The 57,160-nt window shown below is 58.0% G+C and carries 58 protein-coding genes (1 of these 58 running past the window's edge); 40 read left to right on the top strand and 18 right to left on the bottom strand.

The window, feature by feature from the left end; all coding sequences use genetic code 11:
• Window positions 1-18 carry the beginning of a sensor domain-containing diguanylate cyclase gene (locus tag RMR21_RS04835; protein ID WP_498669575.1) on the bottom strand. 1,005 nt of this gene lie to the left of the window's left edge, so the window shows 18 of its 1,023 coding nt (coding positions 1-18); it begins with the start codon at window positions 16-18; its stop codon lies off the left edge, out of view.
• Window positions 19-638: 620 nt separating this feature from the next.
• Here RMR21_RS04835 and RMR21_RS04830 point away from each other — a divergent pair.
• Window positions 639-3,074, top strand: a complete 2,436-nt coding sequence (locus tag RMR21_RS04830; protein WP_498669574.1) for a glucose/quinate/shikimate family membrane-bound PQQ-dependent dehydrogenase — start codon at window positions 639-641, stop codon at window positions 3,072-3,074.
• Between the two features lie 95 nt (window positions 3,075-3,169).
• Here the strand turns inward: RMR21_RS04830 and RMR21_RS04825 are convergent, their stop codons facing one another.
• Entirely contained in the window at window positions 3,170-3,619 is a 450-nt protein-coding gene (locus tag RMR21_RS04825; protein WP_498669573.1) for a DNA polymerase III subunit chi, read from the bottom strand.
• Window positions 3,620-3,651: 32 nt separating this feature from the next.
• Window positions 3,652-5,142, bottom strand: coding sequence for a leucyl aminopeptidase (locus tag RMR21_RS04820; RefSeq protein WP_498670074.1), 1,491 nt, complete (start codon window positions 5,140-5,142; stop codon window positions 3,652-3,654).
• Window positions 5,143-5,417: 275 nt separating this feature from the next.
• On the opposite strand from RMR21_RS04820, the gene lptF reads away from it, so the two are divergent.
• The 6 genes from lptF to rsmA all read left to right on the top strand — a co-directional run bounded on the left by lptF (window position 5,418) and on the right by rsmA (window position 13,158).
• Window positions 5,418-6,587 carry an LPS export ABC transporter permease LptF gene (gene lptF / locus RMR21_RS04815; protein ID WP_498669572.1) on the top strand — a complete coding sequence of 390 codons (1,170 nt, stop codon included), beginning with the start codon at window positions 5,418-5,420 and terminating at the stop codon, window positions 6,585-6,587.
• Window positions 6,584-7,672: an LPS export ABC transporter permease LptG gene (lptG, locus tag RMR21_RS04810; RefSeq protein ID WP_498669571.1), complete on the top strand. Its 1,089-nt coding sequence runs from the start codon at window positions 6,584-6,586 to the stop codon at window positions 7,670-7,672. Before lptF ends, lptG begins: the two co-directional genes overlap by 4 nt.
• Window positions 7,672-10,038 carry an LPS-assembly protein LptD gene (locus tag RMR21_RS04805; protein ID WP_498669570.1) on the top strand — a complete coding sequence of 789 codons (2,367 nt, stop codon included), beginning with the start codon at window positions 7,672-7,674 and terminating at the stop codon, window positions 10,036-10,038. The genes lptG and RMR21_RS04805 overlap by 1 nt, the downstream gene beginning before the upstream one ends.
• Before the next feature lie 297 nt (window positions 10,039-10,335).
• A complete protein-coding gene (locus RMR21_RS04800; protein ID WP_498669569.1) occupies window positions 10,336-11,280 on the top strand; it encodes a SurA N-terminal domain-containing protein in 945 nt (314 codons plus the stop codon).
• A gap of 16 nt (window positions 11,281-11,296) precedes the next feature.
• Window positions 11,297-12,316 carry a 4-hydroxythreonine-4-phosphate dehydrogenase PdxA gene (pdxA, locus tag RMR21_RS04795; RefSeq protein ID WP_498669568.1) on the top strand — a complete coding sequence of 340 codons (1,020 nt, stop codon included), beginning with the start codon at window positions 11,297-11,299 and terminating at the stop codon, window positions 12,314-12,316.
• A complete protein-coding gene (gene rsmA, locus RMR21_RS04790) occupies window positions 12,316-13,158 on the top strand; it encodes a 16S rRNA (adenine(1518)-N(6)/adenine(1519)-N(6))-dimethyltransferase RsmA (protein WP_498669567.1) in 843 nt (280 codons plus the stop codon). The genes pdxA and rsmA overlap by 1 nt, the downstream gene beginning before the upstream one ends.
• A 64-nt stretch (window positions 13,159-13,222) precedes the next feature.
• Here rsmA and gmk read toward each other — a convergent pair whose 3' ends face one another.
• From gmk to fabD, 7 genes are all read right to left on the bottom strand, one after another.
• Window positions 13,223-13,894 (bottom strand): guanylate kinase, encoded by a 672-nt coding sequence (gene gmk / locus RMR21_RS04785; RefSeq protein ID WP_174152592.1) that lies wholly within the window; start codon window positions 13,892-13,894, stop codon window positions 13,223-13,225.
• A 5-nt stretch (window positions 13,895-13,899) separates the two neighbouring features.
• Entirely contained in the window at window positions 13,900-14,784 is an 885-nt protein-coding gene (locus RMR21_RS04780; RefSeq protein ID WP_498669565.1) for a YicC/YloC family endoribonuclease, read from the bottom strand.
• Window positions 14,785-14,841: 57 nt separating this feature from the next.
• A complete protein-coding gene (mltG, locus tag RMR21_RS04775; protein WP_498669563.1) occupies window positions 14,842-16,062 on the bottom strand; it encodes an endolytic transglycosylase MltG in 1,221 nt (406 codons plus the stop codon).
• Window positions 16,063-16,311: 249 nt separating this feature from the next.
• Complete coding sequence (gene fabF / locus RMR21_RS04770; RefSeq protein ID WP_498669562.1) at window positions 16,312-17,580, bottom strand: beta-ketoacyl-ACP synthase II; 1,269 nt, start codon at window positions 17,578-17,580, stop codon at window positions 16,312-16,314.
• 243 nt (window positions 17,581-17,823) lie between these two features.
• Window positions 17,824-18,060 (bottom strand): acyl carrier protein, encoded by a 237-nt coding sequence (locus RMR21_RS04765; RefSeq protein WP_027507378.1) that lies wholly within the window; start codon window positions 18,058-18,060, stop codon window positions 17,824-17,826.
• A gap of 285 nt (window positions 18,061-18,345) precedes the next feature.
• Window positions 18,346-19,083: a 3-oxoacyl-[acyl-carrier-protein] reductase gene (gene fabG / locus RMR21_RS04760; RefSeq protein ID WP_498669561.1), complete on the bottom strand. Its 738-nt coding sequence runs from the start codon at window positions 19,081-19,083 to the stop codon at window positions 18,346-18,348.
• 30 nt (window positions 19,084-19,113) lie between these two features.
• Window positions 19,114-20,058: an ACP S-malonyltransferase gene (gene fabD, locus RMR21_RS04755; protein ID WP_498669560.1), complete on the bottom strand. Its 945-nt coding sequence runs from the start codon at window positions 20,056-20,058 to the stop codon at window positions 19,114-19,116.
• A 224-nt stretch (window positions 20,059-20,282) separates the two neighbouring features.
• Between fabD and RMR21_RS04750 the strand changes: the two genes are divergently transcribed.
• From RMR21_RS04750 to rplI, 5 genes are all read left to right on the top strand, one after another.
• Window positions 20,283-21,326, top strand: coding sequence for an aldo/keto reductase (locus tag RMR21_RS04750; protein ID WP_498669559.1), 1,044 nt, complete (start codon window positions 20,283-20,285; stop codon window positions 21,324-21,326).
• 285 nt (window positions 21,327-21,611) lie between these two features.
• Window positions 21,612-22,082, top strand: a complete 471-nt coding sequence (gene rpsF, locus RMR21_RS04745) for a 30S ribosomal protein S6 (RefSeq protein ID WP_042618599.1) — start codon at window positions 21,612-21,614, stop codon at window positions 22,080-22,082.
• A 12-nt stretch (window positions 22,083-22,094) separates the two neighbouring features.
• Entirely contained in the window at window positions 22,095-22,343 is a 249-nt protein-coding gene (gene rpsR, locus RMR21_RS04740) for a 30S ribosomal protein S18 (RefSeq protein ID WP_045231829.1), read from the top strand.
• Window positions 22,344-22,500: 157 nt separating this feature from the next.
• Entirely contained in the window at window positions 22,501-23,475 is a 975-nt protein-coding gene (locus RMR21_RS04735; protein WP_498669558.1) for a DUF2232 domain-containing protein, read from the top strand.
• A 14-nt stretch (window positions 23,476-23,489) separates the two neighbouring features.
• The gene (rplI, locus tag RMR21_RS04730; RefSeq protein ID WP_174152581.1) at window positions 23,490-24,068 is read left to right on the top strand and encodes a 50S ribosomal protein L9; all 579 of its coding nucleotides are present in this window, start codon (window positions 23,490-23,492) and stop codon (window positions 24,066-24,068) included.
• 749 nt (window positions 24,069-24,817) lie between these two features.
• Here rplI and RMR21_RS04725 read toward each other — a convergent pair.
• From RMR21_RS04725 to RMR21_RS04715, 3 genes are read right to left on the bottom strand one after another with little or no spacing between them, the layout of a single operon-like run.
• On the bottom strand, window positions 24,818-25,885 hold the full coding sequence (locus tag RMR21_RS04725; RefSeq protein WP_498669557.1) for an HlyD family secretion protein: 1,068 nt from the start codon (window positions 25,883-25,885) through the stop codon (window positions 24,818-24,820).
• 17 nt (window positions 25,886-25,902) lie between these two features.
• A complete protein-coding gene (locus RMR21_RS04720) occupies window positions 25,903-27,558 on the bottom strand; it encodes an MFS transporter (RefSeq protein WP_498670073.1) in 1,656 nt (551 codons plus the stop codon).
• 17 nt (window positions 27,559-27,575) lie between these two features.
• Window positions 27,576-28,031: a MarR family winged helix-turn-helix transcriptional regulator gene (locus tag RMR21_RS04715; protein ID WP_498670072.1), complete on the bottom strand. Its 456-nt coding sequence runs from the start codon at window positions 28,029-28,031 to the stop codon at window positions 27,576-27,578.
• Window positions 28,032-28,358: 327 nt separating this feature from the next.
• On the opposite strand from RMR21_RS04715, the gene RMR21_RS04710 reads away from it, so the two are divergent.
• The 15 genes from RMR21_RS04710 (at window position 28,359) to rarD (ending at window position 42,082) form a co-directional block, all read left to right on the top strand.
• On the top strand, window positions 28,359-29,855 hold the full coding sequence (locus RMR21_RS04710) for a replicative DNA helicase (RefSeq protein WP_183897491.1): 1,497 nt from the start codon (window positions 28,359-28,361) through the stop codon (window positions 29,853-29,855).
• A 196-nt stretch (window positions 29,856-30,051) separates the two neighbouring features.
• Window positions 30,052-31,227: an alanine racemase gene (gene alr / locus RMR21_RS04705; protein ID WP_498669556.1), complete on the top strand. Its 1,176-nt coding sequence runs from the start codon at window positions 30,052-30,054 to the stop codon at window positions 31,225-31,227.
• Window positions 31,228-31,301: 74 nt separating this feature from the next.
• Window positions 31,302-31,556, top strand: coding sequence for a type II toxin-antitoxin system ParD family antitoxin (locus tag RMR21_RS04700; protein ID WP_498669555.1), 255 nt, complete (start codon window positions 31,302-31,304; stop codon window positions 31,554-31,556).
• A complete protein-coding gene (locus RMR21_RS04695; protein ID WP_498669554.1) occupies window positions 31,553-31,867 on the top strand; it encodes a type II toxin-antitoxin system RelE/ParE family toxin in 315 nt (104 codons plus the stop codon). Before RMR21_RS04700 ends, RMR21_RS04695 begins: the two co-directional genes overlap by 4 nt.
• Before the next feature lie 5 nt (window positions 31,868-31,872).
• Window positions 31,873-33,273: a DNA repair protein RadA gene (gene radA / locus RMR21_RS04690; RefSeq protein ID WP_498669553.1), complete on the top strand. Its 1,401-nt coding sequence runs from the start codon at window positions 31,873-31,875 to the stop codon at window positions 33,271-33,273.
• A gap of 96 nt (window positions 33,274-33,369) precedes the next feature.
• The gene (locus tag RMR21_RS04685; RefSeq protein ID WP_174152573.1) at window positions 33,370-33,957 is read left to right on the top strand and encodes a CvpA family protein; all 588 of its coding nucleotides are present in this window, start codon (window positions 33,370-33,372) and stop codon (window positions 33,955-33,957) included.
• Window positions 33,958-34,096: 139 nt separating this feature from the next.
• Complete coding sequence (purF, locus tag RMR21_RS04680; protein WP_498669552.1) at window positions 34,097-35,590, top strand: amidophosphoribosyltransferase; 1,494 nt, start codon at window positions 34,097-34,099, stop codon at window positions 35,588-35,590.
• A gap of 71 nt (window positions 35,591-35,661) precedes the next feature.
• On the top strand, window positions 35,662-36,402 hold the full coding sequence (locus RMR21_RS04675) for an SDR family NAD(P)-dependent oxidoreductase (protein WP_498669551.1): 741 nt from the start codon (window positions 35,662-35,664) through the stop codon (window positions 36,400-36,402).
• 192 nt (window positions 36,403-36,594) lie between these two features.
• Complete coding sequence (gene cysS, locus RMR21_RS04670) at window positions 36,595-37,980, top strand: cysteine--tRNA ligase (protein ID WP_498669550.1); 1,386 nt, start codon at window positions 36,595-36,597, stop codon at window positions 37,978-37,980.
• A 277-nt stretch (window positions 37,981-38,257) separates the two neighbouring features.
• Window positions 38,258-38,626: an endonuclease domain-containing protein gene (locus RMR21_RS04665; RefSeq protein WP_498669549.1), complete on the top strand. Its 369-nt coding sequence runs from the start codon at window positions 38,258-38,260 to the stop codon at window positions 38,624-38,626.
• Window positions 38,623-39,105: a GFA family protein gene (locus tag RMR21_RS04660; protein WP_498669548.1), complete on the top strand. Its 483-nt coding sequence runs from the start codon at window positions 38,623-38,625 to the stop codon at window positions 39,103-39,105. The genes RMR21_RS04665 and RMR21_RS04660 overlap by 4 nt, the downstream gene beginning before the upstream one ends.
• Entirely contained in the window at window positions 39,102-39,566 is a 465-nt protein-coding gene (locus RMR21_RS04655) for a GFA family protein (protein WP_498669547.1), read from the top strand. The genes RMR21_RS04660 and RMR21_RS04655 overlap by 4 nt, the downstream gene beginning before the upstream one ends.
• The gene (locus RMR21_RS04650; RefSeq protein ID WP_498669546.1) at window positions 39,563-40,039 is read left to right on the top strand and encodes a GFA family protein; all 477 of its coding nucleotides are present in this window, start codon (window positions 39,563-39,565) and stop codon (window positions 40,037-40,039) included. Before RMR21_RS04655 ends, RMR21_RS04650 begins: the two co-directional genes overlap by 4 nt.
• A gap of 50 nt (window positions 40,040-40,089) precedes the next feature.
• The gene (gene pip / locus RMR21_RS04645; protein ID WP_498670071.1) at window positions 40,090-40,992 is read left to right on the top strand and encodes a prolyl aminopeptidase; all 903 of its coding nucleotides are present in this window, start codon (window positions 40,090-40,092) and stop codon (window positions 40,990-40,992) included.
• Window positions 40,993-41,161: 169 nt separating this feature from the next.
• Complete coding sequence (gene rarD / locus RMR21_RS04640) at window positions 41,162-42,082, top strand: EamA family transporter RarD (RefSeq protein ID WP_498669545.1); 921 nt, start codon at window positions 41,162-41,164, stop codon at window positions 42,080-42,082.
• A 26-nt stretch (window positions 42,083-42,108) separates the two neighbouring features.
• Here rarD and RMR21_RS04635 read toward each other — a convergent pair whose 3' ends face one another.
• Complete coding sequence (locus RMR21_RS04635) at window positions 42,109-42,729, bottom strand: LOG family protein (RefSeq protein ID WP_498669544.1); 621 nt, start codon at window positions 42,727-42,729, stop codon at window positions 42,109-42,111.
• 153 nt (window positions 42,730-42,882) lie between these two features.
• On the opposite strand from RMR21_RS04635, the gene RMR21_RS04630 reads away from it, so the two are divergent.
• The 5 genes from RMR21_RS04630 (at window position 42,883) to RMR21_RS04610 (ending at window position 49,121) form a co-directional block, all read left to right on the top strand.
• Entirely contained in the window at window positions 42,883-44,982 is a 2,100-nt protein-coding gene (locus RMR21_RS04630; protein ID WP_498669543.1) for a LysM peptidoglycan-binding domain-containing protein, read from the top strand.
• A gap of 117 nt (window positions 44,983-45,099) precedes the next feature.
• Entirely contained in the window at window positions 45,100-46,986 is a 1,887-nt protein-coding gene (locus tag RMR21_RS04625; RefSeq protein ID WP_498669542.1) for an ABCB family ABC transporter ATP-binding protein/permease, read from the top strand.
• A gap of 254 nt (window positions 46,987-47,240) precedes the next feature.
• A complete protein-coding gene (locus RMR21_RS04620) occupies window positions 47,241-47,939 on the top strand; it encodes a phosphatidylserine decarboxylase (protein WP_498669541.1) in 699 nt (232 codons plus the stop codon).
• A 20-nt stretch (window positions 47,940-47,959) separates the two neighbouring features.
• A complete protein-coding gene (pssA, locus tag RMR21_RS04615; protein WP_498669540.1) occupies window positions 47,960-48,805 on the top strand; it encodes a CDP-diacylglycerol--serine O-phosphatidyltransferase in 846 nt (281 codons plus the stop codon).
• Window positions 48,806-48,986: 181 nt separating this feature from the next.
• A complete protein-coding gene (locus tag RMR21_RS04610; RefSeq protein WP_498669539.1) occupies window positions 48,987-49,121 on the top strand; it encodes a hypothetical protein in 135 nt (44 codons plus the stop codon).
• Window positions 49,122-49,198: 77 nt separating this feature from the next.
• Here RMR21_RS04610 and RMR21_RS04605 read toward each other — a convergent pair whose 3' ends face one another.
• Window positions 49,199-49,960, bottom strand: coding sequence for an SOS response-associated peptidase (locus tag RMR21_RS04605; RefSeq protein WP_498669537.1), 762 nt, complete (start codon window positions 49,958-49,960; stop codon window positions 49,199-49,201).
• 3 nt (window positions 49,961-49,963) lie between these two features.
• On the bottom strand, window positions 49,964-50,287 hold the full coding sequence (locus RMR21_RS04600) for a YnfA family protein (protein WP_498669536.1): 324 nt from the start codon (window positions 50,285-50,287) through the stop codon (window positions 49,964-49,966).
• Window positions 50,288-50,512: 225 nt separating this feature from the next.
• Here RMR21_RS04600 and RMR21_RS04595 point away from each other — a divergent pair, with 225 nt between their 5' ends.
• The 8 genes from RMR21_RS04595 to RMR21_RS04560 all read left to right on the top strand — a co-directional run bounded on the left by RMR21_RS04595 (window position 50,513) and on the right by RMR21_RS04560 (window position 55,502).
• Window positions 50,513-50,932 carry an NUDIX hydrolase gene (locus tag RMR21_RS04595; RefSeq protein ID WP_498669535.1) on the top strand — a complete coding sequence of 140 codons (420 nt, stop codon included), beginning with the start codon at window positions 50,513-50,515 and terminating at the stop codon, window positions 50,930-50,932.
• Between the two features lie 62 nt (window positions 50,933-50,994).
• Window positions 50,995-51,417, top strand: a complete 423-nt coding sequence (locus RMR21_RS04590; RefSeq protein ID WP_498669534.1) for a TIGR02301 family protein — start codon at window positions 50,995-50,997, stop codon at window positions 51,415-51,417.
• Window positions 51,418-51,521: 104 nt separating this feature from the next.
• The gene (locus tag RMR21_RS04585; protein WP_111841631.1) at window positions 51,522-51,779 is read left to right on the top strand and encodes a hypothetical protein; all 258 of its coding nucleotides are present in this window, start codon (window positions 51,522-51,524) and stop codon (window positions 51,777-51,779) included.
• A 14-nt stretch (window positions 51,780-51,793) separates the two neighbouring features.
• Entirely contained in the window at window positions 51,794-52,546 is a 753-nt protein-coding gene (locus tag RMR21_RS04580) for a hypothetical protein (protein WP_498669533.1), read from the top strand.
• A gap of 71 nt (window positions 52,547-52,617) precedes the next feature.
• Window positions 52,618-53,466: a CAF17-like 4Fe-4S cluster assembly/insertion protein YgfZ gene (gene ygfZ / locus RMR21_RS04575; RefSeq protein ID WP_498669532.1), complete on the top strand. Its 849-nt coding sequence runs from the start codon at window positions 52,618-52,620 to the stop codon at window positions 53,464-53,466.
• Window positions 53,467-53,468: 2 nt separating this feature from the next.
• Window positions 53,469-54,080 carry a hydrolase gene (locus RMR21_RS04570; protein ID WP_498669531.1) on the top strand — a complete coding sequence of 204 codons (612 nt, stop codon included), beginning with the start codon at window positions 53,469-53,471 and terminating at the stop codon, window positions 54,078-54,080.
• Window positions 54,077-54,595: a tyrosine phosphatase family protein gene (locus tag RMR21_RS04565; protein ID WP_498669530.1), complete on the top strand. Its 519-nt coding sequence runs from the start codon at window positions 54,077-54,079 to the stop codon at window positions 54,593-54,595. Before RMR21_RS04570 ends, RMR21_RS04565 begins: the two co-directional genes overlap by 4 nt.
• Window positions 54,596-54,677: 82 nt before the next feature.
• Entirely contained in the window at window positions 54,678-55,502 is an 825-nt protein-coding gene (locus tag RMR21_RS04560; protein WP_498669529.1) for a mechanosensitive ion channel family protein, read from the top strand.
• A 48-nt stretch (window positions 55,503-55,550) separates the two neighbouring features.
• Here RMR21_RS04560 and RMR21_RS04555 read toward each other — a convergent pair whose 3' ends face one another.
• Entirely contained in the window at window positions 55,551-56,369 is an 819-nt protein-coding gene (locus RMR21_RS04555) for an ABC transporter permease (protein ID WP_498669528.1), read from the bottom strand.
• The gene (locus RMR21_RS04550; protein WP_498669527.1) at window positions 56,366-57,154 is read right to left on the bottom strand and encodes an ABC transporter ATP-binding protein; all 789 of its coding nucleotides are present in this window, start codon (window positions 57,152-57,154) and stop codon (window positions 56,366-56,368) included. Before RMR21_RS04550 ends, RMR21_RS04555 begins: the two co-directional genes overlap by 4 nt.
• Window positions 57,155-57,160: the final 6 nt, after the last annotated feature.

The raw sequence follows: 57,160 nt of genomic DNA, 5'->3' as shown, positions 1-57,160 counted from the left end.
CGGTACGGATTGACCCATGTCGATCTCCTCATTTCTTTTGCAATGCACCGCAAACCCATTGCTGCATATAGCATTTTTATTAGCGCAACACATTAGAACGTCATTGCATAAAAGCCGGTATCGCTGCCGATCCAATTTTGCGTCGCGCCATCCCTTTCAAACTCGCTTGAATTTGCAGCTTGTAGACCGGTTTTTCCCTCCAGCCGTCACTCACTTTGATGCCCAACTTCAAAAAAAAGTGAACTGAAATAAAGTCATCCATAAGAATCGATAGCGCCGACCTTTTCACACTGGAGTTGGTATTTTCCAGCTTGTTAACATCAGCAACGCGGCGTATTCACGCACTGGTTGGCGCAAAGCCAAACACACCCGTACCAATCCGTTGGAGGAGTGGGGTTGCGAGGGAAACTCGGATCTTGATGGGATGTCGCTGTCTGAACGCCATGAATGATCGGTCTGGCCTGGTGATACGTCCAATGCGGAGAGCACTCATGGAGCGTGTATTTTTCAGCATCACACCGCAGTCCTTTGCGAGCTCAAGACGCCGTGTCACCTGTCAGCACGGAGCCTCTTCTGCTCGCCATGAGCCTGAGGTCGTTTCGTCTGACTGCCAAATTTAAAACAGTCAGGAACTCTTGATGGTTGATCAACCCAAACCCCTATCCGCTCTTTCAAAAATCTGGCTCGCATTTCTGGGCCTCGTTCTCGTCGCTGCGGGTCTCTTCTTCACTTATTTCGGCGGCAAGCTCGCCATGGAAGGCGGCAGCCTTTACTTCATCATCTCCGGCATCGCCCTTGTTCTCGGCGGCCTGCTCATTGCCCTGCGCAAACCGTTGGGCGCCACGCTGTTCGGCCTCGTCTTCATCGGCACGATTGCCTGGTCTCTTTGGGAAGTCGGCGTTGACTACTGGCCGCTGATCTCCCGCCTTCTGGCGTTGACGGTTGGCGCAACCGTCGTTGCCCTTTCTGTTCCGCTGCTGCGCCGCGCAGCCGGAAAAACACCTGCCTATGCCGGTTCGTTCATTCTGGCGATTCTTCTTGGCACCGTATCCGCTGCGGGCATGGCCGGCATGTTCGTGCCGCATCCAACCGTTGTTGCCAGCGGCGAGGCCCCGGCCCTGACGCCTGTTTCGGCTGAAACCGAACAGAAGAACTGGGAACATTACGGCAATACCGCAGGCGGCAGCCGCTTCGTCGCGCTCGATCAGATCAATCGCGACACCGTCAAGAATCTCGATGTAGCCTGGACCTATCACACCGGCGATACACCCATCAGCCCCAATGGCGGCGGTGCCGAAGACCAGCAGACACCGTTGCAGGTGGGCGACCGCGTGTTTCTGTGCACGCCGCACAACAACGTGATTGCGCTGGATGCCGATACCGGCAAGGAAATCTGGAAAAACGAGATCAACGCCAAGTCATCCGTTTGGATGCGTTGCCGTGGCCTTGCCTATTTCGATGCCACGCGCCCGGTCGAACAGCCCAATCTGCCCGGTTCCACGCCGGTCACGGCAGCAACCGTGGCTGAAGGAGCGCTGTGCCAACGCCGCATTTTGATGAACACAATCACGGCGGAACTGATCGCTCTTGATGCCGACACGGGCGCATTCTGCCCTGACTTCGGCACCGATGGCCGTGTCAACCTCAAGGACGGTCTCGGCAACGCGCCAGACCCGAGCTATGTTCTGACATCGGCTCCGACACTGGCTGGCACAACCGTCGTGATCGGCGGACGGATCGCCGACAATGTGCAGGTGGATATGCCGGGCGGCGTCATGCGCGGCTTCGACGTCATCACCGGCCAGTTGCGCTGGGCTTTCGATCCGGGCAATCCCGACATCACTCTGATGCCGCCTCCCGGCCAGACCTATACACGCTCGACACCCAATGTCTGGGCGTCGATGTCCTATGACGCAGCATCCAACACAGTGTTCATGCCGGTCGGCAGCCCCTCGGTCGACCTTTACGGGGCAACCCGGACAGAACTCGACCACAAATATGGCGCCTCCATGCTGGCACTCGATGCCACCACGGGCCGTGAAAAATGGGTCTACCAGACGGTTCACAACGACCTCTGGGACTTCGACGTCCCGATGCAGCCAAGCTTCATCGACTTCCCCAAGGCAGATGGCTCGACGGTTCCGGCGCTGGTATTCGGCACCAAGGCTGGCCAGCTTTACGTGCTTGATCGCGCAACCGGCAAGCCTTTGACGGAAGTGAAGGACGTTCCCGTCAAGCCCGGCAACATCGCCAACGAAAAATACGCTCCGACACAGCCGCTTTCGGTCGGCATGCCACAGATCGGTGCGCAGACCCTGACCGAAAGCGACATGTGGGGCGCAACACCGTTCGACCAGCTTCTGTGCCGCGTTGCCTTCAAGGGCATGCGTTATGACGGTGTCTACACCGTTCCCGGCACCGATCTGGTGCTCAACTTCCCAGGGTCTCTCGGCGGCATGAACTGGGGCGGCATTTCCATCGACCCCAACACCGACACGATCTTCGTCAACGACATGCGCCTGGGCCTGTGGATCCAGATGCAGGAAGCGGCGCCCACGACGGCTGTCAACAGCGGTTCGGAAGCCACCAACACGGTCATGGGTCTGGTGCCGATGAAGGGCACGCCCTACGCGGTCAACAAGAACCGTTTTCTCTCGGCACTCGGCATTCCCTGCCAGAAGCCTCCGTTCGGCACGTTGACCGCCATCAACATGAAGACGCAGAAGATCAACTGGCAGGTTCCTGTCGGTACGGTGCAAGACACCGGTCCGCTCGGCATCAAGATGGGTCTCCCCATCCCCGTGGGCATGCCGACACTGGGCGGCACCATGACCACGCAGGGCGGTCTCGTCTTCATCGCCGGCACACAGGATTATTACCTGCGCGCTTTCAGCACGGCGACCGGCGAGGAAGTCTGGAAAGCCCGCCTGCCCGTCGGTAGCCAGGGCGGCCCGATGAGCTACAAGTCGCCGAAAACCGGTAAGCAATATGTGGTGATTTCCGCAGGTGGTGCCCGGCAATCTCCGGATCGTGGCGATTATGTTATCGCCTATGCTTTGCCTGGGCAGAAGTGAGGCCACGCAATACCTGAAAATTGAAATGGCCGGGGATGACCCGGCCATTTTTTATGATCTGTAAGTGCAAGACCGCCTGCGCAAAACTCTGGACCTCAAGCCTTTTTCTGCCAGCGTCCTTCCGGCGATTGCTGCCAATAGGTCAGCGTATGCCCCTCGCCTTTCATCTTTTTCCACTGGGCGCGCGCGCCATCCAGTTGCGCGGCGTCATAACCGTCGAACATGAAGACGACCCGCTCATAGTTGTCGATCGGGGGAGGCTCCGCACCGTCTATGATGAAGCGGACGTTGGCGGCGTTGCGATTTTCACCAGACGCGGTCAGCAGAACGGGCTGTTCAGCGGCTGTTTCGGAGAGATCGCTGCCATGCGGCATGAAGCTGTCGTCGCGAAATGTCCACAGATGCACATCGAGCGAATCGCGACGCTCATCGGTCGCAGTCTGGACCGCGACTTTCCAGCCGCGCTCCAGTGACTTCTCAAGAAGCGGTGGCAAAGCGTCTTCCAGCTTCGATTCGGTCAGATGGTAAAACAGGATCTCCGTCATCGACGTGCCGGTCGCGTTTTGTCCGCCAATGATCAATCCTCGTAATGGGCGCGAACGAGTTCGTTCAGCAGGCGCACGCCATAACCAGAGCCCCAGGACTGGTTGATCTCGTTGAGCGGTGAGCCCATGGCGGTTCCGGCGATGTCCAGATGCGCCCAAGGCGTATCGCCCACGAAGCGTTTGAGGAACTGTGCGGCGGTGACGGAACCAGCAAGCCGACCGGAGCTATTCTTCATATCGGCGAACTTGGAATCGATGATCTTGTCGTATTCCTTGCCGAGCGGCATGCGCCACAGCTTTTCCTGCGTCGTGTCGCCCGCGCGCGCCAGGCGTTCAGCCAGTTCGTCATCGTTGCAGAAAAGTCCTGCCTGAAGATTGCCCAATGCGACGGTAATCGCGCCCGTCAGCGTAGCCAGATTGATCATGAACTTCGGTTTGAAGCGATCATTGGTATACCAGAGCGCGTCAGCCAGCACGAGGCGGCCTTCGGCGTCGGTGTTGATGATTTCGATCGTCTGGCCGGACATGGAGGTGACGATATCGCCCGGGCGCTGGGCGTTGCCATCCGGCATGTTTTCCACAAGACCGATAACGCCGATGACATTCGCCTTGGCCTTGCGCGCGGCCAGCGTGTGCATGAGGCCGGTTACGGCTGCTGCACCTCCCATGTCACCCTTCATGTCTTCCATGCCTGCACCGGGCTTCAGCGAAATGCCACCCGTGTCGAAAACCACGCCTTTGCCGACAAAGGCAATCGGCTCATCTTTCTTGGAGCCGCCCTTCCACTGCATGATGGCGAGACGTGGCGGGCGGACGGACCCTTGGGCCACGCCCAGCAGCGCGCCCATGCCCAGCTTCTTCATTTCCTTTTCACCAAGGATTTCAACCTCGACGCCGAGTTTCTTCAACTCCTCCGCCTTTTCGGCAAATTCCACGGGGCCGAGAACGTTTGGCGGCAGGTTGACGAGATCACGCGCCAGAATGACGCCTTGCGCTTCAGCTTCGGCTGTTTCAAAAGCTTTTTTTGCTTCTGCATGCACGGCCGTCACGATGGTGACATCGACACTTTTCGGCGTCTTGTCATCGTCAGACTTCTTTTTCGTCTTGTAAGTATCGAAGCTATAGGCGCGCAGCAGAAGGCCCAGCGCGAAATCGGCGGCCGCCTTGCCATCGACTTCGATGCCCAGCGCGTCCAGATAGATGACGACCTTTTCGGCCTTCTTGAACTGGGCAGCAGCGGTTCCACCGGCGCGCAGCCAGTCATGCGCCGTCAGCTTGGCAGGCTTGCCGAGACCGATGACGATGATTCTGTCGGCTTCGGATCCCTGCGGCGCCAGCAGGTCCAGAACGCTCATCGCCTTGGCGGTGAAACCGGAAACTTTAGCGGCTTTCACAAGGATACCGGCGGGATCGACCTGCGCCTGGCCAGCGGGCGCATTTTCGCCCGATACCTGCAGCAGAACAGCGCTGGCATTTTCAAGGGAAGCGGAATTGGCAAAGGATATATCGAATTTGGCGGACATGTTCTCGCTCATCACTGTATTTCAGGAAACGCCGGATCATGGCCTTTTACGGCTTCAGCGCAACCCTGCAATCGGCTTGTGTGGTGTCAATTTTGTGAATCACTCATGGAAGGACAGCAAAAATCGCCATTAACAAAAAGACACAGGCCGCAGAAAAATTATCGCACAAGACAGATTTGTGTGCGGTGCGGAGTCGCCATCCGCGATTGTTACAGCTAGATAAGAGCAGTTCCCGCGGGGGGAACATGCATTGCGATTACGGCATCAGGGACTGAATGACGCTTCTTGAACGATACATATTGCGACGCACGACGCAGATGTTTCTGGTCGCGCTATTGCCCGTTCTGGCGATTATCTGGACGATTCAGGTTCTTCAGCGAATCAATCTCGTCACGGATACCGGCCAGTCCATGGGCTCTTTCGTTACGTTGGCGACGATGCTGTTGCCGACGCTTATTCCCGTCGTCCTGCCTTTCGCGCTGGTCATCGCCATCACGCAGACGCTGACGGCAATGAATACCGACTCGGAACTGGCCATTATCGATGCATCGGGCGCGTCACGCTGGATCATTTGCAAGCCCATACTGATTCTCGGCACGGTGCTGAGCCTCGTCTCGTTCGGAATCACGAATTTTGCCGAGCCTCCCGCTCGGACCGCGGCACGACAGATGGTTGCCGCTGCCTACGCAGACCTCTTGTCCTCGGTTATCGAAGAAAAGACATTCCGTACGATTCAGGACGGCCTCTACGTGCAAATCGGTGAACGTCAGGGTCGTATTCTGCGCGGCCTGTTCGTGGCCGACCGTCGCGATCCCAATTACGACCTCATCTATTATGCCAAGGAAGGCATGATCGATGAGGGCGGCACGTCTCTGACCATGCGTGATGGCGAGGTGCAGCAAAAGACGCCGGATGGAAAAGTCTCCGTCGTCAAGTTCCTGTCCTATGCCTTCGACCTGTCAACGATGTCTGAAAAAGACAACAACGAGCCCTCGATCTCTTCGAGCGATGCGAGCCTGGCTTTCTTGCTCTCGCCAGATGAGACTGTGGAAAGCTACAGGAAAGCGCCGGGCGGGTTCCAGTCGGAACTGCATAGACGTCTTGTGGACTGGATGTTCCCGTTCGTCTTCGCGCTGATTTCACTCGTGGTTGCCGCCGATGCACGCTCTCACCGGGAAGCGCGCCTGCACCCGATGGTCGCGGCTCTCCTCACTGCATTCATGCTCAGATGGCTTGGCTTCTACTTCACCAATCAGGTCAAGCAGAGCGCTGCTTTCATTCCGCTGGTCTATGCTGTGCCGGTGGTCAGCGGCGGCATAGCGACCTTCCTTTTGATGACCGGTCAAAAACTGCGCATGCCGCGCGCCTTCAGCAATGCCGTTCATAACCTGCAGAAGCGTTCGTTGCCATCCAAGGCTTCTGGTTCGGGAGGTCAAGGCGCATGATGTTTGGCACGCTCTCCCGTTATTTCCTGCGACGTTACGCGATGACGACCTTCTGGTTCCTGCTGGGCGTCTCGGCTATTATCTTTCTCGCCGACTTCAGCGAGACGGCGCGACGCATGTCCGGGCTGCCGGGATATTCCGTTCCCGCGGCTCTGGGCCTGACGGCTCTGCGCCTCCCACTCATTCTTCAACAGACGGTTCCCTTCATCGCACTTTTCGTGGGCATGACGACACTGATCTCGCTCAATCGTCGCTACGAGTTGGTGGTCACGCGGGCCGCCGGCATTTCGGCCTGGCAGTTCATTTTGCCGTTCGTGGGCGGTGCCATTCTTCTTGGCGTCCTGTCCATCCTGGTCCTCAACCCCATTGCTGCCTGGGGTGAAAGCAAGTCGCTTTCCGTCGAGGCGGGATGGCGCAATGAGGGTGGTCCTTCTCGCCAGCAGCAGGTTCTGCCATGGCTGCGCCAGAGCAGCGGCGGACAAGATACGATCATCGGTGCCAAGAGCTTTGAAGAAAACGGAACTCTTCTCAAGGATGTGGTGCTGGTGCACCTCGACAAGGATGGCAATATCCTTCTGCGGCAGGACGCACAGTCGGCTAAGTTGGAAGATGGTTACTGGCTTCTTAACGACGTCGCAGAGATCAGACCGGGCCATGTTCCAACCCGGGAATCGTCCACGCGGATCAGTACCAATCTGAGACAGGAATTCGTTCAGGAACGCCTGACACAGCCCGAAACCGTTGCTTTCTTTGATCTTTCTCACAAGATAGACGTCGCTCAATCCTTCGGTATCTCTTCGAAAGCGCTGGAGACACAGTACCACTTCCTGCTGTCCATGCCTTTCCTTCTCGTGGCGATGACCTTGATCGCCGCGACTGTTTCATTAAAGTTCAGCCGGTTCGCACAATCCCGCTCAGTGATTCTGGGTGGAATCGTTTCCGGCTTCGTGCTTTATGTAGTAACCGTGCTCGTAAGGGCATTCGGGAGTAGCGGTGTTGTTCCTCCCTTCGTTGCGGTCTGGGTTCCAGTCGTCGTAGCGTTGGCATTGGGGGCGACTATTCTGCTTCATCAGGAGGACGGCTAGTGGCGGTATTTGACCGCGGGAATATCAGAAGGCTTTCGACGGCCCTTCTGACTGGTGCTGCTGTGTGCGCATATGTTGCAACCGCTTCGAGCGTTTTTGCTCAAGACGGTGTCATCGTTGGCGACCCTCAGGACCAATCAAAACTCCTGCTTACAGCGAACGAACTGACGTATAATAAAGATTCAGAACGCGTGATTGCGACCGGTGGTGTGCGCCTGAATTATACCGGCTACCGAATGGTGGCCCAGCGTGTCGAATATAATCAATCGACTGGCCGGGTGCTTGCACGCGGCAATATTGAGCTGATCGAACCGAACGGTAGCCGCATCTATGCGGACGAGCTTGATGTCACCGACGACTTCGGCCAAGGTTTCGTCAACGCGCTGCGCGTGGAGACGCCTGACAACACACGTATTGCCGGCGAAAGCGCCGAACGCCTTTCACAGGACGTCATGGTTCTGAACAACGGCGTCTACACGGCTTGTCTTCCCTGCGCGGAGCGTCCGGAAAAGCCGCCATTCTGGCAGGTGAAGGCGCAACGCGTCATTCAGGATGGTAAAAAGCAGACGATACGTCTGGAGAAGGCTCGTTTCGAACTTTTCGGCAAACCCATTGCCTATCTTCCTTTCATCACTGTTCCCGACAATACGGTAAAGCGTAAGTCCGGGTTTTTGTTCCCTCGCATGAGCGTTACCGACAATCTCGGTTTCGGTGTCAGCGTCCCCTATTTCCAGGTCCTGTCCGATACGGCCGACGCGACCATCACGCCAACCTACTACACCTCACAGGGTTTGCTGCTGGAAGGCGAGATACGTCAGAAGTTCGAGCGTGGATCGCACGAAGTCCGTATGGCTGGCATCAACCAGAGCAACCCTGAGGACTTCGATCTCAATACAACCGACTCGGAAAACGATACGCGCGCGATGATCGCCTCGAAGGGCGACTTCACCATCAATCCGCGCTGGACGTTTGGCTGGGATGCGATGGTCCAGACCGACAACAACTTTTCGCGCACTTACGGGCTGAAAGGTTACAACGGCGGCGTTCAGACCAATCAAATATACCTGAACGGTGTCGGGGATCGGAACCGTTTCGAAGCGAAGGCCTATTACTTCAACGTTCAGGACAACGACCTTTCGGAATCTGAAGAGCGTAAGCAGGCCATCGTTCATCCTGCGGTAGACTACCGGTATTTTCTGCCGGATCCGGTGTATGGCGGAGAGCTCTCGTTGACGACGAACTTCACGAGCCTGACGCGAGAAAAACAGGACGCCTACAATCTCGGCGATTCCATCCGCTATAACGGCCTTGAGGGTAGTTACACCCGCCTGTCCACAGAAGCGGAATGGAAGCGGACCTTCACCTTCGACAGCGGATTGCTCCTGACACCCCTCCTGGCCGCGCGCGGAGACGCGTTGTGGACCGATATGTCTGCAAACAGCTTCGGCACTTCTTTGAACTATGATGGTACCATCAATGATGATGCCAGCATGCGGGGTATGGCAACGCTTGGCCTTGAAGCCCGTTATCCCATTCTGTTTAGCGCGCTTCACAGCAACCACGTCCTCGAGCCAATCGCGCAAATCTTTGTTCGGCCGAATGAAGGCTATGCCGGAGAACTTCCAAACGAAGATTCCCAGGCCTTTGTCTTCGACGCGACAAACCTTTTCGAGCGCGACAAATTCTCGGGCTTCGACCGCATCGAAGGCGGAACGCGCGCCAATATCGGCCTTCGCTACACCGGTACCTTCGACAATGGTTACGGCATTCGCGCGATCGCCGGTCAGTCTTTCCATCTGGCAGGTCAAAACTCGTTTGCCCAAAACGACCTGGTGAATGTCGGTGCCGACTCCGGTCTGGAAACGGACCGTTCCGACTATGTGGCGATGGCCGCGATCGACGCTCCTATTGGCCTTTCGCTCTCGTCCAGCTTGCGCTTCGACAAGGACAATCTGGAAGTCAATCGGTCTGAAACGGGTGTGAGTTATACAAACAGCCGCGTTTCCGGCACTGTAAGCTATACACAGGTCGAAGCGCAGCCTGACTACGGCTACGACAGAAAGCGCGACATTGTTCAGGCTTCCGGCAAACTGCGCATGAACGACAACTGGTCGCTGTTCGGTGCCATCAATTACGATCTGAACAACAAGTTCACCAGCGAGCGTCGGATTGGTATTCAATATCAGGACGAGTGCACCATCTTTGCGGTTAGTTTCGCGGACAAAGGAAATCTCCAGACGGTTCGCGAGGATGCCAACGACTGGTCCGTCAATGCCCGACTGGCATTCAGAACGCTCGGCGATATCGCTGTCGGCACAGCCGATACAAGCTGGGGTGAAGCTGACCTGGGTTGGAAACCGAATTAGCGAATTAAACGGCGGCGAGGTGCGACCTTCGCCGCTTTCGTTTTTTACGCATGTGTAAATGCGTGTTTCCCCAACACGCCACCGTTTTGCCGCAACATATCGTCAATGTCTAAGTTATGTGATGATTGCCGTTCCAATCATATCAATGATATAAACGTCTGCACTCACGGCAAAACTGCAAGAAAATTCAGTTTTTCGGTTGACGAGCGGTGCTATCCGCTTCATCCGATAATCGAGATGTTCAGAAAAACACAGTCGTGGCATTGCTCACCGACAGGTCGACAGGGAGAGAACAGGATGAAACTCGGAAAGACGGCATTGCGCAGCGTAGCATTCGCCTTTGCGATTTTCGCAGTTCCCATGGTTATCGTACTACCGACGCAGCCGGCGTTTGCCGAAACCGCTGTGAAGGTCGTCGTCAACAAGACGCCGATCACCAGTGATGATATCGCACGCCGGACCGCCTTCCTCAAATTGCAGCGTCAATCCGGTAACCTTCCGCAGAAAGCGCGTGAGCAGCTGATCGACGAAGCGCTGAAGCGTGAAGAGATCGCGCGCGTCAAGATGTCTGTCAGCACGTCGGATGTCGATGCGTCTTTCGCTCGGTTTGCGGCGACGAACAAGATGACGACGGATCAGTTGACCAAGGTGCTGGCGCAGGCAGGTGTTGGCGCCGAACACTTCAAGTCCTACATCGCCATTCAGATGAGCTGGCCACGCCTCGTCAATGCGCGCTATGGCGGTCGTAACAAGATGTCGACCCAGGACTTTGTCACGCGTCTGAAAGAACAGGGGCAAAAGCCCGTAACGACAGAATATTTCTTGCAGCAGGTCATTTTCGTCATTCCCGAATCAAAGCGGAATTCCATTACGGGCAAGCGCAAGTCTGAGGCAGAAGCGTCTCGCAAGCGTTATCCTGGCTGCGAGCAGGCCAAGACCTTCGCGGCGACCATGCTCGACGTATCGATCAAGGACCTCGGCCGCATGCTTGAGCCAGAGTTGCCGGCCGAGTGGAAAGATCTTGTTGTGAAAACATCCGAGGGTGGAACCACAGGGACGCGCGTGACCGAAAAAGGCGTGGAGTATCTGGCCATCTGCAAGAAGCAGCAGGTATCGGATGACTATGCCGCAGAAGTCGTTTTCCGTGCTGAGGACCTGGCGAAAGCCGACAAGGGTGAAAACCCCAACGAGAAGAAGTATCTGGAAGATCTGCGTAAGAAAGCCCAGATCACCAGCACCTGATGTGAAAGCAGACTTTGTGACCCTGTCTAACCTGCCTATCGCGCTGACTCAGGGCGACCCCGCCGGAATTGGTCCCGACATCACTGTCGGTTCCTGGGTGAAGCGTCACGAGCTTGGATTGCCGCCCTTTATCCTCGTCGGCGATCCCGACGTGATTGCAGCGCGCGCGCATCTGCTCGGCCATGATATACAAGTTCGGACCTGCGAGCCTGAGCAGGCGTCATCGGTGTTTTCAACAGCGCTTCCGGTGCTTCCCATCCCTGTCGGTTTCGACGTGCAGATCGGGCAGCCGCATGTCGGCACCGCGCTCGCCACCATCAAATCCATCGAAACAGCTGTTGCCCTTACCGTTGAAAAGCGCACGTCAGCCGTTGTCACCAACCCGATTGCGAAGTCGGTGTTGTACGAAGCTGGCTTCGGTTTTCCTGGACATACGGAGTTTCTGGCAGAACTGGCACTCAAGCTGATGGGTCAGGTCGTAAAGCCTGTCATGATGATCGCGGGTCCAAAGCTTCGCGTCGTGCCGGTAACGATCCATATTCCCTTGAGCGACGTGGCCGGCGCGTTGAGTGAAGCGTTGATCATCGATACATGCCATATCGTGGCTGCCGATCTCAAAGATAAATTCGGTATCGAGGCCCCTCGCCTTGCGGTGGCGGGACTGAATCCACATGCAGGCGAAGACGGCACCATCGGTCTTGAAGATCGCGCCATCATTCACCCTGCGACCGCTCAGCTTCGAAAAGACGGTATCGACGCCTTTGGCCCTCTGCCCGCCGATACGATGTTCCACACTGCGGCCCGCGAGCGCTACGACGTGGCGATCTGCATGTATCACGATCAGGCCTTGATCCCTGCTAAAGCGCTTGGCTTTGACGATTCGGTCAATGTCACGCTGGGCCTCCCCTTCATCCGGACCTCGCCCGATCACGGCACTGCCTTCGGGATCGCCGGACAGGGCATCGCCAACGAATCAAGCCTTGTGGCAGCTTTGAAGATGGCAGCCAGCATCGCGGCGCGTCAGGCCAGCACATAATGGCAGCCATTGATGGGCTACCGCCTCTGCGCGACGTCATCCAGCGCCACGGCCTCGATGCGAAAAAGTCACTGGGACAGAACTTCCTGCTCGATCTCAATCTGACCCAGAAGATTGCGCGCACAGCCGGCCCTCTTGATGGCGTCACTGTCTTCGAGGTTGGCCCCGGCCCTGGTGGTCTGACGCGCGCCATTCTCTCACTTGGCGCCAAGAAGGTCATCGCTGTCGAGCGCGACAGCCGTTGCCTGCCCGCTCTGGCCGAAATTTCCGATCATTACCCCGGCCGCCTCGACGTGATCGAGGGCGATGCGCTCAAGGTGGATTTCGAGACCCTGGTGCCGAAGGATGAGCCTGTTCGCATCATCGCCAACCTGCCCTATAATGTCGGCACGCAATTGTTGATCAACTGGCTTCTGCCGAGGAACTGGCCACCCTTCTGGTTGTCGCTGACCCTGATGTTTCAGAAGGAAGTCGGCCAGCGCATCGTTGCTGAACAAGGTGACAATCATTATGGCCGCCTTGGCATCCTTGCAGGCTGGCGCACAGTGCCGGAAATGGCCTTCGACGTACCGCCACAGGCTTTCAGCCCGCCTCCGAAGGTGACATCGACCGTTGTCCACCTGCTACCAAGGGACAAGCCTTTTCCCTGCGATGTCTCCAATCTCGAGAAGGTCACTGAAGCAGCCTTCGGCCAGCGCCGCAAAATGCTGCGCCAGAGCGTCAAATCCATCGGTGGAGAAGCGCTCCTGGAAAAAGCCGGGATAGACCCGACACGAAGGGCTGAGACATTGTCGGTCGAGGAATTCGTGCGGTTGGCGAACATGCTTGGCGATACACGTTAGAGCGCGTCCTTGTTACAAGGAAGCGCTCTCAGCAGGGCGTTTTTTGGCCTTAGACCTGCGTTGATTACCGCACTGGCGAGGCCGGGACTTCTTCCAGCAAGGCTCTGACGAAATCGAACATGCCGTGGCGGCGGTCGCGGCGGACGCGTTCGGCTTTGACAATGGCTTCGATCGCTTCGAATGCAGCCTGGAGATCGTCGTTGAGAATGACGTAGTCATAGTCACGCCAGTGCTCGATTTCCGAACGTGAATTGGCAAGGCGGGTCTGGATGACCTCTTCCGTATCTTCGGCACGGCGATGCAGGCGCGATTGCAGTTCGGTCATGGTCGGCGGCAGAATGAAGATGGAGACGACGTCGGCCTTCATCTTGTCCTGCAACTGTTCGGCACCCTGCCAGTCGATGTCGAACAGCATGTCCTTGCCTTCCGCCATCGCAGCCTCGACCGGCTCGCGCGGGGTCCCGTAAAAATTACCGTGCACCTCGGCCCATTCCAACAATTCTTCGCCATCACGCATGCGCTCGAAATCGCGCTTGGAGATGAACTCGTAGTGGATGCCGTCGATCTCACTCTGGCGGCGTGCGCGCGTCGTAACGCTGACGGACAGGCTGATGTTCTTGTCCTTTTCCAGCAGATTGCGGGCAATCGTTGATTTTCCAGCACCCGATGGCGATGAAATGACCAGCATCAGGCCTCTACGGGCAATATGGACGGGAGGAATGCTGGCGGACGCCATGGGGTCTACTCCAGATTTTGGACCTGTTCGCGGAATTGATCGATCACGACTTTCAATTCGATACCAGCAGCGGTTACAGCACTGGCGTTGGATTTGGAACAGATTGTATTCGACTCCCGGTTAAATTCCTGTGCAAGAAAGTCGAGCTTGCGTCCCACCGGCACGCCGCTGCTCAAAAGCTCCCTCGAGGCGGCGACATGGCCGATCAACCGGTCGATCTCTTCTCGCAAATCGGCCTTGGTGGCAAGCAGAACCGCTTCGGCGTGGACGCGGTCGCGGTCCAGACCGCTGCCGTCGCCGATCAGGGCAATCTGGGCGGCAAGGCGTGCACGGATTTGCTCCGGCTGTCGTGATGGATCAGCCTCGATGATTCTGGTGAGTTGCTCGATTTTATCGATATGGCCGGACAAAACGGAAAACAGCGCGGCTCCCTCCCGCGCTCGCATGGCGGCAAGAGCCGAGACCGCAGACGCGAAGCCAGCGACAATATCCAGATTTCGTACATCCTGCGCATCCGCGCTTTCCTCGGGCTCTTTGAATTCCACAAGTCCGCGAATGGACAGCAACGTGTCAAGGCTCAAGGGTGCTTCGCTGACAAGGTCTCCCAGATCGTGCTTGAGTGCCAGAACGGCATCCAGCGCATCACGGTTGATGACTGCCTCCTGCTTCGCCTCTGTGGCCGACAGGCTGAGGCCTGCCTGGATATTGCCACGGGACAGGCTTTTAGCCGCGATGTCCCGCAATTCTGTTTCGAGTGCCTCCAGTCCCGTTGGCAGCCGCAGACGAAGATCGAGCCCCTTGCCGTTGACGGAGCGAAGCTCCCACGCCCAGCGGTGGCGCCCGCACGAGCCTTCGCTGCGTGCAAAGCCTGTCATGGATTGCAATGTCATCGATCATACCCCTCAAACGACCACTGCCGCCTTTTGGGGCAGCAGTGACGTATTACCTCAATTGTTGGCAGGCTTTTCGGCCTGCGAGCCGGCGGGCTGGCCATCCACCACCCCTTCCGGCGTGCCGCCTGCAGCAGCCCGTTCCGCTTCGATCTTGCGCCAGCGGCGAACATTGTTGTTATGCTCGTCAAGCGTCTTGGCGAAGGTATGCCCACCCGTGCCATCGGCCACGAAGTAGAGATCGTCAGTTCGCCATGGGTTGGCTGTCGCTTCCAGCGCCGCCCGGCCCGGATTGGCAATCGGGTGTGGCGGCAGACCACGGATGATGTAGGTGTTGAACGGTGTTTCTTTTTGCAAGTCCGATTGGTAGATCGGCCGGTCTGAAGGCTTGCCTTCGCCGCCGAACAATCCGTAGATGATCGTCGGGTCGGATTGAAGGCGCATATTCTTTTTCATACGATTGTAGAAGACAGAGGCGACGTGGCCGCGCTCATCGTCCTTGCCGGTTTCCTTTTCCACAATCGATGCCAGCGTGACAAACTCTTCGATGGTCTTCAGCGAAAGATCAGGGTCGCGACGCTCCCAAATCGCCTGCACGAGACGCGATTGTGCTGCGCGCATCTGGCTGACAACCTCTTCGCGCTTGGTGCCGCGCGTAAAGGGATAGGTGTCTGGACGCAAAGACCCTTCCGGTGGCAGTTCGGCCGGTAGATCACCCTCCAGCACAGGTTCGCTCGCAAGGCGTGCGAACATCTGCTTGACCGTCAGACCTTCCGGCATCGTGATCGTGTAGAAAATGGACTTGCCGGACTCCAGAAGACCGAGAATGTCCTTCATGGAGGTGCGGGCCTTGATTTCATATTCGCCGGGCTTCGGCGTCTCTCCACCAGCCAGATATTTGTCGGCCATGAGGCGGAAAATGCGAGCGTTGGAAATAGCACCACTTCGCTCCAGATTGCTGGCGATTTCAGCGAGACCGGCACCGTTGCGGACCGTAATCGTCGTGTTCGTCTCAAGCGGACCCGGCTCGTGAAACGAATTGAGCATGTAGTAGAAAGCCGCGACACCAATGATGCAGACGGCAACAATGAGCGTCATCAGGAAATTGAGGAAGATGACCAGTTGGCTATGGGCCTTGCGGGAGCGCTTGGGTGGCGACGGAACCTTTTCCGGTCTCAAAGCCTCTGTTGGCGATTTTGGAATGATCGGGCCGCCCTTGCTCTCGGTTGAGCCTTCACGTCCTTGCGGGGCCTGATTGTTCTCTCTCGTATCGCTCACCGGCGGTCCTTTTCAGTTCGGCATTACAACGGCTTATTGAGCAGGCAATGCGGCAAAAACAGGTTCGGCAGGCCATTCTGCACTTGGTAGACAGGGAAACGCCCTACACATCTTCGTTTACAAAGATTATCGGTGTTTCCGCTCTCGACAGTTGCCCGGAGAGGCAACGTAGGTTGAAATCCCGGCTGTGGTGCCGGGAGAAGAGAGGTTTTTCTGCGATTCTGCGCTTAACGGCAAGAGCCGTCACACTCAGCCTTCGAAACGACGCAACACCAGGGATGCGTTGGTGCCACCAAAACCGAAAGAATTCGACAGGGCGACGTCAACCTGACGCTTGCGCGCTGTGTGCGGAACCAGATCGATCGCCGTCTCGACTTCGGGATTGTCGAGGTTGAGCGTCGGTGGGACTATATTGTCGCGGATCGCAAGCGTCGCGAAGATCGCTTCGATTGCGCCGGCGGCCCCCAGAAGGTGACCCGTGGCGGATTTGGTCGACGACATGGAGATCTTCGACGCCGCATTTCCCACAAGACGTTCAACTGCGCCGAGCTCGATGGTGTCGGCCATGGTCGATGTGCCATGGGCATTGATATAATCGACGTCAGCAGGCGCGAGCCCCGCGCGCTTCAATGCCATCGCCATGCAGCGGTAAGCACCCTCGCCGTCTTCCGACGGCGCGGTGATGTGGAATGCATCGCCCGACAGGCCGTAACCCACGACTTCGGCGTAGATCTTTGCGCCGCGCGCCTTGGCGTGTTCCAACTCTTCCAGAACGACGATACCTGCACCCTCACCCATGACGAAGCCGTCGCGGTCCTTGTCATAGGGGCGTGAAGCCCTTTGCGGGTCATCATTGTGCTGGGTGGAAAGCGCCTTGCAGGCGGCAAAACCAGCAAGCGAAATGCGGCACACGGGCGATTCTGCGCCACCGGCCACCATCACATCGGCGTCGCCCAGCATGATCAGGCGAGATGCATCGCCGATCGCGTGCGCGCCGGTGGAGCAGGCCGTAACAACGGAGTGGTTCGGACCGCGCAGCTTGTGGCGGATGGAAACTTGGCCGGAAATGAGATTGATCAGACGACCGGGAATGAAAAACGGTGAGATGCGGCGTGGGCCCTTGTCGCGCAGCGTATAACCGGCCTCGACGATGCCTTCGAGACCGCCGATACCGGAGCCGATCAGGACGCCGGTCATGATCTGGTCTTCGTCACTGCCCGTTATCGGATGCCAGCCAGCGTCGTTCAGCGCCATTTCGGCTGCGGCCATGCCATAGACGATAAAGGGGTCGACCTTGCGCTGTTCCTTGGGCTCCATCCAGTCGTCGGCATTGAAGGTTCCATTGGAACCATCACCGACAGGAATGCGGCAGGCGATTTTGGCGGGGAGGTCTTCGACCTCGAACTCGGTCACGAGACGTGCACCGTTGTGTCCGGCCAGAAGCCGTTCCCACGTCACTTCCGTTCCGCACCCAAGAGGAGATACCATGCCGGTACCGGTGATAACGACACGTCTCATCGTCAAAGCTCCGCCCAAATCCCTATCATCCCCAGCGCATCGGCCTGAAAATCGGAAGCGATTTCGAAAAAGCGGATGCGCAGACGACACCTATTAAAGCAACTCTTGGCGTCTGTTGGAAGCCTGTTGCTTTATGCATCGTGCAGCACCCGCCAAATGTCGAGTGCTGCACGATAAAATAGTGGCCCGGACAAGCCGGGCCATATGGGGAAGGTCAAAGCCTTCCCTCAGTTGTTCAGACGATTAAGCCTGAGCCTTTTCGATGAACTTGACAGCGTCGCCGACCGTGAGGATCGAGTCGGCTGCGTCGTCCGGAATTTCAACGCCGAATTCTTCTTCGAACGCCATAACCAGTTCAACGGTGTCGAGCGAGTCAGCGCCCAGATCGTCGATGAAGCTTGCGCCCTCAACGACTTTTTCGGCGTCAACGCCAAGATGATCAATTACAATTTTCTTTACGCGTTCTGCGATATCGCTCATGTCGGTTTCCTCGACCTTTATTTTGAAAGGAATGTCTTCACAGACATCCTGCCCTGTTAAAACCCCCAGGCGCCCTCTAAAACAGACGCCCTGGGCAAACCCGTTCAACCCGTCTCAAGCTAAACATCGCGGCAATAAATCGCAACGGTCGCTTTTGTTTCCGGGACGACTGTTCACAGTCTTCGCCCGCTTAACACGGTTTCCCGCGGGAAAAAAGCCTTAAAATAGTGCTAACCATCTTGCTCTACAGGCATTTTTCCCACACCGCCCTACGCAGGGCGCTTATTAAATCATCGCCATACCGCCGTTCACATGCAAGGTCTGTCCCGTCATGTAGCTGGCTTCGTTGGATGCGAGGTAAAGAACGGCGGAGGCGATTTCTGTCGCAGTGCCCATACGCTTCATGGGAATGGCACCCATGATCGCATCTTTCTGCTTGTCGTTCAGTTTTCCCGTCATCGCGCTTTCGATGAAACCCGGTGCCACACAGTTGACGGTCACATTCCGGGTCGCGATTTCCTGCGCCAGCGACTTGGAAAAACCGATCATGCCGGCCTTGGAGGCGCAATAGTTCGCCTGGCCCGGATTGCCTGTCACGCCAACGATCGAGGTGATGTTGATGATGCGGCCAAAGCGGCGACGCATCATCGGATGTGTCAGTTCACGCGTCAGGCGGAATGTGGACGTGAGGTTCACCTCAAGCACATTGTCCCAGTCCTCGTCGCTCATGCGAACGAACAGACCATCCTTGGTGATGCCGGCATTGTTGACGAGAATGTCGACGCCACCAAGCTCAGCCTCGGCCTTTTCGCCCAGTGCCTTGACGTCGGCGCGGTCGGAGAGGTTGGCCGGGAAAATCTTGACGCGGTCGCCAAGTTCCGTGGCCAGTGCCTCAAGCTTTTCGACACGGGTGCCGTGCAGGCCGACGATGGCGCCCTGAGCGTGCAGCGTGCGGGCGATTTCTTCGCCGATGCCGCCGGTGGCGCCGGTAACCAGAGCCTTGCGGCCAGTCAGATCAAACATGATGTTCATCCTTTGCTATATCTCTTGAACTCAGCCGATAAGGGTTTCGAGCGCTGCATCGATATCGGCGGGCGTATTGACGGCAATACCGTTCACCGTCTTGTCGATGCGGCGGGCAAGACCCGTCAGAACCTTGCCTGAGCCGATTTCGTACAGTGTCGTAACATCGTTTGCAGCAAACCATTCCACGGTTTCGCGCCAGCGAACCTGACCCGTGACCTGCTCCACCAACAGACGTGCGATTTCTTCGGCGTCCGAAACAGGAGCCGCAGCAACATTGGCGATCAGCGGCACGACCGGTGCGTTTTTCTGCACGCCGGCCAGCGCTTCGCGCATGATGTCTGCCGCAGGCGCCATCAATGCGGAGTGGAAAGGCGCCGATACCGATAGCATCAACGCGCGCTTGGCGCCCTTTTCAGTCGCGAGACGCGCAGCCTTTTCGACGGCTGGCTTACCGCCGGAAATCACCAGCTGGCCGCCACCATTGTCATTGGCAATCTGGCAAACGCTGCCCTGCGAGGCTTCTTCGCAGATGGCAGCGACATCGCTGTGCTCAAGCCCGATGATGGCAGCCATGCCACCTTCACCGGCAGGCACTGCAGCCTGCATGGCATTGCCACGGATGCGCAAGAGACGGGCCGTATCGGACAGCGAAAACGTACCGGCAGCGCACAGCGCCGAATATTCGCCCAGCGAATGACCGGCAACATAGGCAACCTTTTCCGCCAGCTTCAGCCCGCGGGCTTCGAGCACACGCATGACGGCGACGGAAACCGCCATCAGCGCAGGCTGGGCATTTGCCGTCAGCGTCAGTGTCTCTTCCGGTCCGTTCCACATGATGTGCGAAAGCTTTTGGGCAAGCGCTTCGTCGACCTCTTCAAAGACGGCACGCGCCTCTGGAAAGGTCTCGGCAAGTTCCTTGCCCATGCCGACAGCCTGGCTGCCCTGACCCGGAAATGTAAATGCAATAGCCATGGGAGATGGTCTTTCTTTTTTGGCCTCTACGTCTGGCCTTCCCTACAAATCGTGGTTTTCCATTCACATTCCAGCCGCGCAAGTCAAGGCTTTAAGGCTTTTGAAGCCCAATCGGGGGACATTTCGTCACTCTCTTCCACAGGCATCACTGCGAATATTTTTTCTTGCACTGCGGCAATTCGGTATTACCTTCTGCCCACCTTCGAGCCACGCGAGATATTTCCATGAAACAGAATACATTGGGTCGCACGGATATTTCCGTGTCCGAAATCTGCCTCGGTACCATGACATGGGGCACACAGAACACGGAAGCCGAAGCCCATGAGCAGATGGATTACGCCCTTGAACAGGGCGTGAATTTCTTCGATACGGCCGAGCTTTATCCCACAACGCCACTGTCTGCGGAAACGCAGGGGCGCACCGAAGAGTATATCGGCACGTGGTTCCAGAAGACCGGCAAGCGCAAGGACATCGTGCTGGCGACCAAGGTCGCCGGTTCGGGACGCGATTATATCCGGGGCGGCCGCGACATCGACGCGGCAGGCATCCGTGAAGCGGTCGATACCAGCCTTTCGCGGCTCAAGACGGATTATATCGATCTCTACCAGGTCCATTGGCCGAACCGTGGCAGCTACGCGTTCCGTGGCTCATGGACCTTCGACGCCTCCGCGCAGGACAAGGTCAAGACGATTGCCGAAATCACCGAAAAGCTGGAAACGCTGGGTGAACTGGTCAAGGCGGGTAAAATCCGTGCTATCGGCCTTTCCAACGAAAGCGCCTGGGGCACGCAGAAGTTCATCGAGATCGCCGAGGCAAAAGGCCTGCCACGGGTCGCCTCCATCCAGAACGAATATAATCTTCTCTACCGTCCTTTCGATCTGGACCTGGCGGAAGTCTCCCATCACGAAGACGTCGGCCTTCTGGCCTATTCACCGCTGGCTGGTGGTATCTTAAGCGGCAAGTACCAGAGCGGCGCACGGCCTGAAGGTTCGCGCGCTTCGATCAACGGCAATATCGGTGGGCGTTTGCAGCCCTTGCAGGAAGCGCCGGTGAAGGCCTATCTGGAACTGGCCTATGAGCACGGGATCGATCCGTCACAGCTGGCCATTGCCTTTACGCTGACACGCCCCTTCATGGCGTCATCCATCATCGGCGCGACGACCATGGAGCAGCTGAAGATCAATATCGCAGCCGCGGATCTTAAGCTTTCGGATGTCGTCCTGAAGGGCATAGCCGATATTCACCGCCAGTATCCGATGCCGATCTGATACGGCGCAAACCGTGCTTTTTCCGGCAGCGCGCTTGCATTCGGATCAGAAATCCGTATAAGCGCGCTGTTCACAACACCCGGTCCAATTGGCTGGTGGCTGAACGGAGGGCTGGTTTCGGCGACGAAACAGCAGGACCATAAGGTTTCCGGCCTCCCGTGTCTCCGCTCTCGACCGTCTCGAACAACGCTTTTCTTGCCCTTGGCTTTTGCCAAACAGGAGCAGTCGTTGAGGCTTAGCGCCGTTGCCGGGTGATGAATGAAACGCAAGAAAGGCAAAGCTTAAATGGCTCTTTACGAACACATCTTCCTTGCCCGGCAGGACATCACTGCCCAGCAGGTCGACGCACTTGTCGAGCAGTACAAGGGCGTTATCGAATCGTACGGCGGTAAGGTCGGACGCGTCGAAAACTGGGGTCTGAAGTCCCTGACATACCGCATCAAGAAGAACCGCAAGGCTCATTACGCTCTGATGGACATCGATGCTCCGGCACCGGCTATCCACGAAATCGAGCGTCAGATGCGCATCAACGAAGACGTACTTCGTTACATGACCATCGCTGTTGAAGCGCACGAAGAAGGTCCATCTGCAATGATGCAGAAGCGCGACCGCGACGACCGTCCACGCCGTGATGGCGACCGTCCAGACCGTGGCCCGCGTGAAGGCGGCTTCGATCGTGGCCCACGTCCGCCTCGCGAAGGTGGCTTCGGCGACCGTGAAGACCGTCCGCGCCGTCCGCGCGAAGACCGTGCATAAGGAGAATTGATTATGGCTGATGCATCCTCTTCCCAGGCACGCCGTCCTTTCCACCGCCGTCGCAAGACGTGCCCTTTCTCTGGCGCGAACGCTCCGAGAATTGACTACAAGGACGTCCGTCTTCTGCAGCGCTACATTTCCGAGCGTGGCAAGATCGTTCCTTCCCGTATCACAGCTGTTTCGCAGAAGAAGCAGCGCGAACTCGCCCAGGCGATCAAGCGCGCTCGTTTCCTCGGCCTGCTGCCTTACGTTCTGACCTAACAGACTGCACGAGGCTGCGCGTTTGCGCGGCCTCGTTTTCTCTCAGATATCCTTCCGCGTTGGGCGTGGATCGATCTTGAAATGAAATCCCATGTTGGGGATCGGGTTCTCATAGGACCATCCTCTAACTGCTACAGAATTCCAGCAGGACAGCGACGTGCCAAAACTGAACCAGACAGTGCTGATCTCCGGCATTCTTGCCGGCATATGCGCAGCGTTTCTCACGCTCGGCGCAACCGCACAGTCGTCGATGTCTTTCCTGCTCTATGCTGCATCCGCCATGCCCGTGCTCGTCGCCGGTTTCGGCTGGGGCAATGCTTCGGCCATCGTTGCCATATTGTCGGCCGCTTTCCTCGGTGCGCTCGCTGTTTCACCGGTCTTTGCCCTGACGATCTCGATCTTTACGCTGGTTCCGGCAGGCTGGCTTGCGCATCTTGCCAATCTGGCACGTCCAGCGTCCGAACTCGGCGGCCCCCAAGATCTTTTGGCATGGTACCCGCTGTCGGGCATCATCCTGCACCTGTGCGGTCTCATCACACTTTCCGTCATCATTCTCGGCACGATGATCGGCTACGGCCCTGATCTCGTATCGCAGCTGGTCGACGTGATGATGAGCTCGGTTCAGGCGCGCGAAGCCGGTTTCACGCCGGATGCTGCAGCGCTCGCGCAGACGAAAACCTTGCTTGTTCTGATGCTGCCGATGATCCAGGGCGGTCTCTGGGTCATCATGCTGTTTGCGGCCTATTATTTCGCCAGCCGCATGGTGCGCTCCTTCGGGAAGGGTCTTCGCCCGCGTGAGGACATTGCAGCGGCACTGCGCATGCATCGCAACGCGATCTTCATTTTCCTTGGCGGCATCGTCATGACCTTCGTCGGCGGCACCGTGTCGATGATCGGCGCGGTTATCTGCGGCACCTTCGGCGCAGGCTTCCTGATGGCGGGCTATGCTTCGCTCCACCACAAATCCAAGGGCAAGGATTGGCGCTGGCCGGTTCTGGTTCTTTCCTACATTTCAGCGATCTTTGTCTTTCCGCTGTTCATCATTCTCGTCTTGGGCCTGAGCGACGTGCGCAGCACGATCTCCCTCACCCCGACACGGAAAACCGACAACAACAACGAAACCAAAAACTAGAAAGGATCAAGAAGATGGAAGTCATTCTTCTCGAACGTATCGCCAAGCTTGGCCAGATGGGTGAAACCGTAAAGGTTCGCGATGGCTATGCACGTAATTTCCTGCTGCCGCATGGCAAGGCTCTTCGCGCCAACGCTGCCAACAAGACCCGTTTCGAATCCGAGCGCGCAACGCTCGAGGCTCGTAACCTTGAGCGCAAGTCCGAAGCACAGACCGTTGCCGACGCACTGGCCGGCAAGAGCTTCATCGTTGTTCGTTCCGCTGGCGAAACCGGCCAGATGTACGGCTCTGTTGCAGCTCGTGACGTTGTTGAAATCCTCGGCGCCGAAGGCTTCAACATCGGCCGCAACCAGGTCGAGCTCAACACACCGATCAAGACCATCGGTCTGCACAACGTTACACTTCACCTGCATGCCGAAGTCGAGCTGCAGATCGAACTGAACGTTGCTCGTTCGGCTGAAGAAGCAGAGCGTCAGGCAAAGGGCGAAAGCCTCACATCTGCCGACGCCATCTACGGTGTTGACGAAGACGCGCTTCGTCCAGAAGACTTCTTCGATCCAGACGCAGACCGCGACGAAGGCGACGACGAGTAATCGTCTCAAGCCTGTTGGACTAAAACAGAAACCCCGGATGGCGACATCCGGGGTTTTTGGGTTTTATGGGGTTGGTGTTGGTGGGTGTCGCTCCATGTTTTGTCGGATGACCGGAATGTGCGGCTTGCCCCCCTCTGCCCTGCCGGGCATCTCCCCCACAGGTGGGGAGATCGACTCGTTGAGACCTCGCGCCCATCTCTAGGGTCGCGGATAGTGGTGGGAGCAAGCGTCTTGCTGATCTCCCTCCTTGTGGGGGAGATGTCCGGCAGGACAGAGGGGGGAAGCCACACCCACTACGCCAAATATTTCCCTGATAAAATCACTTTACCTCAAGCCGAGCTTCGCCGTTCACGCGGCACTCTGCGCCCGTGGTTTGCTTTACCCTTGACCTCAAGAACACACGCAAATGCGGACATGTCTTTGGTTTGGTGTTTGTCGTTGGCTTCCGCATTTGCGTCGCCCTTATCATCTTGCTCAGGCCGGATCGTTCATGACCCGACCTGAGTTTTGTCAGCAGTCTTCGGTAAAACCTGGCCACCTCGATGCTCCGAAGCCGTGAATGGTCCTCGGATCGAAGTGGATGGTCCACCCGTCTCGATGCCCGCCTGCACGTCTGCAGCCAGACACCAACCTCCGCCTCCGACACATGTTTCGCGACACATTGCGACTGCGGACGTGGGGAGAGTGTAGGCATGGGTTGAGTGGCCGTGGAGAAAACTTTTTTATTTTATTTTTTGAGGATACGGCCGTTATTTCGCAGCAGTCTTTGCACTCTCCGGCGCCTTGCCTTTGTCTACCCGCACCACGACCGACATGCCCGGAGAAAGCTCTGCGGCCAAGGGCTGATCGGGGTCGATGGAAATGCGCACGCCAAGACGCTGGGCGATCTTGACGAAGTTGCCGGTGGCGTTGTCGGGCTTGATCACGGCGAATTCGGAGCCGGCAGCGGGTGCAAAACGCTCGACCTTCCCGCTCAGCCTCTTGCGATGCAGGGCGTCGACGGAGATCGAAACCGCCTGCCCCGCCTCCATTCCGGCGAGCTGCGTTTCCTTGAAGTTGGCAACCACCCAGATATCGTGCGGCACGACCGCCATCAACTGCGTTCCGGCAGCGACATACTGGCCGACGCGAACGCCGACTTCGCCCAGCTTGCCGTCCTTAGGCGCGTGAATTTCGGTGTTTTGCAGATCGATCTTCGCCAGCTCGACCGCAGCTTCCGCATTGGCGACCGCCGCCTGCAAGGAACCGCGGTTGATGATGATGGTCTGGAGATCCTGCCGTGCCACCTCGAGCGCTGCCTTGGACTGCGAGAGACCGGCACGGGCCTTATCGAGGCTTGCCTGCGCCTCCTCCTGAACGCTTGAGATGCCTGCCCCGCTGCGAACAAGACTATCCTGGCGATCTGCCGCGAGTTGCGCCTGTTTCAGGGACGCCTGAGCTCCATCCACGGCAGCTTCGCCCGATGCGATATTCGCCTTGGCGGCAATTTCCAACTGGCGGGAATTGTCGAAAGCCGCTTTCTGGCTGTCGAGTGAAGCATTGGCCTGTGCAAGCTTCTGGCGGAAGATGCGGTCATCGACCTTTGCCAGAAGGTCGCCTTGTTTGACCTCCTGATAGTCCTTCACCGGTACGTCCAGCACATAACCGCTAATCTGTGGGCTGAGCGTGGTGACGTAACCGCGCACATAGGCGTTGTCGGTCATTTCCACGGAACTGGAAAAAGGTGGCAGCCGCCATGCGTAAAGCACCAGCGCCACACCGGCGACGCCGCCTAAGAGAACGATAAGAGTGAGAGGTGTGAGAGTTTTCTTCAGCATATGATTTCTCTGGACAATCAGGATTGGGGTGCGGCCACGACGTCATCTCCGCTTTTCAGCGAAGGCTTGATCCGTAACCATGCAAGATGAAGGAGAAGCATGACAAGAGCAGCAGCGGCGCAAACTGAAATCAGCAGGAACGTGTCGTTATAGGCCAGGATATAGGCCTCACGCGTTACCTGCGCGCCCAGTAACGTCACACCTTCTGCTTTCAGCAGTGCGGCATCGGTGATGACATGGCTGTAGCCTGCGGACAACTGGCTGATACGCTGCGCGACCTGCGGATTCTGGAGGAGAATGCTTTCCACCAAAATGTTCGAGTGGAATTTTTCCCGCAGGGTGACAAAGGAGCCGAGAAGGCCCGTCGTCAGCATGGAGCCTGTGATCTGCGTGAACAGGAAGATGGTGATGAAGTTGACGAGGTAAGGCGCACCCTTTGCCAAGGCGGCACCAAAGCCCTTTGACATGACCGGCGGCAGGAACATGGCCGCACCGAAGGCAATCATGGCCTGGCTGAGATACATCTGCTCCGGCCTGACGAGATTGGTCAAGCCGCTGTCCATGAAAGCGCCCAGCGAGATCAGTGACAGCGCGATGATATGCGCCGTTTCCACATATTTCGTCAGCATCAACATCGCACAGGCCGCACCACCAAGGACGGTTGCCAAGATGATCAGCGTGTAGAGGCTGATCGTCTGATCGTTCAACAGACCAAGCTGCTGGTAAAGGCTCACCGCAGTCGATGCCTGTTCCGAAGACACGGCGCGGTAGATGAGCAGGATGGCGATCATATGCAGGTTGGTTCGGGAAAATATCCAGCGCAGATCCAGCATCGGGTTCTTTCGCGGGAGCTCGATGATGGTCATCAGTGTCAGAAGCGCTATCGAACACGCCAGCAGCACGCCAAGCCACCACGTCTCGAACCACCAGTAGAACCGCCCCAGCGTCAGAAACACCGCAAGACAGCCGAGGCCGCCCGCAAACAGCAGATAACTCAAGATATCGATGCGCTCTATGACCTTCACGCGCGGCGGCGCGGTCAGCGGCAGAAGGTAGATGATGGGAAGGACCGCCAGTGCGAGGCCCACTTCCATGCTGTACAGCGCCTGCCAACCGTCTATTTCCAGCAAGGCCGGGGAGACAATGCGGGCAATGGGCGATGACAGCAGCGTGCCTGTGAGCGCGATGCTGAGGCCGAGCGTCAACTTGCGCTGCGCGGGGAAGGCTTCGAGAATATAGAGAAAGCCGAGCGAAGACAGCGGTGCCGCCGCCATGCCGCTGACGAAGCGTACGACGATACCCGAATGCAGATCGGTGACGAAAAGGTTGAGGCAGGACGCAAAAACGAACATGATAATGCTGATTTCAGCAAAGGGTCGAAGGCCATATTGCTGGCGCACCTTGAACAGCGCGATGGAGAACGTGGCATAGGGTGCCATATAGGCAGCCGACATCCATGCGACTTCGGCAACGGTGGCTGAGAACTCACCCTGCAACTGGTAGATATTGGCCATGACGATGTTCATGCCCATGCCCTGTGTGATGAAGAAGCACAGGCCAGATGCGATATAGAGCAGCTTCATGGAAAATGATTTTTCCGGCGGCTGGGCGGGCGCAGCGCTGGGTTCGACTGCCGCTGGTTTGGCAGTCTCTTCGTCCAGCAGATCGCGCATCTCTGAAACGGCATTGCTCACGGCTGCACCTTTTCCCCTGCCAGGTTTTGCAGGTTGGCCGACAGGCGTCGAACCACCTGCAATGCGGCCCGGATATCATCCGTCGAAATATCGACAGCTATGTCGGCACGCATGGATTTCGCCTGCATATGCACATCCTCGAATGTTGTTACACCATCTGGCGTCATGTGTATGCGCTTTGCCCGCCGATCGACCTCGTCAGAACGCCGTTCGATGAGGTTTTGTTTCTCCATCGCGTCCAGCACGCGAACGAGCGTCGGCGTCTCGATTTCCAGTTCCTCGGCAAGCTGCTTCTGCGTCAGCGGGCCACGGCGCGACAGCGCGAAAAGCGCTCTGGCGCGCGAGAGCGTCAGCCCCTGCTCCGCCACCCTGGCATCGAAGAAAGACCGGAGCTTTCGGTTGAAAGCGGCCATCTCATCGAAAAGCTGTTCTTTTTCGGTTGCCCGCGACAATGTCATCAACCCTTATAATTAGCACACTATCTATTTCCCCTATTTATTTTCACGACAGCAAAGATGCAAGTGGCTCTGTTGAAATAGCAGCCATGCCGTCAACTCATGGCAGACCGAAACCGATTCGTTTCCGTCGCAGCGACGCTCACGATCGAGCCTGTGGATTACTGTTGACAACACAATTTGTGAGGCCATCTGCCGCCGTTCCGGCGAGCCCGCAGGGCACTGTTGCCGCATTGTCCTTGACTGCGGGTGCCGCGCACTTCAAACCGGCAGACTTGCGAGAAACAAGGCTTCGAACCAGCCTCAAGGGAGATCACAGAAACCATGAACGACACTGTGAGGAAGATCACCCCCGCCCCTGCTGCTGAACCGCTCTACCGCGAAGCCCCGAACAACATCGAAGCGGAACAGGCGCTGCTGGGTGCCATTCTCGTCAACAACGATGCCTATTATCGCGTTTCCGACTTCCTGAAGCCCGTGCATCTGTTCGAGCCGCTTCACCGCAAGATTTTCGAAGTGGCGGGCGACATCATCCGCATGGGCAAGACCGCCAACCCCGTCACCATCAAGACCTTTCTGCCCGCAGACGGCAAGATCGGCGACATGACGGTTGCGCAGTATCTCGCGCGCCTGGCGTCTGACGCCGTCTCCATCATCAACGCGGAAGATTATGGCCGCGCCATTTACGATCTCGCACTGCGCCGCGCGCTGATCCAGATCGGCGAAGACGTCGTCAACATCGCCTATGATGCCCCGTTGGACATGCCCCCGCAAAGCCAGATCGAGGACACCGAACGCCGCCTGTTCGAGCTGGCTGAAACCGGTCGTTACGACGGCGGTTTCCAGTCCTTCAACGACGCCGTATCGCTCGCCATCGACATGGCCGGTGCAGCCTTCGAGCGTGACGGCAATCTCTCCGGCATTTCCACCGGCATCCATTCGCTGGATGGCCGCATGGGCGGTTTGCAGCGTTCCGACTTGATCGTGCTTGCGGGACGTCCGGGTATGGGCAAGACTTCGCTCGCCACCAACATCGCCTATAATATTGCCGCATCCTACGAGCAGGAAATTCAGCCTGACGGTTCCTACAAGGCCAAGAACGGCGGCGTCGTCGGGTTCTATTCGCTCGAAATGTCGTCCGAACAGCTGGCAACGCGTATCATTTCCGAGCAGACCGAAGTGTCGTCTTCCAAAATCCGTCGCGGTGAAATCACCGAGGCCGACTTTGAAAAGCTGGTTGCCTGCAGCCAGATGATGCAGAAAGTGCCGCTTTATATCGACCAGACGGGTGGTATTTCCATCGCCCAGCTGTCCGCCCGTGCCCGCCGCCTGAAACGTCAGCGCGGCCTTGATTGCCTGGTGGTGGACTATATTCAGCTGATGACGGGCTCCGGCAAGTCTGGTGAAAACCGTGTGCAGGAAATCACCCAGATCACCACGGGCCTGAAGGCGCTGGGCAAGGAACTCAACGTGCCCATCATCGCGCTGTCACAGCTGTCGCGTCAGGTCGAAAGCCGTGAAGACAAACGCCCACAGCTCTCCGACCTTCGCGAATCGGGCTCCATCGAGCAGGACGCGGACGTGGTGCTGTTCGTGTTCCGTGAGGAATACTACGTCAAAAACATGGAGCCGCGCGATATTTCCGACCCGAAATATGCTGAATGGGAAGCCCTGTTCGACAAGGTCAAGGGCACGGCTGACGTCATCATCGCCAAACAGCGCCACGGACCGACGGGCACAGTGAAGCTGGCGTTCCAGGCGGAGTTCACGCGTTTTGCAGATCTGGCCGATCCATCGTTCACGCAATACGAAGAACATTGATTTCGAAAACAGCCACGCTTCATTCAAAGCGGGGCTGTTTTGTTTTCATGGACTTAGCGATGCCAGTTCATAATATGATTCCATGCATTGCATGGGTTGCGAAACATTGTGCATAGACGAAGTTTCGCCCACTCCGTCATGACCGTCTTGAACAAAAGTGATAGATCTTAGCCATCTTTCTCAGCGGTGCAGGACAATGACAGACGAGTTCGACGACAGCTTTTCCGAGACAGAAACCGATGCCTTCGATACCGCGCCGCTTCGCCTGATGGTGGACCTCGCAGCACTTGCCGATAACTGGCGTGATATGGCCAAACGTTCCGGCAAGGCACGCGCCAGTGCGGTGGTAAAGGCGGATGCCTATGGCATGGGGATCGAGGATTGCGGCGCGACGCTGTATCATGCAGGCGCACGAGACTTCTTTGTCGCCACCGTAGCGGAAGGCGCCACGCTTCGCCCGCATGCACCGGAGGCACGCATTTTCGTGCTATCGGGCATCTGGCCTGGGCAGGAAGCCCAGGTATTTAACAACGACCTCGTGCCGGTTGTCGCGTCGGAAGAACAACTGTCCTTCTGGATGAGCCTGATGGCGGAACGCGGCGATCATCCTTTCGCGCTGCATGTGGACACCGGCTTCAACCGGCTGGGTCTGCCGCTGGAGGACGCGCTCTATCTTGCTGATGACCCGACCCGTCCTGCCAGCTTCGACCCTGTGCTGGTGCTGTCACACCTCGCCTGCGCCGACACGCCATCTTCGCCCATGAACAAGGCACAGCTTGAATCATTCCGCAGGGTTAGCGCCGCCTTCGAAGGCATCGAATCAAGCCTGTCGGCGTCTGCCGGCATTTTCCTCGGCGCGGACTATCACTTCGATCTCACCCGCCCCGGCATCGCGCTCTACGGCGGCGAGGCCGTCAACGACATGGCCAACCCCATGCGCCCCGTAGCCAAGGCAGAAGCCCGCATCCTCCAGATCCGTGATGCCGGTGAAGGCCAGACGGTGAGTTATGGCGGTACGTTTCGCCTGACACGCGCCAGCCGGCTGGCAATTGCATCCGTCGGTTATGCCGATGGCTATCACCGCTCACTGTCGGGTTCCGGCATCCCGTTGCGCAAAATGGGCTATGGCGGCACTTACGGCTTCATCAACGGCTACCAGGTGCCAGTGGCAGGCCGCGTGACGATGGACCTGACGATTTTCGACGTTACCGATGTTCCCGCAAGCGCCATCCGTGCTGGAGATTACATCGAACTTTTCGGACCCAATGTGCCGGTGGATGAGGTGGCGCGCCTCGGGGGAACCATCGGTTACGAAATGTTGACCGGCCTTGGATTGCGCTATGAGCGGCAATATCTGATCGAAGACGAGTGATTTTTTGACACTTGTTTTTTCGCTCTTGGAAAGCCGGATTGACCTATGTTATACGAGAACAAAAGGAGATCGAAATGACCGAAATCCATCTCAGCGAGCAGGACCGCAAGTTTATTGATGAGCAGGTGAAAGCTGGCGTTTACAGGGACGCCGATGCAGTCGTGCGTGCGAGTTTGCGCTTGTTGAACAGCGAGGAAGGTCGGCTCGCTGAGCTTCGTCAGATGATCCATGAAGCTGACCAACAATTCGAGCGCGGAGAGTACGTAACTTTCACGACTGCTGACGACCTGACGGCCTATATTATAGAGCGGGCTAGAAACGAGAAGTGATAGCACCTCGCACCTATTCCCTTTCGTCACAAGCAATTGACGACCTTATTGGTATTTATAAATTTCTTGAGGACAAAAATCCTGCCGCAGCAAAGCGGCTGGTTTCATCGATAGAACACAAAATACAAGACATGGCCGGTTCCGGTTATACCGGCGTTGCACGAGACTACATCAGCAAAGGCTTGCGTGCTCTACCTTACAGAGATCGGTGTATCTATTTTCGTGTGAATGACACCGAATTGCGGATACTGCGTATTGTTCACGGGCATCAGCACATCGAAGCCGACGACATAATCGAAAAAGAAAACTGACATTTATGGCCAAAGCCAAGACACAATTCATCTGCCAGAACTGCGGTACTGTTCACACCCGCTGGGCGGGTAAATGCGAGGGCTGCGGCGAGTGGAATACCATCGTCGAAGAAGATCCGATGGGTGGCATCGGTTCTGGGCCCGGCAAGACGCCCAAGAAGGGCAGACCCGTTACGTTGACCTCGCTGTCCGGTGAGATCGAGGAAGCGCCGCGTATTCCCACAGGCATGAGCGAGTTGGACCGGGCGACCGGCGGCGGCTTCGTGCGTGGCTCTGCGGTGCTGATCGGCGGCGATCCGGGTATCGGCAAGTCCACCCTGCTGATGCAGGCCGCCGCCGCATTGTCTCGGCGGGGCCACCGCATCGTCTACGTCTCGGGTGAAGAGGCCGTAGCACAGGTACGGCTGCGTGCTCAGCGTCTGGGTGCTGCCGATACCGATGTTCTCCTGGCGGCAGAGACCAATGTCGAAGACATTCTGGCGACGATTTCGGAAGGCAAACGGCCTGACCTCATCATCATCGACTCGATCCAGACGCTGTGGAGCGATACCGCCGATTCCGCCCCCGGCACGGTGACGCAGGTCCGCACCGGCGTCCAGGCGATGATCCGCTTTGCCAAGCAGACGGGAGCCACCATGGTTCTCGTCGGACACGTGACGAAGGACGGACAGATCGCGGGGCCGCGTGTGGTCGAGCATATGGTGGATGCCGTGCTGTATTTCGAAGGTGATCGCGGCCACCACTACCGTATTCTGCGCACCGTGAAGAACCGTTTCGGCCCGACCGATGAAATCGGCGTGTTCGAGATGTCGGACAAGGGTCTTCGTGAGGTCTCCAACCCTTCCGAATTGTTCCTTGGCGAACGCAATGAGAAATCCCCCGGTGCAGCCGTCTTCGCGGGCATGGAGGGTACCCGCCCCGTGCTGGTGGAAGTGCAGGCGCTGGTCGCGCCGACATCGCTCGGCACGCCGCGCCGCGCTGTCGTCGGCTGGGATTCGTCACGGCTTGCGATGATCCTTGCGGTGCTGGAAGCCCATTGTGGCGTGAAGCTCGGCAGCCACGATGTCTACCTCAATGTCGCAGGTGGCTATCGCATTTCCGAACCGGCGGCAGACATGGCGATTGCCTCTGCACTGGTTTCATCGCTTGCCGGTGTTGCACTGCCCGCCGATTGCGTCTATTTCGGCGAGGTCAGCCTGTCGGGTGCTGTCAGGCCTGTTTCGCACACGGGGCAGCGGTTGAAAGAGGCTGAGAAGCTTGGCTTTGCCACCGCATGCCTGCCTTCGGCTTCTGCCGAGTTGCCAAAGGGTGCCAAGGGGCGCTGGACGGAAATCGAGAGCCTGCCGGATCTCGTGGCGCGTATTGCGGGCTCGGGCAACCGGTTCAGACAGGTTGAGGAAGACTAAGATTGATCCTTTCGCTGGCTAAGCGGCTAGTGTAAGAGGAACGAAAGTTGGCACAGTGGCGCTCCCATTCAGTGTCGCGACCTCCGGAGTTGGTAAATGCCCATTACGATTTTCGACGGCATCGTTCTCGCCGTTGTCCTTTTCTCCGCTGTTCTCGCCATGGTGCGGGGGTTTTCGCGTGAAATTCTATCCATCGCCAGCTGGGGCGGTTCGGTCGCCGCCGCCTATTATCTCTACCCGGTCCTGCTGCCCTATGCGCGCAACTATACCGATGACGACAAGATCGCGATTGCCGGTTCGGCAGGCATCATCTTCCTCGTCGCATTGATCATCATCTCGTTCATCACCTCGCGCATTGCCGATTTCATCATCGACAGCCGCATCGGCGCGCTCGACCGTACCCTCGGCTTCCTGTTCGGCGCTGCACGCGGCATTCTGCTGCTGGTCGTTGCCGTTGCTTTCTGGAACTGGCTGGTGGATGTGAGAACGCAGCCGGAATGGGTCACGCAGGCAAAGTCCAAGCCATTCCTGGATGGCCTCGTTGCCAAGCTCGAAGCCGCGCTGCCGGACAATATCGAACCACAGATCCGTGCCCGCATTCTCGGCAAGCCGCCAGAGGGCGCGACTGAACAGACGCCGGTGGACGATGCTCCGGCAACGACCGCCCCGACCACGACGAATTGACGTTGATGCGCGTCTTGCAATACAGGCAAGGCGCGCTATGTGTGCTAGACATTCACTTCAAGCAGCAGACAAACCACACTGGTAGACAACACTTACCAGCGCGGTTTTTGTTTTTGGTACTTAAGCAAAGGCAAGCCAGATGAACGAGCCGCTTTCGCATTCCACACTCAATGAAATCCTGGATGGCGATACCCTGCACGAAGAGTGCGGAGTGTTCGGCGTTCTCGGGCACCCGGATGCGGCGGCACTGACGGCACTTGGTCTGCACGCTCTCCAGCATCGTGGGCAGGAAGCCGCAGGCATGGTGTCGTTCGATGGCAAGCGTTTCTATCAGGAACGCCATATGGGCCTCGTCGGCGACCATTACACCAACCCGGCCACGCTGGCCCGCCTGCCCGGTTCCATTACCATCGGCCACACGCGTTATTCCACCACAGGCGAAGTTGCGATGCGCAACGTGCAGCCTTTGTTTGCCGAGTTGGAAGAAGGCGGCATCGCGGTCGCCCATAACGGCAACTTCACCAATGGCCTGACGCTTCGCCGCCAGATCATCCAGACCGGCGCCATCTGTCAGTCGACATCCGACACGGAAGTCGTTCTGCATCTCATCGCTCGCTCGCGCCATTCCTCCACGGCTGATCGCTTCATCGACGCCATCCGCCAGATGGAAGGTGGCTATTCGATGCTGGCCATGACGCGCACCAAGCTGATTGCCGCGCGCGACCCCACGGGTATCCGCCCGCTGGTCATGGGCGATCTCGATGGCAAGCCGATCTTCTGCTCGGAAACCTGCGCGCTGGATATCATCGGCGCGAAATTCGTGCGCGATGTGGAAAACGGCGAAGTCATCATCTGCGAGATTCAGCCGGACGGCTCTGTGACCATCGATGCGCGCAAGCCAGTAAAGCCGCAGCCAGAGCGTCTGTGCCTGTTCGAATATGTCTATTTCGCCCGTCCCGATTCCGTCGTCGGCGGCCGCAACGTTTACACCACCCGCAAGAACATGGGCAGCATCCTTGCCAAGGAAGCGCCGCTCGAAGCCGATGTCGTGGTGCCGGTGCCGGATGGCGGTACGCCTGCAGCACTCGGCTTTGCGCAGGAAAGCGGCATTCCGTTCGAATACGGCATCATCCGAAACCATTATGTCGGCCGCACCTTCATCGAGCCGACGCAATCCATTCGTGCGCTGGGCGTCAAGCTGAAACATTCCGCCAACCGTGCGATGATCGAGGGCAAGCGCGTCGTTCTGGTGGATGATTCCATCGTGCGTGGCACCACTTCGGTCAAGATCGTGCAGATGATCCGCGAAGCCGGTGCTAAGGAAGTTCATATCCGCGTTGCCAGCCCGATGATTTTCCACCCGGATTTCTACGGTATCGACACGCCGGATGCCGACAAGCTGCTGGCCAACCAATATGCCAACGTCGATGACATGGCCAAGTTCATCGGCGTGGATTCGCTGGCGTTCCTGTCCATCAATGGTCTTTACCAAGCCGTCGGCGGCGTGGATCGCAACCCAGCCCGTCCGCAGTTCACCGACCATTATTTCACCGGTGAGTACCCGACCCGCCTTCTGGACAAGAACGGCGAGTCCATGGGCAACAAGATTTCCATGCTGGCCAGCAACGGCTGACCACCCTTGCCCGCGCTTCCTGCGCGGGCTTTCGGCTCACTGCCGAACGCATATCATTCTCGGGGGAGACTATGACGACAGACCTCAAGGGCCGCATCGCGCTCGTGACCGGCGCATCCCGTGGCATCGGCTATTTCACCGCACTGGAACTGGCAAAGGCCGGCGCGCATGTCATCGCCTGCGCCCGCACGGTGGGAGGCCTGGAGGATCTCGACGATGCGATCAAAGCTGCGGGCGGCACGGCCACGCTGGTGCCCTTCGATCTTGCCGACATGAACGCCATTGACGCGCTCGGCGCTTCCATCAACGAACGCTGGGGCAAGCTGGATATTCTCGTTGCCAATGCCGGTGTGCTCGGCGTCATCTCGCCGGTGGGGCATATCGAGGCGAAGGTGTTCGAAAAGGTCATGACGATCAACGTCACCGCCACATGGCGGTTGATCCGCTCGGTGGAGCCGCTGCTGTTGAAATCCGATGCCGGGCGTGCGCTCATCCTGTCATCCGGTGCGCCACATTCCTGTCGCCCTTTCTGGGGTGCCTATTCCACCTCCAAGGCTGCGGTCGAGGCGCTGGCCCGGACATGGGCAGCCGAAACGGAAGCGACGGCTTTGTGCGTCAACAGCATCAATCCCGGCGCCACCCGCACAGCCATGCGGGCGCAGGCCATGCCCGGCGAAGACCCCGATACCCTGCCCCATCCATCGGAAGTAGCAGCGGCCCTTCTGCCGCTGACGTCATCGTCGGTCACGGAAACCGGCAAGATCTACGTTGTCCGGGACCGTAAATTCGTGAGCTACCGCGCGCCTGAGTGAGCGTGCACACCATCGCTCTTGACCAAATCCGCGCGCCGTTTCATAACGCAAGCCATGAAAACGATGATCTGCTGCTGTTGCTGAGTTAAATTTTGCTGGTCTCGCACCCGGCCAGGTCGTTTTCGTCTTCCGAAAGGTCAAAGCAGACAAACGTTCCGGCTTGGGAAATGATTGCCCTTGAGGAAAATTCGTATGTCCTTGCGCCTGAAACTCCACAACACACTGACCCGCGAAAAGGCTGATTTCCAGCCGATCGATGCCGATAATGTGCGCATGTATGTTTGCGGGCCGACGGTCTACGATTTCGCTCATATCGGCAATGCGCGGCCCGTTATCGTCTTCGACGTGCTCTTTCGTCTGCTGCGCCACATCTATGGCGAAGCGCATGTCACCTACGCGCGCAACATCACCGATGTTGACGACAAGATCAACGCACGGGCGCTGCGCGATTACCCCAACCTGCCGCTGAACGAGGCGATCCATGCGGTGACGGAAAAGACGGCACAGCAGTTCCACGACGATGTAGCGATGCTCGGTTGCCTTGAACCAACCGTCGAGCCCCGCGCCACCGACAACATTCCCCAGATGATCGAGATCATCGAAAAACTGATTGCGCGTGGTCATGCCTACGTCGCCAGCGGTGAAGTTCTGTTCGACACCAAATCCATGAGCGATTACGGCCAGCTATCCAAGCGTCCGCTGGATGAGCAACAGGCTGGTGCGCGTGTTGCCGTCGAGGTGCACAAGAAAAGCCCCGGCGATTTCGTGCTGTGGAAGCTGTCTAGCCACAACGAGCCGGGCTGGGAAAGCCCGTGGGGTCGCGGTCGTCCGGGCTGGCATATCGAATGCTCTGCCATGGCGGGCCGTTATGTCGGCGAAGTCTTCGACATCCACGGCGGCGGGCTGGACCTGATCTTCCCGCACCACGAAAACGAAATCGCCCAGTCCCGCTGCGCCCATGGCACGCATGTCATGGCCAATGTCTGGATGCACAACGGTTTCGTGCAGGTCGAAGGCCGCAAGATGTCTAAGTCCGACGGCAATTTCATCACCATCCACGGGCTGCTGCACGCGGACAAGTTTGGCGGTCGCCAATGGCCGGGCGAGGTTTTGCGGCTGGCAATGCTGATGACGCATTATCGCGAACCGATCGATTTTTCATTGAAGCGGCTGGAGGAGGCCGAGCGCCTGCTTGCCAAATGGCCCTTCGGTGATGTTGGCGATGCAGAACCGGATCAGACGGTACTGGATGCGCTGGCTGATGACCTCAACACGGTAGCCGCCGTGCAGGCTTTGCATGCGCTGGCACAGGCCGCCAATGCTGACCCGGAAAAACTGGCCAGCTTTGCCGCCAGCGCTTCGCTTCTCGGTCTTTTGCCGAAAAAAGCGGAAATGGATGAGGCTATCGTCGCCGCTGTGGATGCACTGGTTTCCATGCGTCTTGAAATGCTGAAAGCCAAGAATTTTGCCGAGGCGGATCGTATCAGGGATGAACTTTCGGCCAAGGGCATTCAGTTGAACGATGGCAAGGACAAGGACAGCGGTGAGCGGGTGACGACCTGGGAGATCAAGCGGTAGGGTTCGGGTCGTTTTCCATAGATAGGTCGGAGGGTGTGGCTCACCCCCCTCTGTCCTGCCGGACATCTCCCCCTCAAGGGGGGAGATCGACTCGCGGCGACCCTTTCGGCCATTTTGAACGGTGCAAAATAAGTGGGCGTTTGAGTCTTGGCGATCTCCCCCCTTGAGGGGGAGATGCCTGGCAAGGCAGAGGGGGGTGGCTTAAGGCACACTCCCTGTTGCGCTTTCTTCACAGGTGTCCCAACCTCTCGTCGCAACCAACTTTGACGAGCCGCGCATGTCTCACGCCGATGTAAAACCAGACCACCGTGCCCATGCCCGCAACATGCGAAAAGTCATGACGGACGCGGAGTTGAAATTGTGGAACGTGCTTCGAGCCCACAGGCTTGATGGTCTCAGTTTCAGGCGGCAGCTACCTATCTTTGGATATATCGTTGATTTTGCTTGCCCTTCGCATAAGCTGGTAATCGAGCTGGATGGCATCCAACATGCACACGAAGACGCCATGAGGTATGACCGACAACGGACAGAGGCAATCGAGCAGCATGGCTGGACCGTCATCCGGTTCTGGAACGACGACATCCTTCGCGATATCGATAATGTCTGTCTCCACATCATCAGAACAATCGAAGGGAGCCAGCCATGACGACAATCTTCCACACCGGCGGATGCCAATGCGGGGCTATCCGGTTTCGTGTCGAGGGTGACCTTGCCGATGCTTCCATCTGCCATTGCCGCATGTGCCAGAAGGCGTTCGGTGCCTATTATGCGCCGTTGGTTTCGGTGCGCGACAAGGAGTTTTCATGGACGCGGGGAGAGCCGAAGCGGTTTCGGTCTTCCAGTGTGGTGAGCCGTGGCTTTTGCGGCGATTGCGGAACGCCGCTGACCTATGAGGCACCGGATGGCATGGCCGTTGCTGCGGGCGCGTTCGATGAACCATCGGCGTTCCCACCATCGATACAATGGGGTGTCGAGCGGAAGATCGGCTTCGTGGACAGCCTCCACACCCTCCCCGCCGTGCCGACCGAGGACGATTTGACATCGGTCGATTATCTGGCGAACCTCACGTCCCATCAACACCCCGACCACGACACACAGGTATGGCCACAGGAGAAAGATCAATGAGCGATGCGGGTTATTCCGGTGGTTGCCAATGTGGTGCGGTTCGCTTTCATGCGGGCAAACTCGGTCGCCCCTCCATCTGCCATTGCCGCATGTGCCAGAAGCAGTTCGGCAATTTCTTCGGCGCGCTCGTCACGGCCGATCAGGCGCATCTGACGTGGACGCGCGGGCAGCCGAGCCTGTTTCGCTCGTCCGCCAAAATTCATCGCGGCTTCTGCAACAAATGTGGCACGCCGCTGACCTATCATCATCCGGGCGGCGTCGAGATTGCCATCGGCGCCTTCGATCACCCGCAGGAGATCGAGCCACAGGTGCAGGTCAACACGCATCTGCAGATGCCGTGGATCAAGACCCTGTTCGACAAGCCACATGCAGAGCAAAGTCTGGATGAGAGCGCCATGGTCTCGTTTCAACACCCTGATCACGATACCCACGGCTGGCCGCCTGAGGATACTGTGAATTGACGGGCGGGACGGCATTCTCCGGCGGGTGCCAGTGCGGCGCGGTGCGTTACAACATTGAGGGCGAGATCAGATATCCGCATGTCTGCCACTGCCGTATGTGCCAGAAGGCATCGGGCAACTATTTCCTGCCGCTTGGTGCAAGCACCCGTGACCGCTTTACGCTCACACGCGGCAAGCCGAGCTGGTTTCACTCCTCCGATCACGTTCGGCGCGGTTTTTGCGGCACCTGTGGGACGCCGTTGTTCTATGACATCCCGGAAACGGATTTCATCAACGTCACGCTGGGTTCGCTTGATGAGCCGCAGGACATCGTGCCGGAAGCGCAATCAAACCTTTCCAACAAGATGCGTTGGTTTTCTCATCTCGGTACCCTGCCCGTCGAGGCGACGGACGGTGCAGAGCAGACCGTCCGAAACCACCAGCATCCAGACAAGGATACAGCGCATTGGCCACCACAGGAAAAGACGACATAAGCAACGCGTTGCGCGACTTCTACCCGGAGATAGAACCCTTCGATACCGGCATGCTGGATGTGGGTGACGGCCATGTGGTCTATTGGGAACGTGTCGGCACGAAAGGGGCAAAGCCCGCCGTTTTCCTGCATGGCGGCCCCGGCGGCGGGGTCAACCCAACGCAGCGAAGGGTGTTCGACCCGGCGCTTTACGATGTCATCCTGTTCGACCAGCGCGGCTGTGGTCGTTCCACGCCACATGCCAATCTGGACGCCAACACGACGTGGCATCTGGTGGCGGATATGGAAAGGCTGCGGGTAAAATTCGGCTTCGAGACATGGCAGGTGTTTGGCGGCTCGTGGGGCTCGACGCTGGCGCTTGCGTATGCGCAGACCCACCCCGATCGCGTCAGCGAACTCGTCCTGCGTGGCATCTACACACTGACCAAGCCGGAACTGGACTGGTACTACCAGTTCGGCGTCTCGGAAATGTATCCCGACCGCTGGGAAACCTTCATCGCGCCCATTCCCGAGGCCGAGCGTGGCGAGATGATGGTCGCCTATAATCGCTATCTCACCGGCACGGACGAAAAGAAGAAGCTGGAATGCGCCAAGGCCTGGAGCCAGTGGGAAGGTGCGACGATCTCGCTGGTAACGGATCAGGGGCGTGTCGATGACTTCGGCGAAGACCAATATGCCATCGCTTTCGCGCGCATCGAAACCCATTATTTCGTCAACGCCGGCTGGTTCGAAGACGGCCAGCTGCTGCGCGATGCCCACACGCTGAAAGATATCCCCGGCGTCATCGTCCACGGACGCTACGACATGCCCTGCCCGCTGAAATATGCTTGGCAGTTGTCCAAGGCATGGCCGAAGGCCGATCTGCACATCGTGGAGGCTGCCGGACATGCACTCAGCGAACCCGGTATTCTCGACCAGCTTATTCGCGCGACGGATCGCTTCGCGGGGAAATAAACGCGCTTTTACAGCGGGATGGATGCCCCGCCTGATATTTTGATTCAGGCGGGATAGCTGTTTCGTGAGCAGATGATGCTTTTTTCATCGCATCCTTCACGTAAATGAATTGGAATATAACGCCAAACAGGACTAGGCCGGTGCTTTCCGCTCGAGATTGGCAGTTCCCATGGCCGTTAACCAGACAATAGAGACGTCTCCGCCCGGCGATGGCGCGCGTGGTTTCGCCTACGCTTTTACCGCCTATATTCTATGGGGTTTTCTGCCGTTCTACATGAAGGCCGTTGCGCATGTGTCGCCGCTCGAGGTCATTGCGCACCGCGTCGTGTGGTCCGTGCCGATCGCCGCCGCCGTTCTCATGCTGCTCGGGCGCACTGCCGAAATCAAGACAGCGCTGACGACGCCGCGCATGCTGGCCATGGCCTGCCTGACGGCCACCATCATCAGCATCAACTGGGGCGTCTACATCTGGGCGATCGGCACCGGCCGTGCGCTCGATGCGGCGCTGGGTTACTTCATCAACCCGCTGTTCAGCATTTTTCTGGGCGCCGTGCTGTTAAAGGAGAAGCTCAGCCGCTTCCAGATTTCGGCAATCGCCCTCTCCGCTCTGGCCGTTGCCCTGCTGACCTGGCACGCGGGCAGCCTGCCTTGGGTCTCGGTTGCGTTGACGGTTTCCTGGGGCTTTTATGCCTTCTTCCGCAAGACCCTGCCCATCGGGCCGACGCAAGGTTTTCTGCTGGAGGTGTTGTTGCTGACACCGCCGGCAATCGCCTTCATCATCTATCTCATGAGCACCGGCCAGGCGCATTTCATGGCCGGAACACCAACCGACACGTGGCTGCTGGTCGCCAGCGGCATCGTCACCGCCACGCCGCTCATTCTCTACGGCAATGGCGCGAAGCTACTGAAACTCTCCACCATTGGCATCATGCAATATATCGCACCGTCGATGATCTTCATCATCGCCGTGTTCGTCTTCAAGGAACCGTTCGACACGGTCAGGCTCGTCGCCTTCATCATGATCTGGGCAGCGCTGGTGATCTACACGGTGCCAGGCCTGATCGGACGCCGGAGAGCAAAGCGTGATTGAAGGACCGGCCCCGGGCGCTGTGCGTCTCAGAGCTGGGAGATGACGGAAGGATCGCCTTGCGGGTTCTGCTGCGCCTTGGCGCGGTCGATGATGGCGGGAACGATATTCCCGATCTCGTCAATCACCAGCGGGTTCAAAAGATGCGCGCGGTGAATGAAGCCCCGATCGCGCATGTGGCGGATCAACTCCAGCATGGGGTCCCAGAAGCCGTTGATGTTGGCAAAGACCATGGGCTTGGCATGGCGACCGAGCTGCGCCCATGTCATGATCTCGACGATCTCTTCCAGCGTGCCGATACCGCCGGGGAGCGTGACGAATGCATCCGCGCGCTCGAACATCATGTGCTTGCGCTCATGCATGTCCTTGGTGATGATCAATTCGTTCAATTGTCCGAGAGAATGGCGCGTGGCTTCCATATCGACGAGAAAATCCGGTATGATGCCGGTTACCTGGCCGCCGTTGGACAAGACACCGCTTGCCACGGCACCCATGATGCCCTTGGTGCCACCGCCGTAAACGAGGCGAATGCCGTGTTCGGCGATGGATTTTCCCAGTGCGCGGCCTGCTTCCATATAGGCGGGGTCGCGTCCGGGCTGGGAACCGCAGTAAACGCAAATGGATCGAATCGGTGTATTTTCTTCAGTCATGGAACGAAGGAACTATGGTGCCGCCGATCCGTCAAGAAAATTTGGGGACGCAGCGGCAGAAACGCTGGTTTTACAGGGGTGCCGCTTGTGCGCGCATGACTTAAACGCTAGCTATCGCTACGTAAAGACAAGAACGTTACCCGGAGATGGACAATGAACAACAAAAGGGCCGGACTGCTGGCGCTTATCGTGCTGGGCGTCGCGACGCTGCTCATGGTCTTCTTCGTTCTCCCACGCATATCGAGTGACGACAAGCCGATCGGCGACGCCATCAACGATGCTGGCAACGCTGTGAAGAACAGCGTGGAGATGGGTGGCGAAAAGGCGGGCGATCTGTTGTCGGATGCCGCCAAGGATACCGAAACCGTCGCAGACAAGGTCGGGCGTCTGGCGGAATCCGCCAACAAGTCGATCAAGGACATGACGGGTCGCTTCGCAGACAGCAAAGTGCCTTCCAACGAAGAGTTCACGGCCGCCCGCAAGAAGGTCGAGGATTCGCTGAAGGAACTGGAAACCATCGATATTCCCGAAGCAATCGACGAGAACACGTCACGTTTGCTTACCACCGCACGGTCTGCCGCTGAACGCACCATTGCCTTCCTGCGTGGATTGCCTGCAGACGCGTCTGCCGCCGCAGACCAGGTTCGCCGCTTGCCGGGCGTCTTCACAGGTACGGATGACGGCGCGCCACGGCCGACGCCTGCTGCTCCAGCCTCGCCTGCTTCTGCGCCCGCACCCGGCGATGCCGCACAACTGCCAACCTTCGATGTGTTGCGTGTCGAGCCGGATGGCTCCGCCGTCATCGCGGGGAAGGCAGCGGCGGGTGCGACGCTTGAAATCATCAACAACGGACAGGTCATCGCGAAAACGCCGGTCGAAAGCAGCGGCGACTTCGCTGCCGTTCTCGACAACCCGCTTCCGCCCGGCGATCACCAGATCGTTCTTCGCGCAACCGGCAAGGACGGCAAGGTCGTGCAATCCGCCGAGACCGCAACTGTTTCGGTGCCATCTCAAAAGAACGGCGAGCTTCTGGCCATGGTGACGACACCGGGCAAGGCAAGCCGCGTCATGACGATGCCGGATGCGGCACCGGGCGCGCCACAAGCGCAGGCGACGCCACCGGCCAGTGACGCAACGGCCCAGTCGCAAACACAGACACAAGCCGCGGGTTCAACCCAGGCCGGATCTGTCACGACGCCGTCGGCTCCAACGAACAATTCCACCCCGCAGCCCTCCTCTGAGGCGGCAACGATCCGCGTGGTGGCTGTCGAGTTCGAAGGGTCCAAGATCTTCGTTGCGGGTGCTGCCCCGGCAAATGCCGCCGTGCGCGTCTTGGTCGACGACAAACCGATCGGCGATGGCAAGGCGGAAGCCTCCGGCAGCTTCGTGATCGAGGGCAATGTCGATCTGGCTGTCGGCGACCATATCGTGACGGCTGAAGCGCTGGATGCCGGTGGCAAGGTCACCGTGCGCGTTCGCGTTCCCTTCGCGCGTCCGGCCAACGATCAGGCAACCGTTTCCGCCCAAAAGGCTCCGGCTGCAGCCCAGCCATCACCTGCCGCAAGCGCACCGCAGACCCAGGCACAGTCAGAAACACAAAGCGCCAACAGCGACCGTTCAGTTTTCGAAAACCTGCGTGAAGAGGTCTCGAAAGCCTATTCCATTTTCTCCGGCCTCTACAAGGATGGCAGAACGCCAAGCCTCGACGAAGTCGCGGCTGCGAAATCCGCGACAGCCATTGCACTTCGCTCACTGGCGGAATTCCGCACGGCTGCAACGGCAGACGCCGATTTCACCGCATTCGTCGGTGGCATCTCCGCCAAGGCCCGCGCGTTGCTTTCGGTCATCGACAACCTGCCAAATGATGTCGCAGTCATCGGCAATCGCATTGCCGGGCTATCCGGTCGCTTTGCAGAATTGAACGCGACCATGCCAGGTGCGGTAGAAGCTGCGCCGGTTCAGGCACAGGTCCAGACGCAGGCACCGGCATCTGTCGACACAGGGCCGAAAACCTTCGAGCAGGCTCCCTTGTCTCACAGCGAAGGCGCCGTCATCATTCGTCGTGGCGATACGCTGTGGCAGATTTCGCGCCGTGTTTACGGACAGGGCGTGCGCTACACCACGATCTATCTCGCCAATCAGGACCAGATCAAAAACCCCGACCTGATCGAGCCCGGCCAGATTTTCGGCGTACCGGACAGCGCCTTGCCGAATGCCGAGGAATTGCATCGCAAACGCATGATGGCTCGCTGATCGCAAGCCCGCCTGGGATTGCATGAAACGATTGACATGTTTATCTAATACAGAACGGCGGCACACATCTGGGCCGCCGTCTTGCTGTCTGCATCCCCGCAGATATCGGAGCAGAGCATGAGCGATCCCAACAAGACGATTTCTGCGGATTCCAGCAATCCGCTCCACACCCTCGTCAATCTATGGCCCTATATGTGGCCACAGGGCAGACTTGACCTGAAGATGCGCGTCGTCTGGGCCACGTTCTTTCTCCTCATCGCAAAACTGGTGCTGATGCTGGTTCCCTATTTCTTCAAATGGGCAACCGATGCGCTGAATGGCAAGCTGGATATGGCCGGGTTGGTGCCGACCTTCCTGCTGGGTGCTGTGGCTCTGGTCGTCGCCTACAATCTTGCCCGCCTCGTTCAGGTCGGATTGAATCAGCTGCGCGATGCGCTGTTTGCCAGTGTCGGGCAGCATGCGGTGCGGCAATTGGCCTACAAGACATTCGTGCATATGCACCGTCTCTCGCTGCGGTTTCATCTGGAGCGCAAGACCGGCGGTCTGTCGCGGGTCATCGAGCGGGGCACCAAGGGCATCGAAACGATTGTCCGCTTTACCATCTTGAACACGGCCCCGACCTTTATCGAGTTTCTGCTGACGGTCGTCATCTTCTGGGCGTCCTACGGTTTCTGGTACGTGCTGGTGACAGTGCTGACCGTATGGGCCTACATCTGGTTTACCGTGCGGGCCAGCAACTGGCGCATCGCCATTCGCCGCTCCATGAACGACAGCGACACCGACGCCAACACCAAGGCAATCGATTCGCTGCTCAACTTCGAGACCGTGAAATATTTCGGCAATGAAGACATGGAAGCCCGCCGATTCGACGCATCCATGGCGAAATACGAAAAATCGGCAACGGCAATCTGGACATCGCTCGGCTGGCTCAACTTCGGCCAAGGCGTCATTTTCGGCCTCGGCTCGATGGTGATGATGGTGATGTCGGCATTGGCGGTGCAGCGCGGCGACCAGACGATTGGTGATTTCGTCTTCATCAATGCTTTGCTGTTGCAGCTTTCCGTTCCGCTGAATTTCATCGGCTTCGTCTACCGCGAAATCCGCCAGGGGCTGACCGACATCGAAGAGATGTTCGACCTTCTGGAGGTCCAGGCAGAGGTGATCGATTCACCCGATGCGAAGGCATTGCAGATCGGCACGGGTGCTCTCTGTTTTCGCGACGTCCATTTTGCTTATGATGCGGAGCGTCCTATTCTCAAGGGCATCTCCTTTGACGTCCCCGCCGGGAAGACCGTTGCTATCGTCGGTCCGTCGGGTGCGGGTAAATCGACGCTGTCACGCCTGCTCTATCGCTTTTACGACATCCAGTCCGGATCGATCACCATCGATGGGCAGGACATACGTCAGGTCACGCAAAAAAGCCTGCGCTCCGTCATCGGTATGGTGCCGCAGGATACGGTGCTGTTCAACGACACGCTGGCCTATAACATCCACTATGGACGGCCCGGCGCCACGGATGCCGATGTCACGTCGGCGGCAAACGCCGCGCAGATCAGCGGTTTCATCAGCAAGCTGCCCCTGGGCTATGAGACAATGGTCGGCGAACGTGGCCTGAAACTGTCGGGTGGTGAAAAACAGCGCGTGGCCATTGCCCGCACGATTTTGAAGGCACCGCCCATTCTCATCCTCGATGAGGCGACATCCGCACTCGATACGCACACCGAGCAGGAAATCCAAAGCGCGCTCGACATCGTCTCGAAAAACCGGACCACGCTCGTCATCGCGCACCGCCTTTCGACGGTGATCAGCGCAGACGAGATCATCGTCTTGAAGGATGGCACGATTGCCGAGCGCGGCACCCATCTGGCGCTCATCGACGCGGGTGGCCTCTACGCCTCCATGTGGAGCCGCCAGCGGGAGGCCATCCAGGCCGAGGAACGCCTGCGCGAAGTCCGCGAAAAGGACGATCTGGGCGTGGTGGATCGCGGCGAGCCCGCGCATTGACGGGTATAACCCTAGGTCAAACATCGGAAAACATTGCCGTTAAGGCGATTTGCCTGTAGTCACCAATGCGTGTTTTGTCGCGTCCGACCGTGAAATCGGCCGCCGAATGATTATATGCAGCACGCCACGCCAGAAACGGTCGACCGTTTTGGTGAAAGGCGTTGTAGAGGATGGCCAAGGACTTGGGCACGCTGATCGATAAGATCGCGCCGAGACTGGCAGGCTGAAAAGATAAACTCGGAGACGAAAGAGCAATGAACCTGTTCGACACCATTCGCAACACCATCGTACCGGTCCACAAGGAAGGCTATGTTTTTGTCGCCGCCTTCTTCGTGGCATCCTTGGTGCTTGGCTGGATAGCCGAACCTCTCTTCTGGGTCGGCCTCGTTCTGACTGCCTGGTGCGCCTACTTCTTCCGCGATCCCGAACGCGTCACACCGCAGGACGATGACCTCGTTATCAGCCCTGCTGATGGCAAGGTTTCCGCCATCCAGACCGTCGTCCCACCATTGGAACTGGAACTCGGCAAAGAGCCGATGGTCCGCATCTCAGTGTTCATGAATGTTTTCAACTGCCATGTGAACCGCGCGCCTGTTCGTGGCCGTATCATCAACGTTGCCTACCGCCCCGGCCTGTTTCTCAATGCCGAAGTGGACAAGGCATCGGAAGACAACGAGCGTAACGGTCTCGTCATCGAAACCGCGCATGGCAAGGTCGGCGTCGTGCAGATCGCCGGCATGGTCGCCCGCCGCATCGTCTGCTGGGTGAAGCCGAACGAGCCTGTTGATGCCGGTGAACGTTTTGGCCTCATCCGTTTCGGTTCGCGCCTGGATATCTTCCTGCCGGAAGGCTTCCAGCCCCGCGTCTCCATCGGCCAGACGGCCATTGCCGGTGAAACCGTTCTGGCGGAATTCGGCTCTGCCAAGGGTCCGGTCGTCAGCCGTCGCGGCTAAGATAACAGGAGACCAGCGCCATGGACACGCCAGAGCCGATGACAAACGGCAAGCACGACATCACCAATGACACCGGACGCGGCCCGCGCCTGCGCGAAATCCCGCTCCGCCTCGTCATTCCCAATCTTGTCACCGTGCTTGCGATCTGTGCAGGTCTCAGCGGCGTCAGGCTCGCATTCGAGGGTCGGTTCGAGCTTGCCGTGGGCATGGTCCTCCTGGCGGCGTTTCTGGATGGGATCGATGGTCGCCTTGCCCGGATGATGAAGGCGACGTCGAAATTTGGCGCGCAGATGGATTCGCTGGCAGACATCGTCAATTTCGGCGTCGCGCCCGCGCTGGTGGTCTATGCTTACCTCTTGGACGATGTCCGCTCCATCGGCTGGATCGCAGCCCTTATATACGTCATTGCTGCGGGTCTTCGCCTTGCTCGTTTCAACGTCATGATCGACAGGGAAGTCAAAGCTCCCTGGCAGAGCGAATTCTTCGTCGGGGTCCCTGCGCCGATGGGTGCCATGCTGGTGCTTTTGCCGGTCTATCTGGGCTTCATGGGTATCGAACCCGGCAAGACATTCGCCTATATCGCCAGCGCCTACACCGTGTTGATCGGTTATTTTCTCATCAGCCGTTTGCCCGTCTGGTCCGGCAAATCGGAAAGCCGCATCCGCCGCGATCTCGTCTTGCCTGCCATTCTGATCGTGGTTCTCTACGTGGCGCTGTTGATGAGTTTCACCTGGGAAATCCTGGTTCTAACGGTTCTGGCCTATCTGGTGTTCCTGCCGTTCAGTGCCCGCATCTGGCACAAGCGCTACGGTACCTTGACGATCGAGGACGACCATGGTGACGGGCTGGATCATCGAGGCCTGTAAGGATCGTTTACAACGGCGCGTAGCATTGTGGCTTTTTCCAGTGCTGCGCTGAACACGAAATGTCGCAGTCTGCAATTTTCAATTGATTAAAATTGCCTCGAATTTGTCACGATTTCCCATGAGAGAGGTTTGCAGCAACGCTGTCAGATCGACGCGTTCAAGGGGAACTCCGGAGACAGATATGAGCGAGACACAGAAGACTGAAGCGGCTGCGAAGCCTGACCTGAACAGCCACTACCGACCGCTCGGTCTGAAGGCCGTCGCCGCCGCAGCAATGATGCTGACGCGCAAGCCGGTTCCGCCAAAGGTAGCCTGATCTTCAGGCAGCATCAGGGGATATATAAGACAACAAACGGCGCATGATGCGCCGTTTTGCATTTCAGCTTAACTGGATCAAAACAGTGACATCTGCGCATCGCCCCGGGGCTCGATTTTCGGTGCAGGAATGGGCGCAACGGTCACCGGCACCAGCAAGTCGGCTCCGACATTCGCGACCTTGTTGACCTTGTCCGAAACAGGGATAATCTCGAAAAAATCGTCGTCATTCGCCTTCATCAGATCGACAACGTCGCGTGGCTCCTGCATTTTGCAATCCAGCCAGCGACTGAAATCCTCCGGCGCAATCACCACCGGCATGCGATCATGGATGCGCGCAATCGAGCGATTGGCAGATGTGGTGAGGAACGCTCCCGTATCGACTTCGGAGCCATCGGCCGAAGACCATGTTTCCATCAATCCGGCAAAGGCGACGATACCCCCTCTTTTGGGCCTGATGTAATAGGCCTGGGATTTTCCCCCCTCTTCTTTCGATGGCCTGTGCCATTCATAAAACCCGGTTGCGGGTATCAGCACCCGTCTGTGGCGCATTGCGGCGCGAAACGAGGCTTTCTCGATGGCCGTTTCGGAGCGGGCATTGATGAGAAGTGGAAAATCTTTGGGGTCCTTGACCCAGCCCGGCAGGAAACCCCAGCGCACCAGCATCGCCTGCCGATTGGGCAGATTGCTGCCAGGCTGAGGCTGCGCACCCTCCAGCACGATGAGAATGGGCTGGGTCGGTGCGATATTAAACCGTGCCGGAAACTCCTCCAGACCGATCAGGTCCAGATATTCCGCGACCTCTTGCGGCGTCGAATTCAAGACAAAGCGCCCGCACATGGCCTAACCTCTGGGTCCGAATACAATCAGCGACGCACCGGCGAGGCAAATCGAACCGCCGGCCACATCCCAGCGGTCCGGCGCGTGCCCCTCCACACTCCACAGCCAGATCAGCGATGCCACGATATAGAAGCCGCCATAGGCCGCATAGGCTCGACCCGCCGCGTCCGTGGGGACCAACGTCAACAACCACGCAAAGGCCGCCAACGACACCATGCCCGGCACAAGCCAGCCGACCGACCTCTCCATACGCAGCCATGCCCAGAATGCGAAGCACCCGGCTATTTCGGCCAATGCTGCTGCGGCGTAGATCAGGTAGAGCTTCATTCGACTAGTCCACGTTTCTGGGTCATGGAGAGTTTTCGATTCTTTCAGACATCATATCGACAGTCATCCGACAATGAATGCCGAGCGGTTTTAGCGACCATGACATATCGGAAATGGCGCCATATCTTCAACGCCCTATCTCCCATCCACCTTACACAAAAAAATGCTGCCACGTTTCCTGCAAGGTTGCGCGCATAATAGGGGGCTCTCGCATAAGGATAAGATATGCCCCTGCCCCAACCTGCCTCTTCCGCAATCGTTCGACGTGGCGACCGTGTTCTGCTGGTGCGGCGTATCAACCCGCCGTCGCAGGATATGTTCGCCTTCCCCGGCGGTCGCGGTGAGCCCGGAGAAACGCCGGAAGAGACGGCGTTGCGGGAGCTTGAAGAAGAAACCGGCATCAAGGCGTGTCATCCACACCTTTTCGCGACCTATGATTTGCCCAGCCATGATGCTGATGGGCGATTGGCCAGTCACTTTTTTCTGTCGGTCTATACAGTGGAAGCCGATAGCGCAGCCGATGCGCTCGCGGCTGACGATGCAGCGGAAGCCGGGTGGTATACGCTTGCGGAAATCCGCAGATTGCCTGCACCGGAGAGCGTCGTCGAATGCGCTGAACGTTTGCTGGGCCAGTTGCAATGCTGAGCAGAATCGCGGCTAGTTACCCTCGAGGTGTTGCAACGACGTGGCGGGTAATGCGTAAACTGATGAAACGACGGATTTGGCTAACCGTGCTTTTCGGCCTTGGCATCGCGTTGCCTTTGGCGTCTCAAGTTGGCGCGCAACCGGCGGTGAAGTCCGTTTCTCCACCGCCAGAAGAAAAGCCCGCTCCCTACGATAACCAGATGGCGCGACTGTCCGAAATCCTGGGCGCCGTTCAATATTTGCGCACGCTCTGCCCCGCAACGGGTTCTGAGGAATGGCGCAAATCGATGAGTGACCTTCTGGCTGCCGATACCGCCAATGAACCGCAACGCAAGCAACGCATGACCGCTGCGTTCAATCGTGGCTATCGTACATTTGCCGCTGTGCACACCGCTTGCACACCGGCGGCGATTGCAGCGGAAGAGAAATACCGTATCGAAGGGGCAACACTGGCGCAGGAAATTGCGTCAAGGTTCGGAAATTAGAGGTTTATTAACCTCTTTTGGTCGCAGCCCGTGCCGTTTTGATAAAAGACTGTTAGAGTTGTTAACAGGGTGGTAACGAGTTGCCTGCCTGTCGAGGATGAAAGATGCAAACAAGCCGTAACGAAATCCACGATATGATCGTGCATGAAAAAATGCAGGTCGCTCTGGAACACCAGAACGAAGCATGGGCCGACGGCATGGCCGACGGTATCGAGCCTGAGATCATTGCAGACGCCGCTATTGCCTTGGCCATGCGCGAAACCATCCGCATGCACGGCGAAGCGGGTGCGGAAGCGATGCTCGAATCCCTGCGCCAGCGCATGCTCGAGGGCGAATTCTCCCCCCACCGCATCATTCAGTAAGCTGGAGTTCAGTCATGTCTTGCTCTCGCAAGGGGCTTTTGCGGTCGTCCGCCGCCGTATCCTTGATGCTTTCCCTGACGCTCGCCACCGTCGGCTTTTCCCATAACGCATACGCGCTATCAGAACTGAAACCGGTCCAAGATCCAGCGACCAGCGAAAGCGAAAAACCCGCCGAAAAACCACAGGCGACCGAGCCAGAGGCCATCGAAGGTGATTCGGATGGCATTCCGATGCCAGACCCGCTTGTGAACCGAACGTCGGGTCAACAGCCTGCCGCGGATCAGGCCGAGGCTCCGCAGATTTCCGCCCAGATCGAACATGACATCAGCAAGGCACCGGAGCCGGTGCGTCGGCTGCGTCAAATGATTATCGATGCGGCCTCGACGGGCGACATCGAAAAGCTGCGCCCACTCGTCAATCCCGGCCCGAACCAGGCACGCGTGGATGGCGATAGCGGCAACGACCCGATTGCAGCGTTAAAAAGCTTTTCCGGTGATCCAGACGGGCTGGAAGTGCTCGCCATCATCATCGATCTCCTGTCGACCGGCTATGCGAAGGTCGATGCTGGGACACCCGATGAGATGTATGTCTTCCCTTATTTTGCCGGAAAGTCGCTGACCACGCTGACGCCGACCGAAAAGGTCGAGCTGCTTCGCATCATCACCGCCGGTGATCTGGCCGACATGCAGGAATACGGCAATTACAGTTTTTACCGCATTGGCATCTCGCCAGATGGACAGTGGAAATTCTTCACTGCCGGTGACTGAGGTCACCGCGCTTGCTGTTGGCGCTCAAAGACCTTAACTGTTCGGGTAAACCAACCCGAACGGTAAAGCCTATGTCTTCCGCCTTTTTAATCGACCGCGCCTTCATCCATGTCTCCGGGAATGGAGCCACGGATTTTCTGCAAAATCTCATCACTCCCGATCTCGAATCGCTGCCAGATGGCGAAGCCCGCGCTGGTGCATTGCTCACGCCGCAAGGCAAGATCATGTTCGAATTTCTGATCTGGCGGGATGGCGAAGGCTATGTTCTGGAGACAGGCGCGGACCAGAAGGATGCACTCCTGCGCCGCCTGACCATGTATAAGCTGCGCGCACCGGTCGAACTGAAGGCCGACGATTCAACGGGTGTCAGCGTGTTCTGGAATGAACATGCTCCGCACGGCGCAATCAAAGATAGTCGTTTTGCCAAGGCGAGCGTGGAGCTTTATCGCTCGATGGGATCCTCCGCTTCTGGTGACCCCGCTGCTTACCATGCTTTGCGCATTTCAAACGGTATCGCCGTGGCAGGTCTGGATTATGCACTGAACGACGCGTTCCCCCATGACGTCTTGATGGACGTGAATGATGGCGTATCCTTCCAGAAGGGTTGCTTTGTCGGACAGGAGGTCGTCTCCCGCATGAAGCATCGCGGAACAGCCCGTCGGCGTGTCGTGATCGTCAAGGCTGAGACTGAACTCCCACCGAGCGGCACGGATATCACAGCCGGTGGCAAATCCATCGGTACACTCGGGACTGTTCAGGGGTCGCAAGGCCTGGCCATCATCAGGACCGATCGCGCGGCAGATGCCATGGCATCGGGAACGGGTATGACCGTTTCAGGCGTTTCCGTGACTGTTACGCTACCGGCCTGGAGCGGGCTGAGCTTCCCCGCCGTGGATTCTATCAACGCTGCGGAAGACTGAACGTGGCGATCTCGAAAACACCCCGCGCATGGCAACGCATGCTATCCGGCAGACGGCTTGATCTGCTGGATCCTTCACCGCTCGACATCGAGCTCGCCGATATTGCGCACGGCCTTGCGCGTGTGGCACGGTGGAACGGTCAGACCCGGGGTGACCATGCCTTTTCCGTTGCCCAGCACAGCCTGATCGTTGAAACCATCTTTCATCTTATGAACCCATCTGCCACACCGGATGAGATGTTGATGGCGCTGCTGCATGATGGCCCTGAATATGTCATCGGCGACATGATCTCTCCGTTCAAATCCGTGGTGGGCGGCGGCTATAAAATCGTTGAAAAACGCCTGGAGGCCGCCGTGCACCTGAGATTTGGACTTCCGCCGCACGCCAGCGCCGATCTGAAGGGGCGGATCAAGAAAGCAGATACCGTGGCGGCCTTCTTCGAGGCGACGGAACTGGCCGGATTTTCCCTGGGTGAAGCGCAGAAATTCTTCGGCCTGCCACGGGGCATCACCAAAGACATGATCGACATCGAGCCTGTGCCAGCAATCGAAGCCCAAAGCCGATTCGTCTCACGCTTCGAGGCGATCGAATTGCTTCGAAAGGGCAAGGCATGAGTTCCATCGTCGTTTCTCCGCTGGCGCGCATCGCAGAGATGGCCGTACGCCACAGGTCACGCGAAATGGTGACGCTGATCGCAAAGGAGCAGGCGTTTCACCGGCCCGCCATCATTTCCGCCGACCGCCATCTGTCGCTGCAAATGAACGACATTACCTTCAAAGGCACCGACAAGCTGATTGCACCGGATGACGCCCACATTCAGCAACTGATCGAGTTTGCCCGCAGTTGGGATCAATCGGCCCCGCTGCTGATCCATTGCTGGATGGGCGTTTCCCGCTCTCCCGCCGCAGCCATTATCGTCGCGCTGACCGTCCAGCCGGAGCAAGACGATGCGACGCTGGCCGCACGACTTCGTAGCGTGTCTCCCTATGCGACGCCCAACGCGCGGATCATTGAAATCGGGGATCGATTGTTGGGTCGAGGTGGCGCTCTGACCGCCGCCATAAAACGGATTGGACGCGGTGCCGATACGGACGGCAACATGCCCTTCGTTCTTCCGCTTTTTGCCTGATTCCACAAAAACCGGAACTCACCTCTTTGTCGCTCGTTACGAAATAGACGATATTTGGCATAATTTGAACAAGGGCAGTTTTATGGACCAGCAGGCTACCGATCTCATCGTTGCTTCTCAGGCGGCACTTCGACAGGCCAGCGCGTTGATGGTTCAATACTCCTTCTCGATCGTCGGTGCGCTTCTGTTGCTCATCGTCGGCTGGATTGCAGCCATGCTCTTGCAGCGCTGGTCTTATGAAGGTCTTTCACGCATTCGCGGCTTCGATGAAACGCTGGCGCGTTTCTTTTCAGGCGCGGTTCGCTACATCGTTATCATTCTCGTGCTGGTCATGGTGCTCGGCCAGTTCGGTGTTCAGACAGCGTCCATCCTCGCGGCACTCGGCGCTGCCGGTCTTGCCGTGGGCCTTGCGCTCCAGGGCACGCTTCAGAATATTGCGGCCGGAATCATGCTTTTGGTGCTGCGTCCGTTTCGTGTGGGTGAATATATCGAGACGAGCTCTGTTTCGGGTACGGTAGTTGAAATCGGCCTGTTCGCCACGGAATTGAAGACGAGCGAAGGCCTTTATCGCCTTGCGCCCAACGCCACGCTCTGGAATGTGCCGATCACCAATTACAGCCGCTTCCCGTCCCGTCGCCACGAACTCAGCGTCACCGTGCCCAGAGGCGAAAGCACCACGGATGCCCAGGCGATGCTGATGGACGTCGCGCGCGCCGAAAGCCGTGTCCTCCTGGACCCTGCCCCGACCACGTTCATCGATGCCGTCAGCAACGATAGCGCGACAGTGAAGCTACGCTACTGGGCACGCAGTGAAAACTGGTTTGCGACCACGCGCGATATGACGAAAGCCTTGAAGCGGGCATTCGACGAGCGGGATATGAAAGTGAGCGAACAGCCTGCGGAATAATCTTCATTATAAAATAGGCTGATGAGAACCAGCCTTTTTTCCCTGAGCTTACTGGCCCATTGTTGACCGATGCGCCCAGCCTGTCATGCGTCGCTCGATCCAGGCCATCACCGCGTACATCGCAATGCCTTCGACGGCGAGCATGAGCAATCCGGCAAAGACCAGGGGGACGTTGAACTGACTTTGGGCCGAGCTCATCATATTGCCGAGGCCATAGTTCGAGGCGACGGTTTCGGAGACGACGGAACCGACGAAGGCCAGTGTGATGGCGATTTTGAGCGAGCCAAAGAAATAGGGCATCGAGCGGGGAATGCCGACTTTCAGCATGATGTCCATTTTCTTGGCGCCGAGTGCCCGCAAGACGTCCTCCGTTTCCGGCTCGATGGTGGCAAGACCGGTGGCGACATTGACGACGATCGGAAAGAAAGAAATCAGGAAAGCGGTCAGCACCGCAGGCACCGTGCCGATGCCGAACCAGATGACGAGAATGGGGACGAGTGCGACTTTGGGAACCGCGTTGAACCCGATCATCAGTGGATAAAGTCCGGCATAGATGGTTTTCGACCAACCGATGAAGAGACCGATCCCCAATCCCGCAACCACCGCCAGGGCAAAGCCGAGCGTGGTCGTATAAAGCGTTTGCAGCGAATTTTTCCAGATCGGCGACCAATACTGCACGATAGCCTGGCCGACACGGATCGGCGACGGAAGGATCGTTTGCGGCATTTTCAATGCGTAAACCAGCAGTTCCCACGACAGGAAAAGGACAAGCGTGTAGAGCCAGGGGGCAGCCTTGACCCAATTGATGCGGGCCACCAGCGGCAGGCGGGGCGGCTTGGTTGCCGTGTTTTCAAAAACCGCGCTCATGCAGCGATCCTCGCCTTTGCGATCTCGCCGTGCAGTTGCTGGACCATGTCATTGAAGCTTTTCTCATACATCAGATCAAGTTGGCGCGGACGGGCGAAGGGGACCTTGTGCTCGGCCAGGATCCTGCCCGGACGAGCGCTCATCACGAAGATCTTGTCGGCGAGAAACGTCGCCTCGCGCAGGTCATGGGTAACGAGAACGATCGTCACGCGTTTGGCGGCGTGGAGATCGCGGATGACGCACCACAATTCCTCACGGGTGAAGGCATCCAGCGCGCCGAAAGGCTCGTCCAGCATCAAGAGATCGGGCTCGTGGATCAAGGCGCGGCATAGATTGGCGCGCTGCTGCATGCCGCCGGACAGTTGCCACGGAAATTTGGAGCCGAACCCCTTCAGCCCGACGATTTCCAGCAGGCGTTCTGCCTTGGCGACATATTCCGCCTTGTGCGCACGCAGCCGGTGGCGATGTTTCTCAACGATTTCCAATGGCAGAAGGATGTTTTCAAGCGTGGTGCGCCATGGCAGCATGGTGGGGTTCTGAAACGCCATCCCCACGATCGATACCGGCTCCGTGACCTGCTTGTTGGCCACGATGACATTGCCCTTCTGCGGAATATGCAGGCCCGTGACGAGCTTCATCAAGGTCGATTTACCGCAACCGGACGGGCCGACAACGGCGGCGAATTGGCCTTTTTTGACCTTGAGATCGAGACCTGAAACGGCAAGCGTGCCTGACGCACCGCCATAGCGCATGTCGACGCCGTCGATTTCAACCAGATGGGGCATGCTTGT

Source organism: Agrobacterium sp. rho-8.1 (assembly GCF_033957725.1).
Classification (GTDB): domain Bacteria; phylum Pseudomonadota; class Alphaproteobacteria; order Rhizobiales; family Rhizobiaceae; genus Agrobacterium.
Note: the sequence above shows the minus strand (reverse complement) of the source record. Positions and strands in the feature narration are given on the sequence as shown.

Bases quoted from the DNA above. Each gene is read 5' to 3' on its own strand.
- RMR21_RS04765 (WP_027507378.1), bottom strand. From the start codon at position 18,060: ATGAGCGATATCGCAGAACGCGTAAAGAAAATTGTAATTGATCATCTT.
- RMR21_RS04725 (WP_498669557.1), bottom strand. From the start codon at position 25,885: ATGCTGAAGAAAACTCTCACACCTCTCACTCTTATCGTTCTCTTAGGC.
- RMR21_RS04780 (WP_498669565.1), bottom strand. From the start codon at position 14,784: ATGACATTGCAATCCATGACAGGCTTTGCACGCAGCGAAGGCTCGTGC.
- fabF (WP_498669562.1), bottom strand. From the start codon at position 17,580: ATGAGACGTGTCGTTATCACCGGTACCGGCATGGTATCTCCTCTTGGG.
- rplI (WP_174152581.1), top strand. From the start codon at position 23,490: ATGGAAGTCATTCTTCTCGAACGTATCGCCAAGCTTGGCCAGATGGGT.
- RMR21_RS04560 (WP_498669529.1), top strand. From the start codon at position 54,678: ATGGACCAGCAGGCTACCGATCTCATCGTTGCTTCTCAGGCGGCACTT.
- RMR21_RS04700 (WP_498669555.1), top strand. From the start codon at position 31,302: ATGACCGAAATCCATCTCAGCGAGCAGGACCGCAAGTTTATTGATGAG.
- RMR21_RS04550 (WP_498669527.1), bottom strand. From the start codon at position 57,154: ATGCCCCATCTGGTTGAAATCGACGGCGTCGACATGCGCTATGGCGGT.
- gmk (WP_174152592.1), bottom strand. From the start codon at position 13,894: ATGGCGTCCGCCAGCATTCCTCCCGTCCATATTGCCCGTAGAGGCCTG.
- RMR21_RS04625 (WP_498669542.1), top strand. From the start codon at position 45,100: ATGAGCGATCCCAACAAGACGATTTCTGCGGATTCCAGCAATCCGCTC.
- rpsR (WP_045231829.1), top strand. From the start codon at position 22,095: ATGGCTGATGCATCCTCTTCCCAGGCACGCCGTCCTTTCCACCGCCGT.
- RMR21_RS04600 (WP_498669536.1), bottom strand. From the start codon at position 50,287: ATGAAGCTCTACCTGATCTACGCCGCAGCAGCATTGGCCGAAATAGCC.
- RMR21_RS04720 (WP_498670073.1), bottom strand. From the start codon at position 27,558: ATGCGCGATCTGCTGGACGAAGAGACTGCCAAACCAGCGGCAGTCGAA.
- ygfZ (WP_498669532.1), top strand. From the start codon at position 52,618: ATGTCTTCCGCCTTTTTAATCGACCGCGCCTTCATCCATGTCTCCGGG.
- pip (WP_498670071.1), top strand. From the start codon at position 40,090: ATGCTGGATGTGGGTGACGGCCATGTGGTCTATTGGGAACGTGTCGGC.
- RMR21_RS04825 (WP_498669573.1), bottom strand. From the start codon at position 3,619: ATGACGGAGATCCTGTTTTACCATCTGACCGAATCGAAGCTGGAAGAC.
- RMR21_RS04750 (WP_498669559.1), top strand. From the start codon at position 20,283: ATGAAACAGAATACATTGGGTCGCACGGATATTTCCGTGTCCGAAATC.
- RMR21_RS04595 (WP_498669535.1), top strand. From the start codon at position 50,513: ATGCCCCTGCCCCAACCTGCCTCTTCCGCAATCGTTCGACGTGGCGAC.
- RMR21_RS04605 (WP_498669537.1), bottom strand. From the start codon at position 49,960: ATGTGCGGGCGCTTTGTCTTGAATTCGACGCCGCAAGAGGTCGCGGAA.
- RMR21_RS04620 (WP_498669541.1), top strand. From the start codon at position 47,241: ATGAACCTGTTCGACACCATTCGCAACACCATCGTACCGGTCCACAAG.
- RMR21_RS04555 (WP_498669528.1), bottom strand. From the start codon at position 56,369: ATGAGCGCGGTTTTTGAAAACACGGCAACCAAGCCGCCCCGCCTGCCG.
- purF (WP_498669552.1), top strand. From the start codon at position 34,097: ATGAACGAGCCGCTTTCGCATTCCACACTCAATGAAATCCTGGATGGC.
- RMR21_RS04665 (WP_498669549.1), top strand. From the start codon at position 38,258: ATGTCTCACGCCGATGTAAAACCAGACCACCGTGCCCATGCCCGCAAC.
- RMR21_RS04610 (WP_498669539.1), top strand. From the start codon at position 48,987: ATGAGCGAGACACAGAAGACTGAAGCGGCTGCGAAGCCTGACCTGAAC.
- RMR21_RS04800 (WP_498669569.1), top strand. From the start codon at position 10,336: ATGAAACTCGGAAAGACGGCATTGCGCAGCGTAGCATTCGCCTTTGCG.
- RMR21_RS04565 (WP_498669530.1), top strand. From the start codon at position 54,077: ATGAGTTCCATCGTCGTTTCTCCGCTGGCGCGCATCGCAGAGATGGCC.
- rsmA (WP_498669567.1), top strand. From the start codon at position 12,316: ATGGCAGCCATTGATGGGCTACCGCCTCTGCGCGACGTCATCCAGCGC.
- rarD (WP_498669545.1), top strand. From the start codon at position 41,162: ATGGCCGTTAACCAGACAATAGAGACGTCTCCGCCCGGCGATGGCGCG.
- RMR21_RS04685 (WP_174152573.1), top strand. From the start codon at position 33,370: ATGCCCATTACGATTTTCGACGGCATCGTTCTCGCCGTTGTCCTTTTC.
- rpsF (WP_042618599.1), top strand. From the start codon at position 21,612: ATGGCTCTTTACGAACACATCTTCCTTGCCCGGCAGGACATCACTGCC.
- alr (WP_498669556.1), top strand. From the start codon at position 30,052: ATGACAGACGAGTTCGACGACAGCTTTTCCGAGACAGAAACCGATGCC.
- fabD (WP_498669560.1), bottom strand. From the start codon at position 20,058: ATGGCTATTGCATTTACATTTCCGGGTCAGGGCAGCCAGGCTGTCGGC.
- lptG (WP_498669571.1), top strand. From the start codon at position 6,584: ATGATGTTTGGCACGCTCTCCCGTTATTTCCTGCGACGTTACGCGATG.
- RMR21_RS04655 (WP_498669547.1), top strand. From the start codon at position 39,102: ATGAGCGATGCGGGTTATTCCGGTGGTTGCCAATGTGGTGCGGTTCGC.
- RMR21_RS04820 (WP_498670074.1), bottom strand. From the start codon at position 5,142: ATGTCCGCCAAATTCGATATATCCTTTGCCAATTCCGCTTCCCTTGAA.
- RMR21_RS04660 (WP_498669548.1), top strand. From the start codon at position 38,623: ATGACGACAATCTTCCACACCGGCGGATGCCAATGCGGGGCTATCCGG.
- lptF (WP_498669572.1), top strand. From the start codon at position 5,418: ATGACGCTTCTTGAACGATACATATTGCGACGCACGACGCAGATGTTT.
- cysS (WP_498669550.1), top strand. From the start codon at position 36,595: ATGTCCTTGCGCCTGAAACTCCACAACACACTGACCCGCGAAAAGGCT.
- RMR21_RS04590 (WP_498669534.1), top strand. From the start codon at position 50,995: ATGAAACGACGGATTTGGCTAACCGTGCTTTTCGGCCTTGGCATCGCG.
- RMR21_RS04580 (WP_498669533.1), top strand. From the start codon at position 51,794: ATGTCTTGCTCTCGCAAGGGGCTTTTGCGGTCGTCCGCCGCCGTATCC.
- RMR21_RS04710 (WP_183897491.1), top strand. From the start codon at position 28,359: ATGAACGACACTGTGAGGAAGATCACCCCCGCCCCTGCTGCTGAACCG.
- RMR21_RS04675 (WP_498669551.1), top strand. From the start codon at position 35,662: ATGACGACAGACCTCAAGGGCCGCATCGCGCTCGTGACCGGCGCATCC.
- RMR21_RS04630 (WP_498669543.1), top strand. From the start codon at position 42,883: ATGAACAACAAAAGGGCCGGACTGCTGGCGCTTATCGTGCTGGGCGTC.
- fabG (WP_498669561.1), bottom strand. From the start codon at position 19,083: ATGTTTGATCTGACTGGCCGCAAGGCTCTGGTTACCGGCGCCACCGGC.
- RMR21_RS04585 (WP_111841631.1), top strand. From the start codon at position 51,522: ATGCAAACAAGCCGTAACGAAATCCACGATATGATCGTGCATGAAAAA.
- pssA (WP_498669540.1), top strand. From the start codon at position 47,960: ATGGACACGCCAGAGCCGATGACAAACGGCAAGCACGACATCACCAAT.
- radA (WP_498669553.1), top strand. From the start codon at position 31,873: ATGGCCAAAGCCAAGACACAATTCATCTGCCAGAACTGCGGTACTGTT.
- RMR21_RS04830 (WP_498669574.1), top strand. From the start codon at position 639: ATGGTTGATCAACCCAAACCCCTATCCGCTCTTTCAAAAATCTGGCTC.
- RMR21_RS04635 (WP_498669544.1), bottom strand. From the start codon at position 42,729: ATGACTGAAGAAAATACACCGATTCGATCCATTTGCGTTTACTGCGGT.